55 protein-coding genes (1 of these 55 only partly in view) are annotated in these 57,447 nt (G+C 61.7%); 9 read left to right on the top strand and 46 right to left on the bottom strand.

Translation table 11 applies throughout. The annotated features are described in order from the left end of the window. Positions 1-464: the 5' portion of a hypothetical protein gene (locus ABE093_RS11515; protein ID WP_430761046.1), read on the bottom strand. 205 nt of this gene lie to the left of the window's left edge; the window shows 464 of its 669 coding nt (coding positions 1-464); its start codon is at positions 462-464; the stop codon falls past the left edge of the window. Next, entirely contained in the window at positions 457-1,050 is a 594-nt protein-coding gene (locus ABE093_RS11510; protein WP_430761045.1) for an RNA polymerase sigma factor, read from the bottom strand. The genes ABE093_RS11515 and ABE093_RS11510 overlap by 8 nt, the downstream gene beginning before the upstream one ends. Positions 1,051-1,160: 110 nt before the next feature. On the opposite strand from ABE093_RS11510, the gene ABE093_RS11505 reads away from it, so the two are divergent. The 5 genes from ABE093_RS11505 to gcvH all read left to right on the top strand — a co-directional run bounded on the left by ABE093_RS11505 (position 1,161) and on the right by gcvH (position 4,728). Continuing rightward, positions 1,161-2,114 carry an SPFH domain-containing protein gene (locus ABE093_RS11505; RefSeq protein ID WP_430761044.1) on the top strand — a complete coding sequence of 318 codons (954 nt, stop codon included), beginning with the start codon at positions 1,161-1,163 and terminating at the stop codon, positions 2,112-2,114. 4 nt (positions 2,115-2,118) lie between these two features. Next, on the top strand, positions 2,119-2,562 hold the full coding sequence (locus tag ABE093_RS11500; RefSeq protein WP_430761043.1) for an NfeD family protein: 444 nt from the start codon (positions 2,119-2,121) through the stop codon (positions 2,560-2,562). Beyond that, entirely contained in the window at positions 2,563-3,090 is a 528-nt protein-coding gene (locus tag ABE093_RS11495) for a hypothetical protein (RefSeq protein WP_430761042.1), read from the top strand. It begins immediately after the preceding gene. A 63-nt stretch (positions 3,091-3,153) separates the two neighbouring features. Beyond that, positions 3,154-4,251: a glycine cleavage system aminomethyltransferase GcvT gene (gene gcvT / locus ABE093_RS11490; RefSeq protein WP_430761041.1), complete on the top strand. Its 1,098-nt coding sequence runs from the start codon at positions 3,154-3,156 to the stop codon at positions 4,249-4,251. A 78-nt stretch (positions 4,252-4,329) separates the two neighbouring features. After that, entirely contained in the window at positions 4,330-4,728 is a 399-nt protein-coding gene (gene gcvH, locus ABE093_RS11485; protein ID WP_430761040.1) for a glycine cleavage system protein GcvH, read from the top strand. Between the two features lie 6 nt (positions 4,729-4,734). Here gcvH and ABE093_RS11480 read toward each other — a convergent pair whose 3' ends face one another. After that, complete coding sequence (locus ABE093_RS11480; RefSeq protein WP_430761039.1) at positions 4,735-5,151, bottom strand: hypothetical protein; 417 nt, start codon at positions 5,149-5,151, stop codon at positions 4,735-4,737. A 303-nt stretch (positions 5,152-5,454) separates the two neighbouring features. Here ABE093_RS11480 and ABE093_RS11475 point away from each other — a divergent pair, with 303 nt between their 5' ends. After that, positions 5,455-5,880, top strand: coding sequence for a hypothetical protein (locus tag ABE093_RS11475; protein ID WP_430761038.1), 426 nt, complete (start codon positions 5,455-5,457; stop codon positions 5,878-5,880). 64 nt (positions 5,881-5,944) lie between these two features. Here ABE093_RS11475 and ABE093_RS11470 read toward each other — a convergent pair whose 3' ends face one another. Next, positions 5,945-7,264 carry a serine hydrolase domain-containing protein gene (locus tag ABE093_RS11470; protein ID WP_430761037.1) on the bottom strand — a complete coding sequence of 440 codons (1,320 nt, stop codon included), beginning with the start codon at positions 7,262-7,264 and terminating at the stop codon, positions 5,945-5,947. A gap of 151 nt (positions 7,265-7,415) precedes the next feature. Further along, entirely contained in the window at positions 7,416-8,318 is a 903-nt protein-coding gene (locus tag ABE093_RS11465; protein WP_430761036.1) for a glycerophosphodiester phosphodiesterase family protein, read from the bottom strand. Positions 8,319-8,422: 104 nt separating this feature from the next. On the opposite strand from ABE093_RS11465, the gene ABE093_RS11460 reads away from it, so the two are divergent. Further along, positions 8,423-9,808 carry an NTP/NDP exchange transporter gene (locus ABE093_RS11460; RefSeq protein WP_430761035.1) on the top strand — a complete coding sequence of 462 codons (1,386 nt, stop codon included), beginning with the start codon at positions 8,423-8,425 and terminating at the stop codon, positions 9,806-9,808. Further along, entirely contained in the window at positions 9,789-10,715 is a 927-nt protein-coding gene (locus ABE093_RS11455; RefSeq protein WP_430761034.1) for a metallophosphoesterase, read from the top strand. The genes ABE093_RS11460 and ABE093_RS11455 overlap by 20 nt, the downstream gene beginning before the upstream one ends. Before the next feature lie 253 nt (positions 10,716-10,968). Here the strand turns inward: ABE093_RS11455 and ABE093_RS11450 are convergent, their stop codons facing one another. Genes ABE093_RS11450 through ABE093_RS11420 form a run of 7 tightly spaced genes read right to left on the bottom strand, consistent with a single transcriptional unit; the run spans position 10,969 to position 16,271 of the window. Further along, positions 10,969-11,757 (bottom strand): glycosyltransferase family 2 protein, encoded by a 789-nt coding sequence (locus ABE093_RS11450; RefSeq protein WP_430761033.1) that lies wholly within the window; start codon positions 11,755-11,757, stop codon positions 10,969-10,971. After that, a complete protein-coding gene (locus ABE093_RS11445) occupies positions 11,757-13,058 on the bottom strand; it encodes an O-antigen ligase family protein (protein ID WP_430761032.1) in 1,302 nt (433 codons plus the stop codon). The genes ABE093_RS11450 and ABE093_RS11445 overlap by 1 nt, the downstream gene beginning before the upstream one ends. Next, positions 13,027-14,124: a glycosyltransferase family 4 protein gene (locus ABE093_RS11440; RefSeq protein ID WP_430761141.1), complete on the bottom strand. Its 1,098-nt coding sequence runs from the start codon at positions 14,122-14,124 to the stop codon at positions 13,027-13,029. Before ABE093_RS11440 ends, ABE093_RS11445 begins: the two co-directional genes overlap by 32 nt. Positions 14,125-14,152: 28 nt before the next feature. Then, positions 14,153-14,353, bottom strand: a complete 201-nt coding sequence (locus tag ABE093_RS11435) for a zinc-finger domain-containing protein (RefSeq protein WP_430761031.1) — start codon at positions 14,351-14,353, stop codon at positions 14,153-14,155. A gap of 33 nt (positions 14,354-14,386) precedes the next feature. Next, positions 14,387-15,085: a pirin family protein gene (locus ABE093_RS11430; RefSeq protein ID WP_430761030.1), complete on the bottom strand. Its 699-nt coding sequence runs from the start codon at positions 15,083-15,085 to the stop codon at positions 14,387-14,389. Continuing rightward, the gene (locus tag ABE093_RS11425) at positions 15,082-15,651 is read right to left on the bottom strand and encodes a YceI family protein (RefSeq protein WP_430761029.1); all 570 of its coding nucleotides are present in this window, start codon (positions 15,649-15,651) and stop codon (positions 15,082-15,084) included. The genes ABE093_RS11430 and ABE093_RS11425 overlap by 4 nt, the downstream gene beginning before the upstream one ends. Positions 15,652-15,680: 29 nt before the next feature. After that, entirely contained in the window at positions 15,681-16,271 is a 591-nt protein-coding gene (locus tag ABE093_RS11420; protein WP_430761140.1) for a malonic semialdehyde reductase, read from the bottom strand. A gap of 71 nt (positions 16,272-16,342) precedes the next feature. Here ABE093_RS11420 and ABE093_RS11415 point away from each other — a divergent pair, with 71 nt between their 5' ends. Beyond that, complete coding sequence (locus ABE093_RS11415; RefSeq protein WP_430761028.1) at positions 16,343-17,287, top strand: mitochondrial fission ELM1 family protein; 945 nt, start codon at positions 16,343-16,345, stop codon at positions 17,285-17,287. Here ABE093_RS11415 and glnE read toward each other — a convergent pair. The 34 genes from glnE to ABE093_RS11245 all read right to left on the bottom strand — a co-directional run bounded on the left by glnE (position 17,259) and on the right by ABE093_RS11245 (position 57,378). Continuing rightward, the gene (gene glnE, locus ABE093_RS11410; protein ID WP_430761027.1) at positions 17,259-20,048 is read right to left on the bottom strand and encodes a bifunctional [glutamate--ammonia ligase]-adenylyl-L-tyrosine phosphorylase/[glutamate--ammonia-ligase] adenylyltransferase; all 2,790 of its coding nucleotides are present in this window, start codon (positions 20,046-20,048) and stop codon (positions 17,259-17,261) included. The two genes, ABE093_RS11415 and glnE, sit on opposite strands and share 29 nt — an antisense overlap. Positions 20,049-20,075: 27 nt before the next feature. Beyond that, complete coding sequence (locus tag ABE093_RS11405) at positions 20,076-20,564, bottom strand: VOC family protein (protein ID WP_430761026.1); 489 nt, start codon at positions 20,562-20,564, stop codon at positions 20,076-20,078. Next, positions 20,524-20,928: a low affinity iron permease family protein gene (locus ABE093_RS11400; RefSeq protein ID WP_430761025.1), complete on the bottom strand. Its 405-nt coding sequence runs from the start codon at positions 20,926-20,928 to the stop codon at positions 20,524-20,526. Before ABE093_RS11400 ends, ABE093_RS11405 begins: the two co-directional genes overlap by 41 nt. A gap of 127 nt (positions 20,929-21,055) precedes the next feature. Then, a complete protein-coding gene (locus ABE093_RS11395) occupies positions 21,056-21,745 on the bottom strand; it encodes a sigma-70 family RNA polymerase sigma factor (RefSeq protein ID WP_430761024.1) in 690 nt (229 codons plus the stop codon). 4 nt (positions 21,746-21,749) lie between these two features. Next, positions 21,750-22,490, bottom strand: a complete 741-nt coding sequence (gene fliP / locus ABE093_RS11390; RefSeq protein ID WP_430761023.1) for a flagellar type III secretion system pore protein FliP — start codon at positions 22,488-22,490, stop codon at positions 21,750-21,752. Beyond that, on the bottom strand, positions 22,480-22,833 hold the full coding sequence (locus ABE093_RS11385; protein ID WP_430761022.1) for a hypothetical protein: 354 nt from the start codon (positions 22,831-22,833) through the stop codon (positions 22,480-22,482). Before ABE093_RS11385 ends, fliP begins: the two co-directional genes overlap by 11 nt. Continuing rightward, on the bottom strand, positions 22,830-23,087 hold the full coding sequence (locus ABE093_RS11380; protein WP_430761021.1) for a FliM/FliN family flagellar motor switch protein: 258 nt from the start codon (positions 23,085-23,087) through the stop codon (positions 22,830-22,832). Before ABE093_RS11380 ends, ABE093_RS11385 begins: the two co-directional genes overlap by 4 nt. A gap of 36 nt (positions 23,088-23,123) precedes the next feature. After that, positions 23,124-23,864: a hypothetical protein gene (locus ABE093_RS11375; protein WP_430761020.1), complete on the bottom strand. Its 741-nt coding sequence runs from the start codon at positions 23,862-23,864 to the stop codon at positions 23,124-23,126. Next, positions 23,864-25,015, bottom strand: a complete 1,152-nt coding sequence (gene flgF, locus ABE093_RS11370; RefSeq protein ID WP_430761019.1) for a flagellar basal-body rod protein FlgF — start codon at positions 25,013-25,015, stop codon at positions 23,864-23,866. Before flgF ends, ABE093_RS11375 begins: the two co-directional genes overlap by 1 nt. A 23-nt stretch (positions 25,016-25,038) precedes the next feature. Continuing rightward, positions 25,039-25,458, bottom strand: coding sequence for a flagellar hook assembly protein FlgD (locus tag ABE093_RS11365; protein ID WP_430761018.1), 420 nt, complete (start codon positions 25,456-25,458; stop codon positions 25,039-25,041). Between the two features lie 2 nt (positions 25,459-25,460). After that, the gene (locus tag ABE093_RS11360; RefSeq protein ID WP_430761017.1) at positions 25,461-26,279 is read right to left on the bottom strand and encodes a hypothetical protein; all 819 of its coding nucleotides are present in this window, start codon (positions 26,277-26,279) and stop codon (positions 25,461-25,463) included. Further along, a complete protein-coding gene (locus tag ABE093_RS11355) occupies positions 26,272-26,688 on the bottom strand; it encodes a hypothetical protein (protein ID WP_430761016.1) in 417 nt (138 codons plus the stop codon). The genes ABE093_RS11360 and ABE093_RS11355 overlap by 8 nt, the downstream gene beginning before the upstream one ends. 29 nt (positions 26,689-26,717) lie before the next feature. Then, entirely contained in the window at positions 26,718-27,992 is a 1,275-nt protein-coding gene (locus ABE093_RS11350) for a FliI/YscN family ATPase (protein ID WP_430761139.1), read from the bottom strand. Positions 27,993-28,039: 47 nt separating this feature from the next. Then, the gene (locus tag ABE093_RS11345) at positions 28,040-28,720 is read right to left on the bottom strand and encodes a FliH/SctL family protein (protein ID WP_430761015.1); all 681 of its coding nucleotides are present in this window, start codon (positions 28,718-28,720) and stop codon (positions 28,040-28,042) included. Next, a complete protein-coding gene (locus ABE093_RS11340; protein ID WP_430761014.1) occupies positions 28,720-29,163 on the bottom strand; it encodes a hypothetical protein in 444 nt (147 codons plus the stop codon). The genes ABE093_RS11345 and ABE093_RS11340 overlap by 1 nt, the downstream gene beginning before the upstream one ends. After that, positions 29,160-30,521, bottom strand: coding sequence for a flagellar basal-body MS-ring/collar protein FliF (gene fliF, locus ABE093_RS11335; protein WP_430761013.1), 1,362 nt, complete (start codon positions 30,519-30,521; stop codon positions 29,160-29,162). The genes ABE093_RS11340 and fliF overlap by 4 nt, the downstream gene beginning before the upstream one ends. Before the next feature lie 13 nt (positions 30,522-30,534). Further along, a complete protein-coding gene (gene fliE / locus ABE093_RS11330) occupies positions 30,535-30,831 on the bottom strand; it encodes a flagellar hook-basal body complex protein FliE (RefSeq protein WP_430761012.1) in 297 nt (98 codons plus the stop codon). Continuing rightward, a complete protein-coding gene (locus ABE093_RS11325; RefSeq protein ID WP_430761011.1) occupies positions 30,831-31,217 on the bottom strand; it encodes a flagellar basal body rod protein FlgC in 387 nt (128 codons plus the stop codon). Before ABE093_RS11325 ends, fliE begins: the two co-directional genes overlap by 1 nt. A 2-nt stretch (positions 31,218-31,219) precedes the next feature. Continuing rightward, positions 31,220-31,537 carry a hypothetical protein gene (locus ABE093_RS11320; RefSeq protein ID WP_430761010.1) on the bottom strand — a complete coding sequence of 106 codons (318 nt, stop codon included), beginning with the start codon at positions 31,535-31,537 and terminating at the stop codon, positions 31,220-31,222. 43 nt (positions 31,538-31,580) lie between these two features. Next, positions 31,581-32,708, bottom strand: coding sequence for a flagellar basal body P-ring protein FlgI (locus ABE093_RS11315; RefSeq protein ID WP_430761009.1), 1,128 nt, complete (start codon positions 32,706-32,708; stop codon positions 31,581-31,583). Beyond that, entirely contained in the window at positions 32,690-33,271 is a 582-nt protein-coding gene (locus ABE093_RS11310; RefSeq protein ID WP_430761008.1) for a flagellar basal body L-ring protein FlgH, read from the bottom strand. Before ABE093_RS11310 ends, ABE093_RS11315 begins: the two co-directional genes overlap by 19 nt. After that, entirely contained in the window at positions 33,264-33,953 is a 690-nt protein-coding gene (gene flgA, locus ABE093_RS11305) for a flagellar basal body P-ring formation chaperone FlgA (RefSeq protein WP_430761007.1), read from the bottom strand. Before flgA ends, ABE093_RS11310 begins: the two co-directional genes overlap by 8 nt. A 2-nt stretch (positions 33,954-33,955) precedes the next feature. Further along, entirely contained in the window at positions 33,956-34,717 is a 762-nt protein-coding gene (flgG, locus tag ABE093_RS11300; protein WP_430761006.1) for a flagellar basal-body rod protein FlgG, read from the bottom strand. A 16-nt stretch (positions 34,718-34,733) separates the two neighbouring features. Beyond that, positions 34,734-35,411, bottom strand: coding sequence for a flagellar hook-basal body protein (locus tag ABE093_RS11295; RefSeq protein ID WP_430761005.1), 678 nt, complete (start codon positions 35,409-35,411; stop codon positions 34,734-34,736). Positions 35,412-35,417: 6 nt separating this feature from the next. Next, positions 35,418-37,481: a flagellar biosynthesis protein FlhA gene (flhA, locus tag ABE093_RS11290; protein WP_430761004.1), complete on the bottom strand. Its 2,064-nt coding sequence runs from the start codon at positions 37,479-37,481 to the stop codon at positions 35,418-35,420. Next, on the bottom strand, positions 37,478-38,554 hold the full coding sequence (locus tag ABE093_RS11285) for an EscU/YscU/HrcU family type III secretion system export apparatus switch protein (protein ID WP_430761003.1): 1,077 nt from the start codon (positions 38,552-38,554) through the stop codon (positions 37,478-37,480). Before ABE093_RS11285 ends, flhA begins: the two co-directional genes overlap by 4 nt. A gap of 3 nt (positions 38,555-38,557) precedes the next feature. Then, a complete protein-coding gene (locus tag ABE093_RS11280) occupies positions 38,558-39,325 on the bottom strand; it encodes a flagellar biosynthetic protein FliR (protein WP_430761002.1) in 768 nt (255 codons plus the stop codon). Positions 39,326-39,328: 3 nt separating this feature from the next. Next, the gene (locus tag ABE093_RS11275) at positions 39,329-39,592 is read right to left on the bottom strand and encodes a flagellar biosynthetic protein FliQ (protein ID WP_430761001.1); all 264 of its coding nucleotides are present in this window, start codon (positions 39,590-39,592) and stop codon (positions 39,329-39,331) included. Positions 39,593-39,600: 8 nt separating this feature from the next. Further along, positions 39,601-40,548, bottom strand: a complete 948-nt coding sequence (locus ABE093_RS11270; RefSeq protein ID WP_430761000.1) for a tetratricopeptide repeat protein — start codon at positions 40,546-40,548, stop codon at positions 39,601-39,603. 488 nt (positions 40,549-41,036) lie between these two features. Beyond that, positions 41,037-41,417 carry a hypothetical protein gene (locus ABE093_RS11265; protein WP_430760999.1) on the bottom strand — a complete coding sequence of 127 codons (381 nt, stop codon included), beginning with the start codon at positions 41,415-41,417 and terminating at the stop codon, positions 41,037-41,039. Next, the gene (locus ABE093_RS11260) at positions 41,417-41,971 is read right to left on the bottom strand and encodes a tetratricopeptide repeat protein (protein WP_430760998.1); all 555 of its coding nucleotides are present in this window, start codon (positions 41,969-41,971) and stop codon (positions 41,417-41,419) included. Before ABE093_RS11260 ends, ABE093_RS11265 begins: the two co-directional genes overlap by 1 nt. A gap of 425 nt (positions 41,972-42,396) precedes the next feature. Then, positions 42,397-42,780, bottom strand: a complete 384-nt coding sequence (locus ABE093_RS11255; RefSeq protein ID WP_430760997.1) for a hypothetical protein — start codon at positions 42,778-42,780, stop codon at positions 42,397-42,399. 372 nt (positions 42,781-43,152) lie between these two features. Next, positions 43,153-43,446, bottom strand: a complete 294-nt coding sequence (locus ABE093_RS11250) for a hypothetical protein (RefSeq protein ID WP_430760996.1) — start codon at positions 43,444-43,446, stop codon at positions 43,153-43,155. Positions 43,447-43,449: 3 nt separating this feature from the next. Next, positions 43,450-57,378, bottom strand: coding sequence for a putative Ig domain-containing protein (locus ABE093_RS11245; RefSeq protein WP_430760995.1), 13,929 nt, complete (start codon positions 57,376-57,378; stop codon positions 43,450-43,452). Positions 57,379-57,447: the final 69 nt, after the last annotated feature.

The raw sequence follows: 57,447 nt of genomic DNA, 5'->3' as shown, positions 1-57,447 counted from the left end.
CTCACGCCGCCAGCCACCTGCTCGTCGCGGGCCATGGACAGCAAAGTTTCCAATTGTGCGGACTGGCGATACAGCGGCTCCAGCGCATCGCCTGTCGCGATTCGCCTGGTGGGCGATGCATGGCTGGCTTTCACGGCGGTTGCGACGTGCCGGCTGCGCGCCGGCGCGGGTTCGGGAATCGGATTGGCTGCGGGCATGACCGCCGCGGGTGTGGTGTCTGGTGTCGGCACAACCGTTTTCACCACGTTCGATTTCGCCGCAGGCGGCAGGGCAGGTCGCATCAACGCCAACGGGATCGCGACGGCGATCGCCAGCACGGCTGCCGCCGCCAGCCAGCGCGGCCAGCTCCGGCGCACATCCGGCGTCGATGCCGGCAGGCGTGCCTGGAGTCGCTCCCATCCCATCGGTTCCGGCGTTTCCGTCGGCAATGCCGAGAATGCTTCGGCCCAGTGGTTGTCAGGCATGGATGGCCTCCTTCGGCGAAGACGCGACTTCCACCTGCAGCAACTGCCGCAGGCGACGCGTTCCGCGTGCCAGTTGGGATTTGGAAAAACTCGCGCTGCGTTGCATCACAGCCGCGATTTCGTCGTGGGTATAGCCCTCGGCGTGATACAGCCACAACACGCTGCGCGTCACCGCGGGCAGGCTGGCGATCGCGCGCTGCAGCAAGGCGGCATCGGCTGCAGCTGGCGGCAATGGGCCGCCATCCATCAGCAGGTCGCAATCGGCATCGCCATCCAGTTCGAGCTCCAGCCGGCGTTGTCGCCGCAAATGCATCAGGGCTTCGTTCACCGCGATCTGGCGCAACCATCCCCAGAACGGGCTGCCGCCGTCGCCACGGAAGCCGGCGATCGCCGACCACGCCTTGAGCATCGTGTCCTGCAGCACCTCGTCCGCTTCGGCGCGATTGCCGCACAGGCGCAGCGCCAGGTTGAACACCGGCCGCTCGAACCAGCGATACACCTGTTCGAACGCCACGCGGTCGCCCCGCCGCACGCGGGCGAGCAGGGCGTCGGGCACGTCGATGGCGAAGGCGGAACGGCGGGTCATCTCATCCATCAGGATGCACCGAAGCGGAAAAGCGTCGCAGCCGGAACGCAATATTGTCCGCGGGCGGCCTTGCCTATACTCGCCACATATACATAGGTGAGGGGTGTTCCATGGGTGTGATTCTTGCTGCGGTCTTGCTCTTCGCGCTGGTGGTGCTGGTCGCCAAGGCGGTGCGGATGGTGCCTCAGGGATATGAATGGACGGTCGAGGCCTTCGGCAAGTACACGCACACGCTGTCGCCGGGCCTGCACTTCCTGATGCCGATCTACCAGGGCGTCGGCCGCAAGGTGAACATGATGGAACAGGTGCTGGAAGTGCCCAGCCAGGACGTGATCACCAAGGACAACGCGGTGGTCAAGGTCGATGGCGTGGTGTTCTTCCAGGTGCTGGACGCCGCCAAGGCCGCGTATGAAGTGGCGACGCTGGAGATCGCCATCCTCAATCTGGTGATGACCAACATCCGCACTGCAATCGGTTCGATGGACCTCGATGAATCGTTGTCCAAGCGCGACGAGATCAATACCAAGGTGCTGCTGGCGGTGGATCAGGCGACGCACCCATGGGGCATCAAGGTCAATCGCATCGAGTTGAAGGACATCGCGCCGCCGCGCGACCTGGTCGAGTCGATGGCGCGGCAGATGAAGGCCGAGCGCGAGAAGCGCGCCAACATCCTCGAGGCCGAAGGGTTCCGCCAGGCCGCGATCCTCAAGGCCGAAGGCGAGAAGCAGTCGGTCATCCTCGAGGCCGAAGGCAATCGCGAAGCGGCCTTCCGCGCCGCCGAAGCACGCGAGCGCCAGGCCGAGGCCGAAGCCAAGGCGACGCAACTGGTGTCCGACGCGATTTCCGGCGGCAACGTGCAGGCGATCAACTACTTCGTCGCCCAGAAGTACATCGAGGCGTTCAAGGCGCTGGCCGAGGCACCCAACCAGAAGTTCGTGATGATGCCGATGGAAGCATCTGGCGTCGTCGGTTCGCTCGCGGGCATCGCCGAACTGGCGAAGGAAGCGCTGGATCGCCAGCCGAGCGCGACTTCGCGTCCGCCGCTGCCGTCGCCGCGGAGCTGACGCCATGCGTATCGAAGTCATGGTCTGGGCCGGATTGGCATTGCTACTGTTCGCCGCGGAGGCGATGGCGCCGGGTGCCTTCATGCTGTGGCTGGGGCTCGCGGCTGCCGCCACCTTCGTGATCGTGCTGCTGGCGCCGGGCATGAGCGTGCTGGCGCAGGTGATCGCGTTCGCGATCCTCAGCGTCGTTGCCATCCTGATCTGGCAACGCTGGTTCCGTGGGCGTGGCCGCAGCAGCGACCAGCCCAAGCTCAATCGTCGCGCCGAACAACTGGTCGGCCAGGTCGTGCTCCTTGCCGAACCGATCGTCGATGGCCAGGGCCGCCTGCAGATCGCCGATGCGTTCTGGACCATCCGCGGTCCCGATGCCTCGGCGGGTACGCGCGTACGTATTGCTTCGACCGATGGCATGGTGTTGACTGTCGAGCCCATCGCCGGAGCTGAGTGAATGACATTCGGAAAACTTCGTCCCATCCCGAGGGACAGGTTTTCAGGGAAGAAAACGATCGTTGCAAGCTTTGCCGCACTGGCCATCGCGCTGGGCGGCTGTGCATCGACAACGCCGGCCGCGAAACCCGCCGCCGTCGTGCAGGACCAGGCAGCCGATCCTTACATCAGCGCACCGGATGCCGTCATACGCGCGGAGGCGGCGCCGACCCGGAATGTTTCCGGCGTCTTCGAGCTCACCGTGCGCTCGGTGTCCGTACGCGACGGCATCGTCCTGTTGAACTCGGAACGCGACCTGCGCAAGCCGGACCTGCTGGTGGTTGAAGTGATGCCGGCGGCGCAACGCGAGGTCATGGCGCATACCCGCAAGTCCGCCGCGCGCTACTTCCTTAACAAGCATCTGACCGTGCAGGGCGTGGCCCGGCGCGTGGTCGTGGGGCGATCGGGCAAGGGCAAGTCGGCGCCGCCGCGCTACGGCACCCGCGTGCAGATGGATCGCTTTGCCCAGGTGCTGACCATCCAGGATTGAGCACGGGTCCGATCGGGCCGGGACGGATGCGATAATTGCGGCTTTCCGCATCCGGACCCGGCCATGACCCAGAAGACCATTCTCAACGACACCCACCGCGCCATGGGCGCGAAGATGGTCGACTTCGGCGGCTGGGACATGCCGATCCATTACGGCTCGCAGATCGAGGAGCACCACCAGGTGCGTCGCGATGCCGGCATGTTCGACGTCAGCCACATGACCGTGGTGGACCTGCGTGGTGCGCGCACGCGCGAGTTCCTGCGCGCGCTGGTCGCCAACTCGGTCGACAAATTGCAGAAGCCGGGCAAGGCGCTCTACACCGCCATGCTCAATCCCCAGGGTGGCGTGATCGACGACCTCATCGTCTACTTCATGTCGGAAGACTGGTTCCGCCTGGTGGTGAATGCCGCCACCCGCGACAAGGACATCGCGTGGATCACCGCGCAGGCCCGCGCTTTCGACGTCGAGGTGAAGGAGCGTCCGGAGTTCGGCATGGTCGCCGTGCAGGGACCGAATGCCCGCGCCAAGGTGATCGAGCTCCTGCGCGAGGAAGATCGCGGGCCGGTGTCGAAGCTGGTCCGCTTCAGTGCCCGGGAGGCGAAGACGCTCGACGGCATCGACGTGTTCGTCGCGCGCACCGGGTACACCGGCGAGGACGGCTTCGAGATCATCGTGCCGGAAGATCGCACCGTCGCCTTCTGGAATGCATTGCACGCCGCAGGCGTCGCACCGGCCGGACTGGGCGCGCGCGATACCCTGCGCCTCGAAGCCGGCATGAATCTCTACGGCCAGGACATGGACGACACCGTGTCGCCGTACGAAGCCGCGCTCGGCTGGACGGTGGTGCTCGACGAGGGTCGCGACTTCACCGGTCGCAGTGTCATCGAACCGCAGGCGAAGTCCGCACCTCGCCAGATGATCGGCCTGGTGATGGACGAGAAGGGCGTGCTGCGCCACGGCCAGCGCGTGCTCACCGCGAATGGCGACGGCGAGATCCTCTCCGGCACCTTCTCGCCGACCATCGGCAAGGCCATCGCGTTCGCGCGCGTGCCCGCCGGCGAACCCGGCGACGTGCGCGTCGACATTCGCGGCAAGGAAGTCCCGGTGCGCGTCGTCAAGTTCCCGTTCGTGCGCGACGGCAAGATCCAGGACGGCATCTGATCGCCGTTGCGGCAACCGCCGTGGCAACCGTTAGACTATCTCCACCTTCCCCCTGAACCTGCAAACGCGGAGCACCCCATGAGCCAGGAAATCCCCGGTGATCTCAAATTCCTGAAGTCGCACGAATGGGTGCGCGTCGAGGGTGACGGCCGCGCCACCATCGGCATTTCCGACCACGCGCAGGAACTCCTGGGCGATCTCGTCTACGTCGAACTGCCTGCCGTCGGCGACACGCTGGAAGCCGGCAACGCCTGCGCGGTGGTGGAATCGGTGAAGGCGGCGTCCGACGTCTACGCACCGGTCAGCGGCAAGGTGCTCGAGGTCAACTCGGCGCTCACCGACAAGCCGGAGACGATCAACGAAGACGCCTATGGCGACGGTTGGCTGTTCGTCCTGCAGATGAGCGAGCCCGACCAGGTGAAGGAATTGCTCTCGCCGGACGATTACGAACAGGCGCTGGCCGACGACGAACACTGATCGTCGTCACGACATCGCTTCATGGCGAAGCCCGGTCATCGACCGGGCTTCTTCGTTTCGGCGAACACGTTTCGCGACCCGAAACGCATCGATGATGGCGATTAAAGCTTGCGCACTTTCGCGCAAATCGGGTGTTGCGATGCCGGAAATGGCGTCTTCGCGAAAAATATTTTCGATTCGATTTAACCGCCGTTGCCGGCGGTCGGCGGTCGCTGCGAAGAACGCGCCGGCATGTTCGTCGAAACGGCGCGAACGCAACGCTGAAAAAATTTCGACTTGAAAACAAGTCTTTTTTGAAATGCGTTTGCAAACATTGATGTGTCGTCCGATGCGATGGCGCCGATGAGCGGAGACTCGGCGAGCGATCCCGGACGGACTCGTTCGGGGCGGAGATGAAAAAAATTTCACGAAAGGTGTTGACACGGCGAAATCGTCTACTTACGTTTCGCCCAACTGGAGGGCGGTAACGCATCGAGTGATCGAACGCAAGTCCAACATGGGGATCCAAACGCGAAGCGCGCATGGCGCGGGCCGCCTTGTCTCCCCATCCAAGTCTTCCTCCCCATCCAATCGAATGCGGGATCGCGCAGCGTCGTTGTGCGCGGTTCCACACCCAATCCGTTCCGCGACTTCGGGCGCGACAACGGTCCGTGGCGGGTCCGACTCCCGCTGTGCGTATGAACCGGCCTGGCTGGTTCGTTACAACTCAAGACGAGGAGCCATCCAATGGCAATGAAGAAAGCTGCGAAGAAGGCCGCCAAGAAACCGGCCAAGAAGGCTGCCAAGAAGGCCGCCAAGAAGACTGTCCGCAAGGCAGCCGCCAAGAAGACGGTGAAGAAGGCCGCCAAGAAGACTGTCCGCAAGGCCGCCAAGAAGACCGTGAAGAAGGCCGCCAAGAAGACCGTCCGCAAGGCTGCCAAGAAGACCGCGAAAAAGGCCGCCAAGAAGACTGTCCGCAAGGCTGCCAAGAAGACCGCGAAGAAGGCCGCCAAGAAGACCGTCAAGAAGGCTGCCAAGAAGACCGTGAAGAAGGCCGCCAAGAAGAAGGCTGCCAAGAAGCCGGCCGCCAAGAAGGCCGCGAAGAAGGGTGGCAAGAAGCGCGCTGCCAAGAAGCCGGCTGCGCTGCCGATGATGCCGACCCCGATGATCTGATCATCGATCGCATCTGCAATACCTTGAAACTCCTTCCCGTCCGCGGGGAGGAGTTTTTTATTGCCTAGTCCTTGCCGGAACCGTTGTCGTCGTTGTCGGACGCGGACGCATTGCCGCCGGCGATGTCCGGTGACGTGCCGCCGGTGATGCTGTTGGGCACCCATGCCACCGACGGCAGGTTGAGCGCGCGGTCGAGGATGGTCGGCATCAGTCCCGACGGCAGCGAGCTCTCGCTGTTCCACAGGATCACCAGGCCGAGGTCGCGGTCGGGCAGCACCGCCATCGCGCCGCGATAGCCCTGCACGGCACCACCGTGGAAATACAACGGGTGGCCGGCATAACTCATCACGCGCCAGCCGAATCCGTAGCCGGCCGACTCGAGGCGCTCATGGCGCCAGCCGCTGCCGCGCAACTCGGTCGGCGTCGACACCTGCGCGGTGTGCAGCTGGCTGAGCACGTTGGCGGGCAACACGTCGGGGCGATGGCCGCTCTGGGCGATCATCCATTGCGCCATGTCGCTGATGCTGGCATTGACGCCGGCGGCGGGCGCCAGCTGGTAGAAGTTCGGCTTGGGCATCAGCGACCGCCAGCGACCGCCACCGCGCACGTGCGGCTTGGCCCAGCGCGGACTCGACTCGATGCCCTTCAGGCCGTAACTGGCGTCGTTCATGCCGAGCGGCTTGAACAGGCGCGTCTGCACGGCATCGGAATAGAAATTGCCGGTGGCGGCGAACACCACGTCGCCGATCAGGCTGAAGGCGACGTTCTGGTAGGCATAGCACTCGCCGGGCATGCACTTCATCGGCGCCGATGCCAGTTTCTGCACCGCGCTCGGGTAATCGGCATTGCCCTCGATGTCGCGATCGTAGGCATTGTGGGTCAGGCCGACGCGATGGCTCATCAGGTCGGCGACGGTGACGCTCTGGGTCGCGGCTTCCGATGGCAGGCGGAAGCTCGGCACATAGCGCACCACCGTGTTGTTCCAGGCGAGGCGGCCATCGTTGACCAGCAGGCCGGTCAGCGCGCTGGCGAAGGATTTCGACAGCGACGCGAGGCGGAACGTGGTGTGGGAATCGATCGGCTGCGGACGGCTGACATCGGTCACGCCGTAACCGCGCTCCATCAGCACCTGTCCGTTCTGGACGATGGCGACGGCGAGGCCGGGCACGCGTTCGCCGGCAACCAGCGCACGGGCGATGCGATCCACTTCACGCAGGTCGGCCTGCGATACCGAAGCGGTCGCCGATGGCATCGATGTCGGATTCGCCGATGGCAGGACTTGCGCCGGATCGGGGCGCGCCGGGGTCAGGGCGTTTTGCGCACCAGCAGTCGTCGTGACGAGCAACAGCGCCGGGATCAGGATGGACAGCATGGATTGACGCATGCGGCGGATCCCGGGACGCGGATTGTTCACGGCGAAGCTTCCAAAGTGGTCGTTGGCAGTGTAGTCACGCCGTCTGCGAATTGCATGAACAGGGGGGAGAAACACTGGATATCACCTTGATTTCAAAGGAGGGCTCCAGCCGATCAGGCCATCAATCGTTGTCGCCCTTCTCGTTCGGACGCATCAGGAAGTCGCGCAAGGCCTGGCGCTGGGTGGAGTACAGGCGGGGATCGCGTTGCGCGCTGCAGCTTGCCGGGTTGTTGGTCACGGCGATGTCGACGCCGCGGCGGAAGGCCTGGTCGCAACTCGCGGTCAGGCGCTCTTCCAGCATCTGGTAGCGCCAGCTGTTGACCGATACCCGCTTGCCTGCCTGGTGCAGTCGTGCAATGCGGGCGCCGGTCGCGAAGGTGGCGTTCATTTCGACCACCACGAGCTTGGAATCGTGCTGTGCGATTACCCAGTCGATGTCCTCGTCCTTGGTGGCCTTGTACTGCAGGTAGACGTCTTTCGAGACCGCGCGTGCCGCTGCGTATTTCGCCCGGTCGCCCTGGGTCTGGAAGTACACCTGGTCGAGCATGCTGGCGCGCGTGGCCAGCGCGATCGCGGGTGCGATCACATCCACTGTCTTGAATTCGGCGTCCAGGAAGATGTGCTTGCCCTTGGCGTGCGCCAGCACTTCCTCGAAGCGCGGCAGCGGGTCGCCCGCGGGCAAGCGGCATTGGCGGATTTGCGCGGAAGTCAGCGTGCGCGGTTCGCCGTGGCAGGTGCTCTTGGTCGCGAGATCGTCGTCGTGATAGACGAACACGTCACCATCGCTGGATGCGTGCAGGTCCATTTCCAGGATGTCGGCATCTCCGGCTGCCGTGGTGGCGTCGAATTGGCGTTGCACGTTCTGCAAGCCGAAATAGCCACCACGATGCGCCGCCACGTAGGTACGCCCCAGTGGGTGTTCGCTGATCTCGGGCGGCAGGCCTTCGGGCGTGCGGTATTTGGCGTACGCGCCGACGGTCCCCGACAACATCAGGGCAATCAGCAGGAGTTTGGCTTTCGACATGCATGGCCGGGGTGTGCGAATCCAAGTTCGCATCCTGGGGCCCGTGGCCTTCAATTTCCTTGCAACCGTGTTAACGTCGCGCAACGTCGAAACACGTTTGGCCGATGCCCGTCACAGATTCACAGCGCGTCCACCAGGGGGAATGGCCGGCGATGGCGCTGTCCTTCGTCTATTTCTTCTGCGTTCTTGCCGCCTATTACGTGATCCGGCCCGTCCGCGAGCAGCTGGCGGCCGCAGTCGGTTCCACCCAGTTGCCGTGGTTCTTCGCCGCCACCTTCGCCACCACCCTCGCGCTGACGCCAATCTTCGCGTGGCTGGTCGCGCGCTGGCCGCGACGGATCGTGGTCCCGGTGGTTTATCTGTTCTTCATCGGCTGCCTCGTCGCCTTCATTCCGTTGTTCGCCCGCGATGGCCTGATCTCGCCGCGCGCGCTCGGCATCGTGTTCTTCGTCTGGGTCAGCGTCTTCAACCTGTTCGTGGTCTCGGTGTTCTGGAGCTTCATGACCGACATCTGGGACGAGGGACAGGCGCGCCGCCTGTTTCCGTTGATCGGCGTCGCCGGCACCATCGGTGCGATCGCTGGTCCCGCGATCACCCGCGTGCTGGTCGATGTCATCGGCGTGGCGCCGTTGCTGGCGGTTTCCGCCGGTCTGCTCGGGATCGCGCTGTTGTGTGTGTTGCTGCTCGGACGCTGGTCGCAACGGCACGATCTCGGCAAGCAGCATCACAACCAGCCCGTCGGTGGCGGCATCTTCGATGGTCTGAAGCAGATCGTCGCGACGCCGTTCATGCGCAACATGGCGATCCTGATGCTGCTCGGCGATGCCATCGGTACGGTCGGCTATGCGCTGGTGACCGACTACTCCAAGGCGACGTTCCACGATGCGGTGTCGCGGACCCGTTTCGCCGCCGACCTCGACATGAGCACCAACCTGCTGATGATCCTGCTGCAGGTGACGGCAACGCGCTTCCTGTTGCCGCGCGTCGGCGCGGGCGTGGTCATCGCGGTGTGGGCGGTGATCGGCATCGCGGTGTGCATGGCGATGGCGATGTCGGGGGATCCCAACGTGCCGGTCTTCGCCGTCAGCCAGGAACAGGCAGCGGCATGGATTGCGCGCATCCCGGACGTCCCGATCCTGCGCAATCTCATCGCCCAGCCGATCGAATTGCTGCCGACGCTGTCGTGGGTGGTCCTGATGCTGCTGGTCACGCGCGCCACCGCTTACGGAATGATGCAGCCCGCGCGAGAGAGCCTGTATACGCTGGTGCCGCGCAGCTGGCGCTACAAGGGCAAGAATGCGGTGGATACCGCGGTCTGGCGTGCCGGCGACGTCGCCAGCGCATTGCTGGTCAACGTATTGAAATCGATCGGGGCTGCCGGCACGATCTTTGGCTTGACCGGCGCGGCGGCGATTGCCGTCTCCGGATGGATCGGCTGGCGTACAGCCGCGCAAGCGCAGGATGCACGCGATGCAGCAAGCACCGACTGAGCCGGATATCCCGGAAGAGGATCCGCCACTCGATCCCGCGACCGTCCTGCGCGAGCGCCGCTGGTTGCGGCGCGCGCTGTTGGCGACCACGGCGATCGTCGTTGTCTGTGGCCTCTATGCCTGGTTGTGGGAACCGCGCCAGCTGGTGGAACGCGATTACAGCCTGCGCCTGGCGAACTGGCCGGCGCAATGCGACGGCCTGCGCATCGACCAGATCAGCGACCTCCACACCGGGTCTTGGATGAACGGTATCGACAATGTCGATCGCATCGTCGCCAGGCTTTCGGCCAGCGACTCCGACGTCGTGGTGTTCACCGGCGACTACGTGATCCTGAGCGTGGTGCTGGGCAAGTACGTCGATCCCGCGACCATCGCCAACCATCTCGCGCCGTTGACGCAGAAGAAGGCGGTGTATGCCGTGCTCGGCAACCATGACTGGTGGGATGGCGGTCCCCGCGTCGAACGCGAATTCGAACGCGTCGGCATCCACGTGCTGGAAAACGAATCGACCCGCGTCGGCGTGCGCGATTGCGGTTTCAACCTGGTCGGCGTCGACGATCTCACCGCCGGCAAGCCGCAGCCGCTGGCCGCGTATGCGCGCATCGATCCGGGTTTGCCGACCGTGGCGCTCGAGCACGAGCCCGAAATGTTCCTGAAGTTGCCGGCCTCCACGTCGCTGGTGCTGGCGGGGCATACGCATGGCGGGCAGGTGAATCCGTTCGGCCTGCGCACGCCGTCGAAGTTTCGCGCGAAATCGGCAGCGCTGAGCGGCGAGTACCACGTTGGCGATCGCACGCTGTTCGTGTCGCCCGGCATCGGCACCAGCTGGTTGCCGTTGCGGATGGGGCGTTATCCGGAAATCTCGCGACTGACGCTGCGCAGCGAGCAGGCTGCGGCGAAGCAATAAAGCATCGTCCGGCTGAGCGCCTTTAGCGGTTATCCGCAGTGTCCGACACGCCGTGAATACGTCCATGTAGGCTCGACTCGGCATCCATGCCTCGTATGGTCGGCCACTACGGACGAACCGCACGGCGCCGCCGGTGGCGGGCTTTTCGCTTCTCTCTCAGAAAGCCACAACACGCGCGCGGAAGTGGGTGCGCCAGTCCGGTGCGCGGGCGTGACGCGCCATGGATGGCGCGTCCGAGCCTACATGGACGTATTCACGTCGTCCCGCGCACCGGATTGGCCTCCCGCTGAGACAGCGCGTGCCTTTGCTCCGCCTCCACTACCTTCGCGTACTTGAGGAAGGCATAGAACGCCTGCGTGCGCGCCGCGAAGAAGCCGGCCCAGCCATTGAGGAAATAGCGCTTGCCGACATACAGCTTGAGGAAGGCCAGCCACGGATACACGATCAGCCGCAGACCCATGAACGGCTTGCGCTTGCCGTGCGTGTGTTCGACCAGTCCGCTGGAGTAGCGGTTGATCTTCTCGACGCGGGTGGCAAGATCGGGTTCGCCGTAATGACGGAACACCACCGGCAGGTCGATCACGCGGCCATGCACCTCAGGCGCGGCGTGCACCGGCACCGAATTCATCCCGCCCATCGATTTTCGGAACAGCCGCAACTGGCGATTGCCGCGCGTGCCGCGATGCGGCCAGCACCAGAACAGCCATTCCTGGCGCTCGAGGCGATAGCCATCGGCGCGTGGCGTTTCCAGTTCGCGCGCGATCGCCTGCGCGGCAGCGCCTTCGACGAATTCATCGGCATCCAGCAACAGGATCCAGTCGTGTTGCGCGAGATCCATCGCCGCCTGCTTCTGCGGACCATAGCCGGCGAAAGGTTGCGCGTGGATGTTCGCGCCATGCGCGCGGGCGATCTCCAGCGTGGCGTCGTCCGATCCGGAATCGAGCACGACGATTTCGTCGCAGAACATCAGGCTGTCGAGGCAGCGCGCCAGCGTGGCGCCGTTGTTGAAGGTGGTGACGACGCCGGACAGCGGCGTGTGCATCAGCTGCCGGTCTCGCGCGACAACAGGCTGCCTGCATAGAGCGCCGCCAGCAGCAGGGTGATGCCGCCCCAGAACGCCGAGTACACCGCAAGATGGGTATTGAACGGGAACAACGTCACGCCCAACGCCAACATCGCCGGGCGCGCGCGCGCACGATCGTCGACGGAAGCGAAACGCCAGGCACGCCATCCCAGTGCGGCACCCGCAAGCCACAGGATCAATCCGATGATGCCGGTCTCGCTGAGGATTTCGAGGATCAACTGGTGCGCGTGCAACGCCGGGCCATCGCCCCAGGCGGCGCGCACGCCGGGCTCGGGATCGCAGGCCGGGAACGATTCGCGGAAATCGCGCGTGCCGACGCCATTGACCGGATGCTGGCGAATCATGCACACCGCCGCGCCCCAGATACGCAAGCGCCCGGCCGATGCCTCGTCGACATCGCTCTGGTCGCCCGCCATCGCCATGCGCGTGCGCTCGATGCGATCGTGGACCTGCGGCACGGTGAACGTGGCGACGATCAGCACCAATGCCCCGGCGCCGAACACGCCGAGCAGGCGCTTCCATCCCAGCACCGTCCAGCCCGACACCAGCAGCACCAGCGCGTAGCTGATCCACGACGCGCGCGATCCCGCCAACACGATCACCACGCCCACCAGCATCGCGATGAGCAACCAGCCGATCTGGCCCCACAGGCGCTTGGCGCCGTACAGCGCGAACGGCGACAAACTGGCGAGGACGATGCCGAGCTTGGGATTGCACGGACCCAGCGGCCCGGTGATGCGATCCGCACTGGCAATCGAACACATCGGGCGATGCTGGATCGCCTGCTTGGCCGCATCCAATGCCGAGAACCACGGGCTGTGGCCGGTCAACTGCTGGATCAACGCGTCGATGCACCACAGTCCGACGATCACGCCAAGACCGCCAAAGGTGATGCGTCGCGCGCGCGGCGTGGCGACGGCGATCGCCGCCAGCCACAGGAACGGCAGGTAACGCAGGCCGAGCAGGCTCTTCCTGATCGCCTGCCCCGGCTCCACCGCGTCGATGCTCGAGATCAGCTCGGGCAACCAGTAGGCGAAGAACAATGCCGTGGTCAACGCCCACGCCGGCGAACTGAGCAGGCGCGACGTGCCACGGAAACGCGCCCATGCCATCAGGCCAATGGTCGTCAGCGCACCCAGCGACAGGATCGCCTCGGCAATGCCCGTCGCCGGCAACATCGCGACATAGGCCAGCACCCAGATCGGCGCCCAGCGCCAACCGGTGGGATCACTGTTCTCGGGAGAATTCGTCGTAGACATCGAGGGTCGCTTGCTGCATCGCCGACAGAGTGTACGGAATCCGCTGCGGCAACGCCGGCGGGTGCTGGAGAAATGCCCGCGCGCATTCGGCCAGTGCGGTGCGATCGCCCGGCGCGATGCGCCCTTCCGGCTGCAAGGCCGCCAGCACTTCGCCGACGCCACCATGGTCCCAGCCGATCACCGGCACGCCGATGGCCAGCGCCTCGACCACGGTGCGCCCGAACGATTCCGGCTTGCGCGACACCTGCAGCACCAGGTCGCTGGCGCGATAGGCCTCGGCCATCGCCTGCGTCGGCTCGCTGATGGCGAGGGCATCGATCACGCCGAGATCGCGCGCATCGCGCTCCAGTTCGGCGATGTAATCGCTGCGTTCGGGTACACGCGCGCCCGGCATCCAAAGACGCGCATCGATGCCACCGCTGCGCAAATCTGCGAGCAGGCGCAACGCATCGGAATGACCCTTCAGGCGCGTGCCGCGGCCCGGCAACAACAGCAACGGCCCCTCGCCCGCCAACTGCGACCAGCGTTCCGCAAGCCGCGACCGTGCTTCGTGATCGACGCCATCCCGACGCGGATAGTGCAGTGGATCGATGCCGCGCGGAATCACCCGCAAGCGCGCCGGATCGGTCCTCGGGTAATGGCGCAGCACGTAATCGCGCACCGTCTGCGACACGCAGATCACGCGATCGCCGCGGGTCATGATCGCGCTGTAGCGCGACGGCGAATTCAGGCCGTGCACGGTGGTGACGAATCGCGGTTTCGCCGCGCCCATGCCGCGCACCGCCAGCCAGCCGATCCACGCCGGCAGTCGCGAACGCGCATGGACGATGTCGACGCGTTCCTCGCGCAACAGGCGTCGCAGCGCGCGCACGTGGCGAAACGTCAGCAACGACTTGCGGCCGATATCGAGCCGGATGTGGCGCGCCCCTGTCGCTTCCAGCGCAGGCTGCATGCGCCCTCCGGCGGAAACGACCAGCGCGCGATGACCGTTGCGCACCAGCGCCTCGGCGATTTCCAGGGTCGAACGCTCGACGCCACCGGCGTCCAGCGCCGGCAGCAATTGCATGACGGTCAGCGGCCTCGCGGCCACGCGGTCAGTCGACCAGGACGTAGATCTCACCGCAGTACGGGCATTCGACGCGCCCGCCTTCGGCTTCGATCGCGAGATAGACGCGCGGATGCGAATTCCACAGGCTCATCGACGGCAGCGGGCAGGACAGCGGCAGGTCGGCGCGGCGGACTTCATGCACGCGGGGTTGGCGCGGCGTGGAAGCGGATTGGGCGGCGTCGGTCATGGCGGCAGTACTGCGTGGAAAGGCGCCAGTGTATCAGCGCGGCACGTCGAAGCTCAGGACTTCGGACGCTTGGCTCGCCTGCAGGACCAGGCCATCGCGCGGCCCTTCCAGGCCGATGCCATCGCCACTGGCGATGTCCTGGCCGGCGATCGTCAGCGCGCCGTCCAGCACCTGGAGCCACAGGCCACGCCCGTCCACCACGTCCAGCGACACCGATTCGCCGGCGGCGAGCCGGATCGCGCGGATGCGGGCGTCCTGGCGGATCGCGATACCACTGCCGCCAACCAGATCCTGCCAGCGTCCTTCGCGCAGGGCGGGATCGAAATTCCGCTGCTCGTAGGCCGGCGCCGCATTGACCTGGTCGGGCTGGATCCACACCTGCAGGAAATGCACCGGGGCATCCGGCGATGCGTTGAATTCGCTGTGCTCGATGCCGTGGCCGGCGCTCATCCACTGGACGTCGCCGGCGCGGATCACGCCCTGGGTCCCGGTGCTGTCGCGATGCGCGAGCGCGCCGTCGAGCACGATGGAGACGATTTCCATGTTGGCGTGGCGGTGCGGCGGAAACCCGCCGCCGCCGGCAACGCGATCGTCGTTGATCACGCGCAATGCGCCAAAGCCCATCCACTGCGGATCGTAGTGGTGGCCGAACGAAAAGGTGTGGCGGCTGTCGAGCCAGTCGATCCGCGTATGCGGACGCTGGCCCGATCGCCGCAACAGCGCTTCGCTCATTTCTTCTCGCCGTGCGCTTCGGTGGTGATGCGCAGTTCAATCTCGTCGCCGATCATCGGCACGCCTTGGGAGATGCCGAAGGCCGTGCGCGAAATCGTCGTGCTGGCATCGAAACCGATCGCCGGCACCTTCATCATCTCCGCGATGCCGACCTTGTTGAGCTTGGCCTTCAGCGTCACCGGCTTGGTGACCCCATGCAGGGTCAGATTGCCCAGCACTTTCAGGTGGCCGTCCTTCATCGTCACCTTGGTGCTCTTGAAGGTCGCCGTCGGATATTTCTGGGCGTCGAAGAAATCGGCGCTCTTCAAGTGCTCGTCGAGCTTGGGCACGAAGGTGTCGATTTGGTCGATCGGAATCACGACCTCGACGGTGGATTTCTCCGGCATGGCTTCGTCGTAATGGATGGTGCCGGTAGCGCCACGGAAATTGGCGCTGGGGTTGGAATACCCCATGTGGTTCCAGCTGGCCAGCACCATGGTGTGGTTGGGATCGATCTTGTAATCGCCAGCGACAGCGGAACCGGCGACGGCGAGCAGCGACAGCAGTGCGAGCGGAAGCAGTTTCATGCGGGAGGATCTCCGGGGGAGGTGGACGTTCACTCGATGCGGCAGGCTTCGTCGAAAGACAGCCGTGGCGAACGCGGGAAAATGGAGGCCGGGTCGCCCTTGCCGAGGTTGACCAGGAAGTTGGATTTCCATTGCGTGCCGGCGAAGAATGCCGCATCGACCTTGGCGTTGTCGAATCCCGACATCGGGCCGCAATCGAGGCCGATCGAACGCGCCGCCAGCATCATGTAGGCGCCCTGCAGCGAACCGTTGCGCAGCGCCGGCACGAAACGCTTCTCCATCGCCGGGCCTTCGAACCAGGCGCGGGCATCGGTATGCGGGAACAGCAGCGGCAGCTTGTGGTGGAAATCGAGGTCGTAGGCGACGATCACCGTCACCGGCGCGGCCATGGTCTTGTCGTGGTTGCCGGCGTCCAGCGCCGGTTCGAGGCGTGCCTTGGCCTCGGGGCTGCGCACGAAGACGAAACGCGCCGGCGTGCTGTTGGCTGCGGTCGGGCCGTATTTCAGGAGGTCGTAGAGCCGATGCAGAGTGGCGTCGTCGATCTCGCCACCGAAGCTGTTGTAGGTCCGCGCCTGCACGAACAACTGGTCGAGGGCGGCGGCATCCAGTGGGTGGAACAGCGACATGGGCGAATCCCGAAAGAAAGCGTGCAGTGTATTGTTTTGGGGATGAATGCGCCGTCTTCAATCCCGTGACCGTGCTGGCCATCAGCGATGGCCGCGCCGGCAATGTCCGCCAGGCGCGCGCATTGGCCGACGCACTGGCGGGTGTCGAAGCACCACATCTGCGCATCGATGCGGCCGCGCCATGGCGCTGGCTGGCGCCACGACGCTTGCCCGGGACGGCACGGGGATTTGGCGATGCCTTCCCCGCTACCTTGCGCGACCCGCCGGCGATCGCGGTCGGCTGCGGGCGACAGGCGGCGCTGGCGACGCGCGTGCTGCGCGATGCCGGCGCGCGCGCGGTGCAGGTCCTCGACCCACGCATCGACCCGCGCCATTGGGATTGCGTGGTGGTGCCCGAACATGACCGCCTGCGCGGCGGCAACGTGTTGACGATGCTCGGCAGCCTCAACCCGATCGACGATCGCTGGCTGGATAACGTGCGTACGCACCACCCGCGCCCGCAGGCATGGGGCGATGGCCGATTGACAGCGGTCCTGCTCGGTGGCCCGACCTCTGCCGTGCCCATGTGGGCCAATATCGTCGCGGCCCATGCGGGAATACTGGCAGGCGATGCGGCAGTGAATGGCGGTCATCTCGCCATCTGCACATCCCCGCGCACGCCGCGCGACTGGATTCCCGGATTGCGCCAAGCCATTGCGGATACGCATGCCTCGCTGTGGACCGGGGAGCACGATGGCCCGAATCCCTATCCGATGTTGCTGGCCCACGCCGAACGCATCGTCTGCACGCCGGATTCGGTGAACATGCTGTCGGAAGCCTGCGCAACCACGGCCAGCGTCGAATGGTTGCCGTTCCCCGCCCAAGGACGCATCGCCGCATTCCTGGAATCCTTGCAGGCGCGCGAGCGGGCGCGCCCACTCGGCAGCACGCAGGCGACCAACCGGATTCCGTTGCGTGAAACCGCGCGGATCACCGCCGAGGTCAGCCTGCGCCTGCGGGAGCTGCGCTGAAGTCGAGGCCGTGCGCCTTGCAGGTTGCGCGAATCGCTTCTCGCGCCTTCTCGACCTCGTCATCCAGATGCACGCGCCGTGGCCGGCGATCGAGCGTGCATGCCAGTCCCAACGATGACAACGTGGCGTGGGCGCGCAACACATCACCAGCCGATTCCGCGGAAAGAATTCCCATCTTTGCCAATGCAGCGATCAGGTCGACGCTGCGTCGCGGCTCGCACAACGCGGGTTGCAGGTGGGCATGGCGCAGCACCAGCGCCTGCAGCAGGAATTCGAGATCGACCAGTCCGCCTTCGCCCTGCTTGAGGTCGAACCATTGCGCGTCGCCGCGATCGAGCTCGCGACGCATGCGCTGGCGCATGTCGACGACTTCCTTTGCCAGCGATGCAGGATCGCGCGATCGGCGCAACACTTCATCGCGCACACCCTCGAATGCGGCCGCCAGCAATCCCGCGTCATCCGCCAGTGCACAACGCGCGCGCACCAGCGCCTGGTGTTCCCAGGTCCAGGCGCGCTCGCGCTGATAGTCCGCATATGCCGCCAACGACGTCACCAGCAGGCCGCTGGCGCCGTCGGGGCGCAGGCGCACGTCGACGTCGTACAACCGTCCGGCGCGAGTCGGCGTCTGCAACAGCGACACGATGCGCTGTGCCAATCGCGCGAACCAACGTGCGGCGTCAAGCGGACGCGCACCATCCGACTGCGCGGCAGGATCGCCGTCATGCAGGAACACCAGATCGAGATCGGAACCGAAGCCAAGCTCCTCGCCACCGACGCTGCCGTAACCGAGGACGACGAAACGCGCACCGGGGATTTCGCCATGCGACTCGGCGAGGCCCGAACGCGCCAGCCGCACCACCGCTTCGACCACCGCATCGGCCAGCCACGCCAACTGTTGCGTACTCGCGCTCGCCGACTGCTGCCCGTCGAGGACCGCCAGGGCGATGCGGAAGCTCAGTGCCTGACGGGTTTCGTTGAGCAGGGCCAGCGACGATTCGACATCGCCATCGCCCTGCGCCAATGCGCGCAGGCAAGCCGCACGCATCGCGGCGGCATCCGCCAGTTCACCGGCGGCTCGGCGATCCAGCAACTCGTCGAGCAGGACTGGATAGGCGGCCAGGCGTTCGCCCAGCAGGGCGCTGCGCGACAAGGCATCGACCAATCGCTCCAGCGCCTGCGGCTGTTCGTCGAGCAGGGCGAGGTAATTGCTGCGTTTCAGCACGTTCTGCACCAGCGACAACGCGCGCGGCAACGCCACATCCGGCTGCAACGCACGCCCGCTGGCCGCGAGCAATGCCGGCATCAGGCGATCCAGCCTGCTCCGCGCGGCATCGGACAACGCCGTCGGCGCCAGGCCACGCACGAACTGGCGCAGCTGGTGATCGGCCGTTTCCACATCGGCATATCCGGCATTGGCCAAGGCGACCGATTCGCCACCCTCGGGCAATCCGAGCCAATAGGCCTGCAATTCGCCGTCACCGTCCTCTTCGCGCCTGCCGCCGAGCAATTCGGCGAATTCCGCGGAAACATGCGTGCGATGGGCATCGAGCTCGGCCAGCAATGCCGGCCAGTCGCCGTACCCCATCGTGATGGCGATGCGCCCGCGATCCTCGTCGTTGTCTGGCAATCGGTAGGTCTGGGCATCGCGCAACATCTGCAGGCGATTTTCCAGTCGCCGCAGGAACAGATAATCGTCGCGCAGCGCCATCCCTGTCTGCGCCTCAATCTGTCGCTGCGCGATCAGCACTTCCAGCGATGCCAGCAAACCGCGCGTCTGCAATTCCGGCTCGCGACCGCCACGAATCAGCTGCAAGGCCTGCGCCAGGAATTCGATCTCGCGGATGCCGCCGGGCCCGCGCTTGATGTCGTCCTGCATCTCGCGGCGTTCGACCTCTGCGGTGATCATTGCCTTCATCCCGCGCAAGCCTTCGAGCGCGCCAAAATCGAGATAGCGTCGATAGACGAACGGCCTTAGCGTCCGCAGGAAAATCTCTCCCGCCGCGAGGTCGCCCGCCACCGGACGCGCCTTCTGCCAGGCGTAACGCTCCCAATCGCGGCCTTCGCGCTGGAAATACTGTTCGAGCGCGGCGAACGACCAGGCGACGCGACCGGCACTTCCGTAAGGACGCAGGCGCAGGTCAACACGGTGGCTGAATCCTTCCGCGGTGACTTCGTCCAGCAGCTTCGCCAACTGCTGCCCGAGCCGCGCGAAATACTGTTCGGCCTCCAATGGCCGCGCGCCATCGCTGCTGCCCTCTTCCGCATAGGCATAGACGATGTCGATGTCGGAGGAGAAATTGAGTTCGCCGCCGCCCAGCTTTCCGAGCGCGAACACCACGAGGCGTTGCACGTTGCCATCGACGGCACGCACCTGACCATGCCGTTCGACGAATGCCGATTCCAGCGCGGCCAACGCGGTCGTCAGGCAGGTTTCCGCGAGCACACTGCTTCCATGCAACGTGTCCTCGACGCGATCCAGACCGAGCACGTCGCGCCAGATCAGCCGCGTGGATTCCGCCTGCCGGTAGCGCCGCAACAGCGATGGCCATGATCCGGCGTCGTCCGCCGCCAATATCGGAGCTGGGAACGGCACGGCGCCATCGTCGCGCAACAACGCCTGCAGCACCCCGGGTTGGCGCCGGCATGTCTCGATCGCGAAATCGCTTGCGGTGGCGACCGCGCGCAATTTCGCCAGCGCCGCGGCATCCGGTGCGAGCGTGGTCAGATCGAGCGTGGCGAGGACGGCATCAGGGTCGAACATCGCCACATGATGCCGCAGTTCCGTTGATCAGTCGCCGCGGACGGCCGCCTCGATCGCTGCGATGTCGATCTTCCTCATCGTCATCATCGCATCGAAGGCGCGCTTCGCCGCCTTCGGGTCGGGGCCCGCGACCGCATCCGTAAGTGCGCGCGGCGTGATCTGCCACGACAGCCCCCACTTGTCCTTGCACCAACCGCACATGCTTTCCTGGCCGCCATTGCCGACGATGGCATTCCACAGACGATCCGTCTCGGCCTGGTCATCGGTCGCGACCTGGAATGAAAATGCCTCGCTGTGCTTGAAGGTATCGCCTCCGTTCAAGCCGATGCAGGGAATGCCCATGACGGTGAATTCCACCGTCAGCACGTCGCCCTGCTTGCCGTCGGGATAGTCGCCCGGCGCAAGATGGACGGCCCCGACCGCACTGTCCGGGAAGGTTTCGGCGTAGAACTTCGCGGCATCCAATGCATCGTGTTCATACCACAGGCAGATCGTGTTCTTGTTCTTGCTGGTCATCTATGGCTCCTTCATCGCTGTTTTTCCGGTTCTCTTTCTTGGCGATCTCGATGAAATGATCGCGAACCCGCTCGATTTCCGCTTCATCCAGCTCTTCCAGATCCAGCAGGCTGTTGCGCGCCTTTTTTGTCACCAGGATGAGCTCGTCAAGCTTCATCTGGATTGCATCGGTATCACGGTTCTGGCTGTTCTGGATCAGGAACACCATCAGGAAGGTCACGATGGTCGTGCCGGTATTGATGATGAGCTGCCAGGTATCGCTGAAATGGAATATCGGCCCGGTCACCAGCCAGGCCACGATCAGCAAGAACGCCAACAGGAATGCTGGCGCCCGACCGGTCAGGCGCGCAGTCTTGTATGCCATGCGTGCGAAGAGTGTCATCTCGCTCCTTCAACGAAGCAGATCACACCGAGCATCGCCGCTTGCGGATTCATGCAGCGTGAAACATGCATGAGCTCGCGCATTCATGCATCATCGAAGCAATTGATCGCTACCCGTATTCCCTCAACAAATCCCTCAACTGTTCGATCGCCGCCTTGTGAATCTGGGAAACTCTTCCCTTTGTCACGCCAAGCGATGCGGCAATTTCCGTGAACGGGATGTCCCTGAAGTAATAATTCTCGATGATCAGCCGCGCCCGCTCGGGCAGTCGATCCAAGGCCGCGATGATTCGCCCCTGAATTTCGCCGCGCTGGAAATTCTCCGCGACATGGTCGGACCCGACCGCGACCATCTCCCGGACGCTTTCATCAAGCAGATAGCCGATCCCCAGGCTCGTTACGCCGGACAGCAGGATATCGAGCGGATCGGCATCGGGCAGGTCATCGCTTTCAGCCAATCGCGATTGCATGCGCTGTTCGATGTGCCTTGACGGTCGATCCGAAAGAATCTGCCTCAGGCCATTGAATACTGCCCCGCGCACTCTCTGGGCAGCGTAAGCCTTGAATTCGACCCCGCGTGCCGGATCGTAGCGGCCAATCGCCTCGAGAAGGCCGATCGAAGCATTTTGTGCGAAATCTTCCCGATCGACCTGATAGGCGCCTATTCGACGGTGGATGCTGCGGGCGATGGCATGGGCCCAAGGCGTGTAGATATGTGCGAGCGCGCCGAGGGCAGATGGATCCTGCTCCCCACGATAGCGCTCCCACAATTCGCGCTCACCTTGCGCTCCCTCCCCCATGCGATCAGTTCCAGATACCGCTCAGAAGGGCCCGCGAAATCAGCACCCACCCGTCGATCAGGACGAAAAGCAGGAGCTTGATCGGCAAGCTGATCGTCGTTGGCGGAAGCATGATCATTCCCAACCCCATCAGGATGGCGCTGACGACGAGATCGATGACCAGGAACGGCAGGAAGATGATGAAGCCGATCTGGAAGGCCGTCTTGAGTTCGCTCAGCATGAAGGCCGGCACGAGCGTCGAGAACTGCAAATCGGCCTTGGTCTTGGGCATCGGCTGATGCGACATGTCCAGCACCGCCCGGAGATCGGACTCGTGGGTTTGCCGCAGCATGAAATCGGCGACCGGAATCCTTGCCTTCGCGAGCGCCTCCTTGGCCTCGATCTTCTTTTCGAGGTAAGGCGTCAAGGCGGTCTGGTTCACGCTGTCGGCCACTGGCGCCATCGCGAAAAAGGTCAGGCAAATCGACAACGCGATAATCACGCTATTCGGCGGAGCCTGGGGCAGCCCCAGGGCATGCCGCAACAGCGACAGCACGATTACGATGCGCGTGAACGACGTCATGCTGATCAACAAGATCGGGATGATCGACAACAACGTCAGGACGAGAACGGTCCGCAAAGGTTGCGCCAGGTCTTGCTTGGCGATCTGATCAGTCAGGTCGGACGGGAGCGCCCAGACCGATGGCACCACAGCCAGCAACAGCAATCCGATGATCCAGGGGACAAGCTTGCAATTACGCGCCATCGCTCAAGCCTCCAACCGGTGGCTGGTTGACGACCGTCACCGATGCCGTCGATTCAACGACCAGAGCCGTCCCTTCACCATCCCGAACCTTGTAAACGGTGGTCTTCGGGCTCAAGCGCACGCGCTCGACCACTTGCAGTGTCTGTGCCGCCGGGGCTTGTGCGGCCTGTCCAAGCCAGCGATCGAGCCAGCCGCGTTTTTTCGCGTAACGCAAAGCGACATAGGCCACCGCGAGCAGAAGTACTGTGGCCGCCAGAACCCCAAGGGGTGAACTCCCCAACGCATGGCCCTCGCTTTTGAATACCAGGGCCTGGCTATTAGGTTGGGCCTGCAGCGAAATCACGCAACCTCCAGGATCCTGACGCCGAAGTTGTCGTCGACCGCGAGCAACTCGCCACGCGCAACGACCTGCCCGTTGAGAAGGAGGTCGATCGGTGCTTCCAGCGATTCATTCATCGCCAGCACATCACCGGATTTCAGTGAGAACAGTTTTTCGATGGTGAGGTCGATCGTCCCCAGCTCGGCCCGCAGATTGACCTTTACATGCCCGATCAGGTCGATGTCCTGCGACCGCAGGCCACCCTTGGATTCACTCATGATCACATCGCCACTATCCATCTTCGCTATCCCCTGTTAGTTGAGCTGAAGGGCGCGTTGCCCTTCATGCATTGCCAGACGACCTTCCTGAATGACGCGCCCGTCGATCGCCTGAAGACGGATCGGTTGATCCAGTTCCCGACCGCTTTTGAAAACCTCGCCTGCCCTGAATTCCAGACCGGAACGGATCGGGATTTCGCCCATCTCCATCACCACCTTGAGGGACACCGTGGTCTTTCCAACAGCCGCCTTCCTCGCAACGAGCGTCGACTCCTTGCGCACCCGCTCGCGAGGCAGCAACGTGTTCGCAAGTGCGGAATTCAATATGACGGCGAACTGCTCGGGACCGAGATCGATCGCGAATCGGGACGCGCCGAAGCGGGCGTCGATATCCTTGGAATCCGGACTTGCGTGCAGCGTTTCCACCACCCAATCGCCGGTGCTTTCAGACAAGCTCGCGACCAGATCCTGGATGGCTCGCGCCCCGATGTTTCCGGCAATTCCCGCCGAGTCGCCGGAGCGGACGCCGGTCAGCAGCAACCCCAGTCGCTTGTCCAGGTCGCCACGCGCCGAAACCCAGATGGCCTGATCACCTCGCGTGAACATGCGCCATGCAATTCCCGCATGGCCTGGATCCTGGCTTTCGGCCTGCACGCTCGCCATGAGCTGGGCATCGACCGACCATGCCAAAAGCCAATTCTCGAGCTTCGTCGCAAGAAGCTTGCTCAACGTTTCGGTGCGCTTGCTGCCCTGCCATTGGATCGGCCTGACCTTCATCAACCACCCCGGATGCTGTTGTAGAGCTGGTCCAGCATCTCGTTGCTGACGGTCATCACGCGCGAGCTCGCCTGGTAGCCGCGCTGGATGATGATCATGTCGGCGAATTCCTGGGTCAGGTCGACGTTCGACATTTCCAGGCTGCCACCGGCAATGCGTCCGAACCGGCCTTCACCCGGACGACCAAATTCCTTGTCGGCCACTGCCGACCCGGAAATCAGGCGCCCACCCGACAGATGCAACGACTCTTCGTTCGGGAAAATCGCCAGTGCCAGCTGCGGTCCCTGGCGCTTTTCCGTCTGCGAATAAGTGAGCTGCAGAACGCCCTTCTCGTCGAAGCTCATTCCGGTCACGCCAAGGACGGGATGACCGTCGTCAACCTTGGTGGTGACCGTACTCGCCATGCCGGAGAGCGCCTTCAGACCGTCGAGCGCCCCGGGCGTGCCGAAATTGAGCTTGATCGTTTGCGCCGCCCCCCAATTCGCCGTGACGGTCATCGGGTTCCCGGTCGCGGTCGGCGTGCCGTCTGCGGCAAACGCGATCGTTCCGGAACCGAGGGTCGCCCCGGTCTCGTCCTTGATCACCACATCGAACGAAGGCGGCGCTGTCGTCTTGCTGGTGAAGGTCGCCGACAAGGTGTGCGCCGTGCCGTTGGCGTCATAGACGGTGATCGAATTCGCATTCGCGCCGGTCGACCCCGGCGCGAGATTGCCGGTGAAGTGGACACCTGTTGTCGCCGCCGCCGGCAGCATTTGGTAGGTGCTGAAATTGATCGGCACCAGGGCGCCGGTGCTATCCATGCCCATCACCTGATACTGGTTCACGGTGTCGACCAGCATGCCGTTGTCATCGAATCGGAACTGACCGGCGCGCGTGTAATAGAGGTTGCCTTCCTTGTCCTTGAGAACGAAGTAACCGTCGCCGTCGATCGCGACGTCGGTGGGGTTTCCGGTCTGGCGGATATCGCCCTCTTTCACCCGCAATCCGTCACCGGCAATGCGCGAACCACGATTGCCATTGACGTTGGAGAAGAACGAATCGCTCCCCCGGAACCCGGGGGTGTTCATGTTTGAAATGTTGTCGCTGACCGTACTCAGGCTCTTGGAAAAGCTGAAAAGTCCGGAAAGGCTGTTGAAGAGTGCCTGGAACATTGAATTCCCCTGATGACGAATGGTTACGGTTTGACGAGCGAGACTTGCGAAAGGCGGATATCGGTGGTGACGGCGCCCGTGCCGTCCTTGACACTGAGCGTGGGACCTGAAGAAGTGAAAGCGACTGCAATGACCTGCCCGGTCATCGGCGCGGCAAGCCCCTGAACGTCCACTTGCTTGTTCAGAAGCGACACGGCCTGCGTCGCGGAGTTCATCGTCAACAGATCGGACGTGTTCTGGCTGGTCTGGCGCGACTGTTCGAGCGACGAGAACTGGGCCAACTGCGCAAGGAATTCGCGGTTGTCGACCGGCTCCATTGGATCCTGGAAGCGCAACTGCGCAAGGAACAACTTGATGAAGTCGTCCTGGTTGATGGTCTTGCTGTTGGCAAGCGCGTCAGTCTGGCTGCCGCCGGTTACCGAGCCAATCGAATCGACGGGCATGTTCAAGTACCTCCCTGCATGGAGCTGGACCAGATTTCCGTTCCGTTGATCACGACCCGATGGATCGATGTGCCGGCGTGTTCCGCCAGGTCGCGCAGGTGCGCGGTAACGCGATCCAGATCGTCGTGCGTCATGCTGTAATCGCGGTAATAGACGGCGGCGCGTCCTTCGCTTCGTTTCTCGAGGATGCGCAGCAACTTCTTTTGCCAGTGCCCGGATGCCAACGCCGAAGCGGGCTGTCGATCCACGCGGATGTGTTCGCGCGATTCAAGCTCCTGCCTCTGCGTCGATGCCATGCCTTGGGCCTGACCACTCGCGCTTTCGCAAGAAGTCGTATTCGACAAGGCCTCCTCCTCGGGCAGGCCGTCTGCAAGCATTGCTGCACGGGGTTCCACGCCTTCCGTCACCATCGAGCGCAGGCCGAGCCCAGGATTGTCCACGGCATGACTCGCCTGCCCCAGGCTCTCGCCAAAGACGCCGTTGGCCACCAACGTCCAGGGCAAGGTGACGATTTCGCGATCCCCCGATTGAACGTCGAGGTGCAGCTCCACAACCTGCGGGATGGCCGGGGAGACCGTTTCGAAGCGCTGTTGCGCGATAGCCGGTGTCGGCATCTTCTCGGGAATGACCTGCAGGTCGGCGGAGCGCGTCGGATCCTTGGATTGAATCCCTCCCTTGGGCGTTGGCGCGGACTGTGTCGGCGCGACCTTCTGCACCATTTCCTGGAAGCCCGCCTGCCCATTCGGTTTTGCCGATGGCGCCTGCCGAGGTTTGCGGGAAGGCCCCTGCGCAGGAGCCGGAATCTGCATTCGATCAATCATGTCCACGCCTCCACGCGACGCGCATGTCGGCCATGCGGTCGTATCCGATTTTTTCCTGGTGGTCCTGCCATTCGTCGATCGCGGAATCGCGCCGATGCTCGACCAAATCCACGGCCGAACGCGTCTGGATTCGCGCCTGCACCGCTTCGCAATGCGCCGCATGAGCGCTCTCGCGCTCGGCGCCGCGTTCTTCGACGTGCCCCCAAGCGGCGGCCTCGATCCCCGATATCGCCTCGAGGTAATCCAGATTCAGCAAGCCACGACCCAATGTCTCTTCACGATGCATCTGCAATGCCCTCGCCTGCGCCTCGGCCGCGGCAAGCGCCTCATGGGCTTCGGCAAGGACACGCGCCGCCGCCGCTGTACGCGCCTCGGCCAACGCATCCTGGAACGTGCGCCAGCGCGTCAAGGTCTTCAGCGCATGGATCCTGCGCATGCTCATGCCTTGTCTCGAATTGCCGAAGCCAGCGCATCCATGGCCTTGGTACGCTGCGTACGCTCATCCGACGCCTGCTGAACCAGGCCATCCAATGCCTTCTTGGTGTCGACCGCCCGATCCAGTTCGACATTGACGCCCGGCTGATAGGCGCCGAGCTCGATCAAGTCGCGCGAAGCCTGATAGGTCGCGATCAATCGCTTGGTTTCCTTCGCCAGTGACGCATCCTGCTTGTCCACGACTTGCGACATCACGCGACTGGTGCTTTGCAGGACGTCGATCGCCGGGTGGTGCCCGTGGGACGCCAGCTCTCGCGTCAACACGATGTGGCCATCTAGGATCGCCCGCATGTGATCGGTGATCGGCTCGTTCATGTCGTCGCCCTCCACTAGCACGCTGTAGATGCCGGAAATCGAGCCGCCGGACGCCAGCTTTCCACAGCGCTCGAGAAGCGTCGGCAACTGGCTGAAAACCGAGGGGGTATAGCCACGGAACGTCGGCGGCTCACCGATTGCCAGCCCGATTTCGCGCTGCGCCATCGCAAAGCGCGTCATCGAGTCGACGATCAGCAGGACCGATTTGCCCTGATCCCGGAAATATTCGGCAATGGCGTGCGCCGCATGTGCGCCATGCACGCGTGCAACCGCCGGTTCATCCGATGTCGCCACGACGACGACCGAGCGCTTCAAACCGGCTTCGCCCAGGGAGTGGGTGAGAAACTCCCCGACCTCGCGTCCGCGCTCGCCGATCAAGGCCAGGACCGTGACATCCGCGGAGACCTGTCTTCCCAACATGCCGAGCAAGGTGCTCTTGCCGACGCCGCTGCCGGCGAAAATCCCGACGCGCTGCCCCACGCCCAGCGTCAGCAATGCATCGATGGCGCGCACGCCGGTTTCGAGCACCGTATCGATGGGCGCGCGTTCCAGCGGATTGATGCGCGGACGGTACAGCGGGTATTCGCACTCGAATGCGATGGCCCCCTTGTCGTCGAGCGGATGGCCGAAAGCATCGATCACCCGCCCCAGCAACGCATCGCCCACAGGAACGGTGACCATGCGGCCGGTCGCGCGCACGTGGCTGCCCGCGGAAATTCCGCCGACATGACCGTAAGGCATCAAAAGCACGCGCTGCTCCTTGATGCCCATGACTTCCGCCGGAACCGTGGCGCTGGTTGGCGAAGTCACGATGTCGCACAACTCGCCAAGGCGTGCATCCGGCCCATTCGACTCGACCACCAGGCCATTGAAGGTCTGGATGCGCCCCAGCGATTGCCCCATGGGGGCAGCGCGCACGGCGCTGATCAGTCGTTGGGCCAGGCCGGACATCAAGAATCCTCACCCAATGTCTGGATGAAGGCGTCCGACAACGCCTGAATCCGTTGCACGATGCCGGTTTCGTATTGGCCGACCGGCGTTTCGAGCCGGATGTCGCCACGAGCCAGATGCGGATCCGCACTGATCTTGAGACCCTCGATGTCCGCAAAACTCTTCAGCGATTCCGCGTCTTCCGCCGATATCCAAAGCGTGGCCGGGCGTTGGCGGCGCTCATGCAAAACCTGCTCGACAACCTGAAGCGTCAAGCCGCGATCCGTGTTGCGAACACCCAGGCAACGGACGAGCGCCTCGAATGCGATCTCCGCGGCAACCCGTTCGATCTGCTGTTCCTGCTCCGCGATCCTGTCCGGTATGGTTTTGAGCAAGCGCTCCAGCTGGCGTTGGCCGCCTTCCACCCGCTCTTGCGCCGCACGATGCGCCTCGCGGATCTGGCGCTCGCATTCTTCAACGCGTTGCGCGATCCGCGCATCGGCTTCCGCGAGTCCGGAAGCCATGCCTTCTTCATGTGCCGCTTGCAAGACGCGAGCACGCTCCTCCCGCGCCAATACCTCCGGATCGGGTTGGACAACCGAAATGCGGTGCGCGTCGTCCTCGGAGATCACTGGCTCGCGTGGCGCCAACGCCATGCCCAATGCCGAGATGCGATGCGATTGTCCGGCGACGCGTTCCATCAGGCATTCGCCCCGCGCGCGGTCAAGTCCATTGCGGCATGACGCAATGCCGCCGACAATTTGGCGGGAAGGGCCGGACGAACTTTCATTTCACGCTTGAGTTCCGCCTGCAGATGCGCGGGCAACAGTTCGATCACGAACGACTGGTCGATTCCGGGCCATGCCTGAAGCACGCGCGCAAGCCACTCCACCGACAACTGCCCGGACAGGGATTTCAACTGTTCCATGCCCAGCGAACGCCCCGCCATCGTTCCCGGAGCCTCATGCTGCAGCAGTTCCTGCGCCAGGCGCCGGGCTTCCGGTGGCATTTGTCCAAGCTCGTGAATCAATGCCTTGATGCGCGCGGCACGCTGCTTCGGCAATGCCGCGAGCAACTGGCGACGATCGGCGCCAGATAACGACGCCAGCAGCAACGCACTGCGGCGTTCTCCCGACTGGCTCATGCGTTCGGCTCCCCTTCGGCCAGCCAACCCTTGAGTTTTTCAAGCACGGCATCCCGCTCTGTCGGCGAAAGCCGCGGCGTCCGTGGCCGGCGCAGCAGCATGAGGATCGCCATGACTACAGCCATCAGCAGCAGCCCTCCGCCCAGCGCCCACTGCCACCAGCCCATTCGCGCGACAACATGGCCTGCTTCACCCGGCTCGACGCCGGAGATCGTTGGCGTCTGGCCCGGGGCGATCGAGCCAGCCCGCCAACCAAGCGAGGAGATCTGGAGGCGATCGCCGCGCTGGGGGTTGATTCCTGCAGCAGCGGAAATCAGATCCTGGAGCGACTGCGGGTCCACGCCTTCGGCATTCGGCGGGATCGCGACCGCGATCGACATCCGCTCGATCTGGCCGCCGGCGCGGCTCACTTCCGTCCGGGTGGTGCCATGGATGAATTCGGCTTGCGTGTCTTCCTGTCGCTTCGATCCATTCGAGGTGTAACCGCTGGTGCTTTGCTGCCGCGACATCAGGTCATTGCCCGTGCCACCCGTCGAAATCGGGCGCTCGCTGACCTCATGGAATTTTTCGGCGTTCAGGGTCACGTCGACCGAAACACGGAACTGATCCTTGCGCAGGAACTGGGTGAGGAGATGCTCCACCTTGGCCTGGATCGATGCTTCGACTCGGGAAGTCTCGTCCGAAATCGCAATGCCACCGTCGGCGTCGGATGCCGCCGTTGCCGCGGCCAGCAAGGCGCCATTCGAATCCAGCACGGACACATGCGCGGGCGACAAACCCTCGACCGATGCGGACACCAGGCTGCGGATGCCTTCAATCTGCGACTGCGACAAGGTGATCCCCGGGGCGATATTCAGCGCGACCGATGCCTTGGACGATTCCTGGTCGGTGGAGAACATGCCGGGCCGGCGGATGGTCAGGTGTACGCGCGCGTCCTGGACGCCCGGCATGCTGGCGATCGTGCGTTCGATCTCGCCTTGCAGGGCGCGCTGGTAATTCACGCGCTGGGCGAACTCGGTGACGCCGAAATCGGAATGATCGAAGAGCTCGAACCCGGCGTGGCCACCCTTCGGAATCCCCGCCGCCACCAGCTTCATCCGGGTGTCGTAGACCTTGTCGGCCGAAACGCGGATCGCGCTGCCGCCATCGGTGATGGTGTAGGGCACCTTCCATTCCGTCAGCGCCTGGGTGATTTCCGCGGCGTCGCGTTCGCGGAGATTGCCGAACAGGAGCTGTTCATTGCTGCGGAACGTCCACCACAGCAGGCCCGCGGCGACCACCACGATCGCAAGCAGCCCTGCCAGGAAGACATAGCGTCGGTTTGGCTCCAACGAGCCCCATGTATCGCGAATATTCATCAGTCGATTCCGGTCAGAGCTGCATTCTCATGAGCTCCTGGTAGCCCTCCACCAGGCGATTGCGCATTTCCGTCACGAGCATCAGGCTCATGCGCGCCTTTTCCATCGCGACCATGACTTCATGGGTCGCCACGTTCTTGCCGACCGCCAGGTCGCGCAGATACGCGTCAGCGGACTGAAGCTGCGTATTGGCCTGATCGAGCGTCGTGCCGACGAGCGAGAAGAAGTCTCCGCGCAAGCCCGTGTTTCCGCTTTCGGAGACATTCAGCGCCGGTGCGATGGTCGCGGAGGCAATGGGTTCGATCGCCATCACTTCGCTCCGATCTCGAGACCGCGCAGCATCATGCTGCGCAGCAGGTTGAAGGCGCGGACATTGGCTTCGTAGCCGCGGCTGGCGCCCATCATCGTGGTCATTTCATGCGACATGTCGACGGCCGGATAAGCCACTTCCCCGCTTTTGTCGGCATAGGGGTGACCCGGATCGAGGACGCGCTTGGTTTCCGTCGGCTGCTGAACCAGCGGGTCGACATTGCCCAGCATGCTTTCGAAGTCCGTCCCCACTTGCCAGGCCTTGGCTTGTTGCCCGGGTTCGAGCGGCACGTTGGCGCCGGCGATGTTGCGGCTGGACGCCTCCATGCGGGCGCGTTCGTAGGCCATGCCCGTGCGCGCGACATCGAGAATCGAATCGATCGGCATGTTCAGCTCCTCCCGCTGATGGCCAGGCGCATCAGCCCGAATTCGCGACTCAAGCCCTCGGCGAGCGCCTGATAGTTCGCTCCGGCCTGCACCATGTCGCCGACTTCCGCATCGGCATTGATCGGCTCCTGGGTTTCGATCGCCTGCTGCCCGCGGATCTCGGCATCCAGGCGCGCCAGCGCTTCGGGTGACGCTGTCGAGCGCATGGCCGACTCATAGGACGTGAAATCCGCACGCATGGCGCCGACATCGGTCCGGTTTGCATTCGCGATATTGGTGCTCGCGACCTGGCTCTTGGCCTGTTCGATCGTCAGTGCCAATCGAACGATATCGACCGTCAGTTCTCCACTCATTTCATTCCCCTTACTGAATGACCAGTTCGCCGTCGAGCGCGCCCGCGGCCTTGATGGATTGCAGGACCGCGATGACATCGCGGGTACTCAACTTGATCGCGCGCAACGCCCCGACCAGATCCGCCACGCTGGCGCCTTCGTGCATGCGCACGACGTTTGCCACGGGTTCGTTCGCATTGATCTCGGTCCGCGGCACGATCGCGGTTCCGATCGATGCCCCCGGGCGTCCGTAGATGCCATCCGGTTGCGATACCGAGAATTCGTTCTTGATCTCGACCTTCAGGTTTCCATGCGAAATCGTCACCTGCCCGATCCGGACGTCGCCGCCCGCGACCACGGTGCCGGTACGTTCGCTGACGACGATCCGCGCCTTGCGGTCCTGCGCCACCGTGATGTTTTCGATCCGCGCGACTTCGCTGACCAGACTGGACGGAGCGACCGGATAGGACACCGTGACCTTGCCTGCGTGCTCGGCACGCACCACTGCGCCAGGCTCTGCAGCCCGCACGGCGTTGGCGATGCGATTGGCATTGGTGAAATCGGGATCGTCGAGCAGGATGCTGAGCGAGCGACCGTCGCCGGCCACGCGCAAGGGCGAGCCCTGCTCGACCGATGCGCCGGAAGGAATCCAGCCGACCGTCGGATGGTTTTTCTGGGTCGACGCCACCATGCCTTCGAACTGATAACCACCGACCGAGATCGCGCCCTGCGCCATCGCGTAGAGCTTGCCGTCCGGCCCATAGAGCGGCGTCAGCATCAAGGTGCCGCCGGTCAGGCTGCGCGCATCGCCGGCAGAAGCGACCTGCACATCCACCAGTTGCCCGGGTTCGGCGAACGCCGGCAGCTTGGCCGTCACGATCACCGCCGCGACATTGCGACTCATGATGTCGGGTTCCGCGACGTTGACGCCGAAATTGCGCAGCGTGTTGACGATGGACTGGACGGTCGCATGGTTGCGTGCGGAATCGCCCGACCCGGCCAGGCCGAAGACCAGCCCATAGCCGGTCAGCGGGTTGTCACGCACGCCGGCAACGCGTGCGATGTCCTTGATCTTGACGTCGTGCGTCGTGGCCCCCGCACTCGCGCAAACGAACACCAGCAACAAGAAGAGGAACTTCTTCACATCAACCTCAGCCATTTGAAGATGCGGTAGAAGATGCTCTGGCGCTGCGACTCGCTGACCACGCCCTTGCCCACCAGTTCCAGTTCGGCGTTGCCGAGGCGGTTCGACCACACCGCGTTGTCGGAGGAGATGTCCTGCGGCCGCACCAATCCCGACAGGCGGATGGTCTGGTGCTCGCCGTTGACCGTCATGTCATGAACGCCGGCGACGTGCATCGTTCCATTCGGCAACACGTTGTCCACTTGCACGGTGATCTGGGTGCGCAATTCGCCGACGCGCGTCGTTTCCGCGCCGCCGCGATTGCCACCGCCAACCGTCAGGCTCGCGTTGTAGTTGGTCTTGGGATGCTGCAACCCCGCGTGGAGTCCGAGATCGCTGGAGGCATCGGTCGTGGCGCCGGACTTGGCCTTGGTGGCCTCTTCGACCAGGATCGTGATGACATCGCCGACGCGATAGGCGCGCTGGTCCGCCGCGAGTGCGCGATAGGCATTCGGATTGATCAGGCTTTCGGTGCTCTGGGCCTGCGTCGGAAGCGGCGCTGCCAGCGAAAGCGCCAACAACAAAGTCGTCTTATTCATTGACGCGCACCCGGTTTGGCCCGATCACGGTCGCATCGACCAGCCGTGTCGCCATCGGCAGGCGAACGGCGACCCGATCCCCCAGATGGCCATCGCGCATGGCAACGCCATCGACATTGAGCGCGACCGCGCCCTTGATCACTTCCACCGCGACCCGCTGCTGAGATGCGACGTCGGGCAACGCCTCGAAATCGGCAAGCTGCACGGGTGCGCCTTCATGGACGTCCTTGCGAATGCGCATGCCCTTGACCGCGTCCATCGACATCACCAACGGGCCCGCGCAGCAGGTCGCATCGACCATATGCGCTGTCGCACTCACGCTTTCCGCAACCTGTGCGCGCCGGTAATCACGGCTGTATGTCAGCGCCATGCGCGGCTCGTGCAACTCGGCCCACACGGTCAAGGTGCGAGCCGTGCGGCCATCGACGCGCAGGCGGACCGGAACCGCGACATGCGAGCGCGGAAAACGCCCGATGGGCTCGCCCACCTCGATGTCCAGCGTGCCCGCGGGCACGGTCTGCGGCCGCAGGCCCGCATCCAGGTGCACCATGGCCTTGCTCTGCGTCGCCGCAAGACGCTCCATCAGCATTGCACCGACGCGGTCCTCGATGTCGTGCACCGCGACCGTTTGCGCCGCTGGCTGGGCCGTGAGTGCCGCCGCCAGAAAGAACCAGGAGATCATGCTCAGCGCCTCAGGTTGTTGATCGTCTCGAGGATCTGGTCGGCTGCCTGCAACACGCGTGCGTTCATCTGGTAGCTGCGCTGTGCCAGCACCAGCGATGACATCTCGTCGATCAATTCGACGTTGGCGAGCTCGACATAGCCCTGCTGCAGCGTTCCGGTGCCGTTGCTGCCGGGCTGCAGGGCGGTTGGTGCACCCGCCGCTTCGGTCGCGGTGTAACGGTTGTCGCCGACTGACACCAATGCATCCGGTGATGCAAACGTCACCAGCTGGATCGATCCGAGCAACGTGGCATTGGCATCGCTGCCGACCTTGGCGGTGACGTCGCCATTCGCCGCAACGCGGATGTCGCGTGCGTCCGCCGGCACCTGGAACCCGTTGGCCAGGCGCAAGCCTTGCATGTTCACCAGGTTGCCGTCGGCATCGACGTGGAACTGGCCGGCGCGGCTGTAGAACATCGCGCCATCCACGCCCTCGAGCTCGAAGAACCCATTGCCGTCGATCGCGATGTCCCATGGATTCTGCGTGGCCTTGAGCTCGCCACCCGAGTAGAAGGTCGAGGTCGAGACGACCCTGGTGCCGTTGCCGATGCTCTCGGGCGTAGTGCCCGCTTGCGCCGCGTAGGCGGCCGCCACATCGGCGAAGTTGACCCGGGACTTCTTGAAGCCGGGGGTTTGCATGTTGGCGACGTTGTTGGAAATGACGTCGATCTGCCGTTGTTCGCTGCGCAGCCCGGTGGCTGCAATCTGCATCGCATCGCTCATTGCTGTGTCTCCCCTGTCAGTTGTCGCCCAACCGGTTGATCCCGGTATCCATTGCCTTGTCGTAAATCGAAATCACCCGTTGCACCGATTCGACGTGCCGCGTGGTCTCCATCAACCGGACCATCTCGTCCGCCGGGTCCACGTTTGCCTGTTCCAGCGCGCCCTGCACCACCGCGCCCTTCCATTCGCCTTCGGTCCCGCGATTGGCATAGAGGCCGCCGCCGCGCGCGACCAATGCGCCGGCATCCGCCACGGAGACCAGGCGCAATTGCCCGACCTGTTGCGTGTCGGACCACAACTGTCCCTGCGCATCGACGCGGATCGCCGTGTCGGGCGCCAGCGAAATCGGGCCGGCATCTCCCAGGACCGGATCGCCAAGGGCCGTCATCAGCACGCCGTTGGCATCGAGATGGAAAGCGCCCGATCGGGTGAGCAAGGTCTCATCGCCGTGCTGGACAACGAAGAATCCCGGACCGCGCAAGGCGAGATCGAACGGTCGCGTCGTTTGCGCAAGCGTGCCGTCGCGCTGGTCGATCACGCCGGCACCCGCTGCGATCTCCTGGAACGAAGGAATGGTCTGCGTGCGCCGGAATCCGGGCGTATGCATGTTGGCCACGTTGTTGCTGACGTTGGACATGACCTTCATGTCCTGGCCAAGACTGCGCGCGACCGCCTGGAGCGTGGAATCGGGCATATGTCCTCAATTGACCTGGATGGCCGCGAACGAGCGGACCGGAAGCGTGGACGGAATTTCACTCACGGCCACCACGTTGACGTAGGGCATGGAGCGATGCAGGAGATTGCGCAGGCCGCGTCGCAGCGGCGATGGGCACAACAACACGGGTTGCAGGTTGCGGCCCATCATGGTTTCGACCTGGCGACCGAGGTTCTTCATGAAGCCGTCGAGTTGCGCCACTTCGGTGAAGAGCGTCGCGCGGGGTTCCGCCGACTTGGCGTTCTGCAACAGCGTGCGCTCGACTTCCGGCGCCAGGGTCAGCACCTGGAGTTCACCCTGGGGATCACGCAGGTTCTGGCAGATCATTGGCCCAAGGCGCTCGCGCACCTTCTCGGCCAATTCGTCGCTGGCCTTGGTTGTCTTGCCGGCATCCACCAGGACTTCGAGGATCGCTTCGAGATTGCGGATGCTCACCTGCTCACGCAGCAGGGCCTGCAAGACCTTCTGCACATCGGAGTACGTCATCGTCGCCGGAACCAGGTCATCGACGAGCGTTGCGTGGCGCTCATGCAGCTTCTGCAGCATCTGCTCGGTGTCGCCGCGCGTCAGCAGATCGGCGGCCTGGCGCTTGACCATCTCGCTCAGATGCGTCATCAGCACGGTGTCCGGGTCGACCAGCGTGTAGCCGGAATTCCGCGCGAACTGGCGTGCTTCGGCATCGATCCACTGCGCCGGCAACCCATACGCGGGATCGGTCGTCTGCTCGCCCTCGAGCTGGGCGCGCGTTCCGCCAGGATTGATCGCAAGTACCTTGTCCACCTGCAACTTGCCTTGGGCAGCACGTGCGCCCTGGAAATTGATCTCGTAGGCATCTGCTTGCAGGCCCGGATGCTGCTGGGTCTGGACCTTGGGCAGGATGAAACCGAGATCGAGCGCGAGCTGCTTGCGCAGGTTGGTGATGCGCGATGGCAGGTCGCTGTCCGTGCCGATGAAGTGCTTGGCCAACGTGCCACCGAGACGAATCTCGATCGGCTCGATGCGCAGGGCCTGTTGCAATTCGTCCGCGGTCGACCGTCCGGACTCGGACACCTCCTGCTCGATCTCGTCGACGGCGTCCTGCAGTTTTTCCTTGGCCGAGCGAACGGCCAGGTAGGCCAATCCACCGAGCAGCGCCAGCACGAACAACACCGGCAACTTCGGGAAGCCCGGCATCAGGAGAAGCGCCATCAATGCAAAACCGACGATCAGGATCGACTTCGGATTGGCCAATACCTGCTTGGGGATTTCCGATCCGAGCTGCGCATCGGCGGCGGCGCGCGTGATGATGATGCCGGTCGCGACCGCGATCACCAGCGAGGGGATCTGGGTGACGATGCCGTCGCCGATGGTGAGCAGCGTGAAACGATGCACCGCCTCGCTCCACGGCAGACCCATCTGGGCGATGCCGATGGCGAGGCCGCCGACGATATTGATCAGGATGATGATGATGCCGGCGATGGCATCGCCCTTGACGAATTTGGTGGCGCCGTCCATCGCACCGTAGAAGCTCGCTTCCTTCTCGATCATGGTGCGACGACGGCGCGCCTCGTGCTCGTCAATCAGCCCCATGTTCATGTCGGCGTCGATGCTCATCTGCTTGCCGGGCATGCTGTCGAGGGTGAAGCGGGCCGCGACTTCGGCGACGCGCTGGGCGCCACTGGTCACCACCACGTACTGGACGACGATCAGGATCAGGAAGACCACCAGGCCGACGATGTAGTTGCCGCCAACCACGAATTCGCCGATGGCGTTGATCACCTTGCCGGCGTTGCCGTTGCTCAGGATCAGTCGCGTCGCCGATACGTTCAGCGCCAGCCGGAACAGCGTCACCAGGAGCAGGATGGTCGGGAAGGTCGAGAACTTCAGCGGTGTTTCGGTGAAGAACGTCACCAGCAGGATCAGGAGGGCCGTGCTGATGTTCATCACCAGCAGCAGGTCGAGCAGCATCGACGGGATCGGGACGAACAACACCAGCAACACGCCGATCACCAGCACGATCAACGCGAGATCGCGCTTGCCACCCCACATCTGCGAGAACAGATCCTTCATCGCGAACCTCCCGGCGTGCCGAGCGAGGCCCACAATTCGCGATAGATCGGAACGAGCGCGCTGTAGCGTGCCTGCGGAATCATCTCGTCGATGCCGCATTCCTTGAACAAGGCGCGGGCAAGCACCGGATTGCGCACCATCGGCACCTTGTGCTGGCGGGCACGCTTGCGGATTTCCGCGGCCATCAGCCCCGCGCCCTTGGAGACCACGACCGGCGCCAGCGTCTCGCCAGGACGGTAGCGCAGGGCGACAGCAACGTGGGTCGGATTGGTGAGGATGACGTCGGCGTCCTTCACCCGCCCGACAGAGCCCGCCTTCTTGAGCAGCTCGCGCAGCAATTGCTTCTGCTTGGTCTTGACGGTCGGATCGCCATCGCGACGCTTGACCTCGTCCTTCAACTCGCGCTTGCTCATGCGCATCTTGCGCATGAATTCACGCCGCGAGAACAGCCAGTCCGCGAATGCGGCGATTGCCAGGACCAGCAAGACATACAGCGACGTCTTGACGAAGGCGCGCGCCATGAGCCCGCCCAGCTGGCTGGGCGCGGTGCCGGCCACCGATTCGATCAGTCCTCGCGCCTTCAGCACGACCAGCACCGCCAAGCCGAGCAACAACGCCGACTTGAACAGCAGTTTGCCCAACTCCCACAGCGTCCGGATCGAGAAGATCTTGCGGACGACCTGCATCGGATGCATGCGCTTGAAATCGGGCTTCAGCGGATGCGTCGTGAACATCGGGCCGGTCTGGGCCAGGTTGCCGACGACGCCCGCCACGATCAGGCCAAGCACCAATGGCGCCAGTGCCTGCCAAAGCGGCGCATAAGCCTTGTGGAGCATGCTGGTCAGTGCCGCATCCAGCGACGGCGCATGCCCGGCGACCGCGATCATCTGTCCCGTCGCCTGCGCGATGGCCCTGGCGATCTGTCCGCCACTCAAGGCGACGATGGCCGCGAACGCGATCATGACCACGATCCCCGTGATCTCCGGACTCTTCGCGACCTGACCCTGCTTGCGCGCTTCATCGAGGCGAAACGGGGTTGGCTGTTCGGTCTTGTCCTGGTCACCCTGCGACATCGCTCAGGCCCCCAGCAATGTCGGAAGACGCGCGAACGCATCGCGGTACAGGCGTTCGATCATGCCCGGGACGAATGGCAGCGTCGCCGCCAAGAGCAGGATCGCCATGCCGATCTTGAGCGGCAGCACCAGGAAATAGACATTGGCCTGCGGCATCGAGCGCGTCGCATAACCGACGCCGATATCCACCGCGAACAAGCCAAGCACGACCGGCGCGACGACGATCAAGGCGAACAGGAAGCTGTTGCCGAGCAGATCCATCACGCCAGACAGTTGCAACTTGCCGGCGTGTCCGCCCAACGGCAGCACCTGCACGCTCGCAACCATCACCCGATAGAGCTCGACATGCAGATCGAGCAGGAAGAACAACACCGTCGCCAACAGCATCAGCGCCGTGCCAAGCAAGGATTGCGCGTCACCCTGCGAGCCCGGGTTGAACAGCGTCGCGGCGCCCAGTCCTGCCTGGATGTCCATCAGCCAGCCGGCCGAGTGCAACGCGGCTTGCGGGATCATCACGACTAGGCCAAACGCGAATCCGATCATCAATTCGTGCATGGCGGCCACCGCCAGCGGCACCGGGCCATCGATCCATGCCACTGCGGAGAGATCGCCTGTCGCCAGCACGGTCAAGCACGCCAATGCCATTGCCAACACGATCCGCACGGTGCCCGGTGCCCAAGTCAGCGGCGACATGCCCGGCAGGACCACGGCCGGGATGTAACGCAGCAGCGCAAGGACGAACAGAACGGCGATGGCGGACAATGCATCCATCGCCTAGAGTCCCGCTGCCGCTTCGAACATGCGCCGAGCGAGTTCGACCGCAACCGACAGCATCCAGGCGCCACACACCACCAGCACCACGACAACGACCACCAACTTGGGCACGAAGGTCAAGGTCATTTCCTGGACTTGCGTCACGACCTGGACGATCGAAATCACCAAACCGATCACCAGCGTCGCCAGCAAAATGGGCGCCGCGATTTTCACGGACGCAAAGAGCGCGTCCGTCATCAGACGGATGGCGAAATCGGTATCCATGGGCCCCCTCAGGCGTGCGCGCGCAGGATCGTCTTGAGTCGTGCGTTGAATTCCCGGATCGGAACCGGACTCCCCGTCCCTTGCACTAGCTCATGCATCAATGCATCGCTGCCCGCTTCGTCTCCGCGCGCCTCCAGCAGCAGTGCATGCGCGTATTTCGCAGTGACTGCATTCGGATCCAGTCGCAATGCCCGCTTGATGTCCTGTTCGGCATCGTCATAGTGCCCACGCAGCGCGGCAATCAGCGCCAACCCACCGTGGGTGTCGCCGAAATTGCGGTCGAGATCATAAGCGGCGCGATAACTTCCTTCCGCGGCGGTCTGGTCCCCTTCCAGCAGTTGCGTCCACGCCAGCGCGTGCCATGTGCCGATGTGATCGGGCATCGCCTGCACGGCGCGATCGAGAACGCGTCGTGCATCCGGCAAGCGATTGCGCAGCATCAGGGTTTGCCCATATCCGGACAACACCCGCCCGGAATTCGGCTGCACGTCAAGCGCAGTCTCGAACAATTGGCCAGCTTCCTCCGCGCGTTGCGACCACAGCAGCAACGTCCCCGCGACCAACAGTGCTTCGTGCTGGCGCGGATAGCGTTTCAGGCACTCGGACGCCACCGTTGCCGCATCCTCCATGCGATCGCCGTCCAGCAATGCCAGTGCCTTTACCCCAAGCGCCTCCGCATGTCCCGGATGCGCCTGCAACACGGCATCGAGAGTGGAAACCGCCGCATCCGTTTCGTCGCGCATCATCGCGATGCGCGCCTTGAGGACGCCCAGCGCGGGCGTCAGTCCATGCAGGCCGATCGCCGAAGCTATCGTCGTGTTGGCGCGCTCTACCTCGCGCTGGCACAGCTGTGCGAATGCAAGATCGTGAAGCACGCCTTCAGAAGCATGGCCCTTGCCTGCAAGCGATTCGAACGTGGTTTCGGCAGAAGCGTAATCGCCCCGCAGCAAAGCCATGCGCCCCAATCGCGCCTGCACTCCCACGGCAGACTGCGATTCGGAAGGAAGTCCATCCAATACGGCTTTTGCAGCTGAAACCCGCCCTTCGGCAAGGTAAATATCCACCAATTCGCAAGCGATATCGGAATTGGAAGGGTCACTTTCCAGATAGCCACGCAGTCGCGTGGCCAGATCGTTCGTTGCCTGCATACCGACGCCTCCAGTGCGCCGTAGATTTCCCTGCTTCGCTGCATTCACACCCCAATGTGAATGCAACGCCCCTGTTGCGATATCGAACCACTCCATCGTTACCGCTTTTTTACTCTGCCTTTGCGTCGAGTCGAATGTCAACGATAAAAGTGACAGTTGCTCGAAAATATTTTTCGCTTACCTGAAAGCTTCAGAAAAAATGAAACGAATCACGAACTCGACTTTGCATCTACGCAATTTGTGAATCGGATTCCCCTGATTTTTTTGTAGGAAAATTCCTAAAATGATCCGCGCATTCATCGAAACTGTCGCACCAAAGCTTCGAACGCCACGCGGTGTTGCGCGCTGGATTCCAGCGTTCGCGTGATGGATTCCAGCATCGGCTGCCATTCAGGGTGTTCGCGCAAATCCGTTCCGAATTCCCACAGCAACATCGCGCGCACGATTCGCCGCCGTACGCTCCTCATCGCATCCTCATCAGACAGCGTGGCGTTGCGGACGATCTCGCGAATCTCCGCGCGCAAGCGATTCTTGTCGTGGCGAAAGCCCTGCTTTTCTTCCGGCGTGGGACTGACTGTCTTGCGATGTGCACCGCCCACGCGCTCGCCTTGCCGCGCCATCTCCCCGCGTAGCGCCGCCAGGAGGCTCGCGGAGGACGCAACGCCGTCGACCGACATCAGTTGCCCTGGTATGCACCGGGCATGCGCAGCACCGGCGCAATCGGTTCATTCGAAATCGGCACTTCCGCCTGCTGCAGCGACTCAGCCAACCGTGCCCTCAAATTGTCCATGTCTCGTTGCAACGCCGGCACTGCCTGCGGCAACGCGAGCCCATCCCCGAGGTAGCGAATTGCGCCATCCACATCGTCGCCGGCAATCGCGAACAGGCCGCGCGCATACGCGCCAATGGAATCCTGCTGACCTGTGAGCGGCTCGAGAATGTCGCGCGCGCTCCCATTGTCGCCCTTGACCAGCAACAACTGCCCCAACTGGAAGCGCGCCATCACCATGCCAGGCGCTAACGCGACCGCTTTTCGAAAGCCCTCTTCCGCACGGTCCATCATCCCGATCTGTGCATGCAGGGCCGCCAGCAGATATTGCCCATTGGCATCGCCCGGCTCGCGCTCGAGCAGGGTCTTGAGCATCATCATTGCGTCCGCATCGCGATCGCTGCTCATCGCGTCGAGGCTGAGACGGAGCAGTTCTTCGTTATCCAGCGTCTTGAATTCCATGGGTTCGGCCTACGTGGTGTGCGCACATTGTGTGCGCTCAGTTGGTTGCTCCACAAATTCTTTATTTCATAGGCCTTTAGGCAAATTTCAACCGACTCCTAATGACTGAATCCATCATTGAGAAAAAAAGTTTAATGGCAGGTGTTTATTGGCTTAGGAGGGTTAGAGTTGGCCGAAAGAGATTTTTCCATGCTGCGCTGCGGAAATATTTTGCGCTAGATTGTGCTCGAAAGCATTGCTGACCACGCCATTGGGCGAGGCTTTTCAGGCGTCTTATCCTTGCCTCTTGTCGAGCGAGCTATCGCATGAACCGATGCCTAGCTGCCATTGAATGGAACATACTCGATTCGCGCAGTTGGAATGGCTGTATTTGCAACAAAGAGACGGCCCGATATTAAGCCGTCTCTTTCCATATCAGTTTCGAGCTACCAGAGATCAATTCGCGCACACTCAAACTCGATCAAATCTCCGTCTTCAAACCCACCAGGCAAGTACTCATCAACTACCATGGCGATAGCGCCAACAGCCAAAATTTGCCTCGACTTATCGTCTACCCTAGCAACTACTTTTCGCCCTAGGCCGTCAACAGTCACGCTTGAAATTCCAACCTGCGATTGCTCGCTAAGCATCACCTCCTTAATTCCAAACACGTGAAGCAGTTCTGTTAATTCATCCCCAACACCAACCGAGCATGGCTGGGAGAAAGCGACACAAAAAAACTCGCCGTCTGTGACTTCAACCTCGGCTTCAAAAGCAACTTGGGATAGCCAGTGAATGTTAGATATTCGCATGCTCATTACCATTTGCACGGCGGCCTCCAGCCTAACTGAGGATTGAGGCCAATTACGTCAGCTCTTAGGAACCGCGGCTGAGCCTCCCAACCAAGGCTCGGAGATTTCGCCTCAAACCAAGAAACGGGCTTTAGGTGCATGGTAGTAATTTCGCCGGTCACTCTATCCAAGCCGACCATTAGTCCCTTTGCCGAACCTGTGCCGCCCGGAACAGAAACATGTGCATTCAACTCAGGTGAAAATGTGCCATTCCGGATTACCCAATTTGCATCGTCAACGTATTAACCGACTGAGTAATTGTCGACTCCAGACACATGCAAAACAAAATCTAGAGCCATACTTTATTGAAGAAAATCAGACTCTCAAATAACCTAATTGCGTTGTTTGAAACTATCGCGCAGGCGGACGCTCCTGCGAGAATACGGATGACCACAAAATTTGAATCGCATAGTTACGAGCATCTAATTCATCATCCGCGGGATAGACCTCGTACTCATTCAGCACATCCATCCATGAAAAGCCTGGATCTCTAAGCGCCGAGGTCAAGGCGTCGTGCAGTTGTCGCTTGTATTCGGAATTGCTGGTCATTTCACGGAGCAACGCGCTTGCCTCCTCATCGGAGCGTCCAAGGTCGGAAGCAAAGACTGAGCCAAGCACACCATGAATTATTGAATAGTTGTTCATTGATCACTTCGTCGGGAAAATTGTGTCGGTCACCCAGCGATTTTCAACCGAACTCCACTTGTAAACAGCATCTACCCTTTGGAGTCGATCTATTCGCTGGAGGGGGCCCTGCAAACTCGGATTGTAGGAAGAACTGCCAATACGCGCATATCCTCTACCCAGATCAACCCCGAGGTCCACTCCGTTTAGACGAATGAGGTTCTGAATAGGCGAAAGTGCTACAGCCTTCTCCAGATAGTTCTGGCGCAGAGCGTTATCGGCATAAGCCAACGCATCATCGGAATAAAAGGCCGTCGACATCGGCGGCAAAATTGGCTGTTGAGTCTTTGGATTGAGCTTTACAGACCCATCTGGCGCATACCCCATCAAAGATCGATTCATCAATTGCGAGTCTGTTATTGCACCACCATGACGCGCGATAGCGTGCCCATCGGCGGCGATCCGATCTAGATCAGATGCAAGCCGCGTGTTAGCAGCATCGAAAATTGCTGCCTCAGGACCAATCGCCTCCGCTTGGACCAGGGTTGTTCCAGTGAGTCGAGCTGCGCTTACCGCTTCACCCGCACCCCAACCTGCAACCAAGTTGCCACTTGCGGTGTAAGCCATATCTACGCGCTCACTCGGGGCAGCCGACGTCCAAGCGTTATAGGCTCTGCGAACTACGGGGTCAGGATTTGAAAGAGCAGATTGCAAGCCAATGAGCGCCTCCCATGGTTTTCCGGGACGTGCCAGATGGGCGCCTCCCGACAGCATATCCAGTCCTCCAGCAATTACATAGTTCTCAGCAACATCAAGATTCAGATAGTCAGATGTGTTCCTTTGGCTAACAGGAACTGCTGCTGCCCCCTCATGTTGACGGAAGATTTCCGCGAGACCATGCAGCTTGTCTTCAATGTACTTTAACCCGGAATCTGGATTCAAATAACGATCAATAAGCTGTGGAAGCGTAATGCGCGATGCTGCTTGAGATGTTGGCGCTGGATATCGCACAAAGAACGCCTGACTATTTGACGCCTTGTCCAAAGATTGACCAAAGCGCCAATTTCCACTCCAGCTATTTACATTCGAAGAGAAATTAAAACTATCAAAATAATTAGGTGTCCTGTATCCCGTAACAACAATTCTGTCTAGCTCCTGTGGTTGCGTCGCAGAGGGCAGCCTCAACAAGCTGCCATCTCCAAGCCTCCAAGACCCGTCATCCGACGGACCTCCGACCTCAACATCTGGCTGCACGAAATACCGCAGTTCTCGGGATGCTTCCGCAGCTTCATCGGATCTTGCGTTGGTTATCCAAGCAGTTGCCCGCATCTGATCTGCCTGAGCCAACGATGCACTATAGGCATGCTGCCCGGCCAAGCTGTTCGCCAAAACGTTCGAGAACACATCAACCGCAATTTGACCGTAATCGGGTGCTCCTCCAACCCCGAAGGCCTTGCGCACGTTGCCGCCGGCAATCCCGCCAACCACGCCGCCAATCATGTCCAGCTTGAACTGGCCCGAAGTGGTCGTTGGGTCAATCTGGGCCCATTGTGCAATTCCCTTTGTCGCGCTTGCAGTGATGATCGAGGTTGTGACGTTGGCCGCAAGTTCCTTCCAACTGAAGTGCACGTCATTCCCCACCAGCTTGTTGGCCGCATAACTGGTTGCTGTGCTGACAGTCGCCATGGTAGCTGCGCGTGTATAGATGTTGGATGCGAGCGCACTACCTGAACCAGAGAGGTAGGAACCCACGCCAGCTGTCACGCCACCCGTGATTGCGGCAACTGCAACGTTCTTCCAGCTGAAATCCGATGCGCCCATCGCGCTACCGACTGCTTGGGATGCAATACTACCTACTGCTCCGCCCACAGCACCTGCCACAATGGCTGTTGTTGTACCGTATCCACCAGCAAGTGCAGCTAATCCCGTCGCAAACGTGCTTGTACCAGCAGCAGTGGCAGTCCCTGCCATCGCTGCACTTGCAGTCACTCCTGCTGTGGTGCCAGCAGCTCCGGTACCGGTCGCAACGCTTCCCATGGCCCCCGCTGTGGCACCCGCCGTATAGATCGTCACGATCACCGCCACCACAATGATGATGACCATCAACAATGTGTTGCAATGCTGCTTCGGCGGCGGCGTGATGTAGGGAAGACTCGGTGCTGTATTGCCGATTGCTTCATTCGCACTGAACGGCTTGAACGTCGTCGCGTCGTTCTTGGTAACCTGGACCTGCGGGATCTTCAGCGTGGTCCCTGCAACCAGTGGGTCGCTGGCGCTCAGCGCATTCGCCTCGGCCAGCACGTACCAGAGATTGCTGTTGCCATAGACCCGCTGGGCGATGTTCTGCAGGGTATCGCCGGCCTGCACTTGGGCATTGGTCGTGCCCACATCGCTGGTCTGGTATCCCGTCAGGTGGCTGAGCACATCCAAGCTGCCATTGCTGCCACCGCTGGCCACGTTCTGGCCCTGCACGTAGGCGTAGCGGGTGGTGCTGCTGTCCGCCTCCGTCCGCTGCAGGATGTTGCCTTCCATGTCGTAGTCAAACAGGCGCGTGCGCGAACTCACGTTCGGAGTCGACTCCACGATTGCGATCCGCCGGCCCCAGGCGTCATACGTGCTGGTCGAGGTGCTGGCCTTGAAGTTGGCATCCGTGCTCGACCCGCGGACTTCCTTCTCCAGATAGCTCTCCCGGCCTTCATAGGTGTAGGCGAACATCTGGCTGAAGTGGCTCGGTGCCGTCGAATTGCCCACCCCCACTTCGTTCGAGAACGAGGTGTAGCTGTAACCGGTCATCCGGCCTGCGGCGTCATAGGGCTGCATGTAGACCTGCGACAGCCGCTGCAGGTGTTCTGCCTCGGCCATGTCCAGCCCGTCCGGGGTCACGGCGTGGCCATAGCTGGCCTGTCGTACGGTCCGTCCATCGGCGTCGTACTCGGTGACGTCGAGGTGATTGAGGACTGGATTACCGTCGGAATTGCCTACATAAGTCCGGTGGGCGGTCTGGCGGCCCACTGCATCGTAGGAGAAGCTCTCCGTCAGCAGGCCGCTCTGGATGATCGACGTGCGTTGTCCTCGTTCGTCATAGTTGGTGTCTTCGTAAGTGAAGTCAGTGGCCCCGCCACCGGGGGTATGCGTCCAGCGCAGGGACATGCGCCCAGCAACGTCGTATTCCAAGCCGTAGCTCAGACCCAAGTTGTTCTTCGCAACTACAACTTGGCCTTCGACCGCGTCAAATTCCCCATGCGCCACCGTCATCCGGTTCTCTACGTCGTAGCTGTACCAATACTCCTCCCAACCGTCTTCGTTGGTATTGCCGGTCCAGCCCGAGCCCCCCCCGGCACCGGCACCCCCAGTTCCGCCGCCTCCGGCACCACCGCCACCTGTGCCGCCATCTCCGCCACCTCCAGGCGCGATAATCAGCATCTGCAATTGCGGATTGATCGAAGACTGCGCAGCTACTGCAGCTGGTGTAATTCCCACAGTATGAATCTGCGCGCCATAACTGTTTTCCTCCGCCTGAATCATGATGCGGTAGTTGTAGCGGCCATCTACCGCATGCGCAGAACCGGTGACGTATTTCTGCCCTGTTGAATATCCCCCAACGTAGTAGCCTTCCGAATTTTGCCAGCTACCATCGGCTCGTTCTTCGTATACAACAAGAAATTGAGCAGCCTGCGTATCATCAAACCCCGTGAAATACCACTGGACCTGCTGTCCATCGGTTCCGGAATATTCCGCGCTAGATGCTGGTGTCTGCGAGATGATTGTGAATTGAACGCCGGCTGCCGCTCCTTCCGGATCCGTTGCCGTCACAACGATCGAGTAGTTGCCCGCAACATCCGGCGCGCCGCTAAATGATTGCGTCGATGCATTGAAGCTCAGCCACGATGGTAGTGCGCCACCTCCCTGCAAGGAGGCAGTCCAGGTCAATGCCTGTCCTTCCGGATCGGTGATGATTCCCACCGGCAGTTGATAGCTCCACGCCTGCCCGATTGTCGCGGCCTGCGCTGGAACGGTGCCATTGGCATGCGGCGGCTGGTTGGTCTGCGTGTCCGATACCGTCAACGCGAACTGCGTCTGCGCGAACGCCGTGCCATCACTGGCGGTCACTGCGATCGTCAATGCCTGCGCCGTGGATGTCGTTCCGGAGAACGTGCGCGTGGCCTCATCGAACGTCAGCCATGATGGCAACGCATCGTAAGTGATGTTGCCGGCGCCGTCGTCGATGAGGATATAAGCGCTGTAGTTCAGGACTGGCGTGTCGGCGTCGGTGAACGTGTCCGTTGGCAACTGGAACGACCAGTTGGTGCCTGTGGCGATGCCTTGGTTGGCGATCGAACGATTGAGGATCGGCGGTGCGCTATATCCGGCCGGCACTGCGCCGCCACTGCCATTGGGATCGACGTAGAAGGCGTTGTCAACGTTGATCGACGCGCTGCTGATCGTGTGCGTCGTCATGAAACGCATCGAGTAGTACGCGGCACCAGTAGGCGCATTCGCGGTGACGGCGAACTGTGTCCAGCCGGCATAACCGTTGATGCCATCCAGCTTGGTGCCTTCGGTAACCCCGATCTGGTTGCCGGCACTGTCGTACCACACGATCTGACCAACGGCCGTCTGTCCGGCGACGCCATGACCCTGGGTGCTGCTGTTGTACCCGTGGAAATCGAACTGCACGCCGATCGTGACGCTCTGTCCTGCAGTAATTGCGCGCTTGCCGTCCTGGGTCAGGACCACGGTACCGGGATTAGCGCCGGTTCCGATGTAACCGACATGCTGGGCAACTACCGGGCCATTCGATGACGGACTCCAGTCACTGGTCGACGGACTGGCGTTGAAATCGAGATTTGCAAAGCCCGGGAAGGTTGGCAGGATGGGGTGCAAGTCCAGCCGCAGGGTCGCTTGGGCTTCCATCGAGTCCTGAACCGTCACGTAAACGGCAAAGCCATTGTTGAGTTCGTTGGCGGACGGTGTTCCAGAAAATGTTCCGGTTGTCGCATCGAAGTGGAGCCAATCCGGCAGACTTGCGCCTTCGCTGCATTGCGCCCCCACGAAAGTCAATGGCTGGCCTTCGGGATCTTCAAAGGCATCTGCAACGTTCAGCGTCCACAGTTGCCCAATCGGCATTTCCAGGAGCGGATATGTTTTCACCACCACCGGCGGCTGGTTTTCCGCGGCAGTAATCACGAAGTCGTCGGTGACGGATTTGCCGTCGAGATCGGTGACCGTCACACGAATCGTGACGGAAGTGTCCTCGGTCGGCGTTCCGGAGAACGTCCGGGTGGTCGGGTCGTAATCGAGCCAGTCCGGCCAGTCATCATCCACGGTATCCACGTCAAACCTGAGTGGGCCTTTTTCCGGATCCTTGAAGGAAGCCGCGGGAATCGCCCATGACCATGCAACGCCGATTGCCAGGTGCGCATCCGGTAACGGCGTGACCACTACTGGCGGCAAGTCGGTGGTGACGACTGGCGGTTGGCTGGCACCGTAGCCACCTTTCACCATGACGCGCATGCGATTGCCCATCGCGTCGTAGCTATAGCGCAAGTCCAGCAATCCTTTGCCCGCGCCCAAATCGATCTGGGTGACACGTGCAAGCCGGTTGTTGCTGTCGTACATCATCTCGGTGCGCAGATGAACGATCCCACCCGAGTTGTGCGTCAGCGTTTCTTCTGCCGTACGATTACCGGAGGCATCGTATTCGTACTTGGTCCAGTTGCTGCCTTCGCGGATTTCCGCCAACTGGCCGTTGGCGTAGTACACGAGCTCGCGATCATTGTTGATGATCGTCGTCTCGTATCCGACGATCGCATCGGGCCGCCCGCCGTACTTGTTCCAGTACAGGGTGTCGTTCTCGTCGACGTAATCGTAGATCGGCGTGGTGATCGTCGATTGCGACCAGTCGCTATGCTGCAGGATCTGCTGGCCGTCATCGTAGGTATAAGCGTATCTTGCACCGCTCAGGTCGTGATGCTCGACCAGCTGACCAAAGAGGTTGTATTCCCACGTCTGCTCGTCGAGGTTGACGACCTGACCATTGCTGTCCGTCACAGTCCGCCGCGCGGGCTGGGTTGCCGCCACGGAAGCATTCAGGGTGAACTCCTGGACGCTCTCATTCCCATCGGGATCGGTTGCAACCAGCTGCAAGTAATACTGGCCAGCGCCCACATTGCCAGTGAAACTTCCGGTCGCCGGATCGAGCGTTATCTTGCTCGAAAGTCCCGAAGATGCGAGATCGAAGTAGTCTGTGACCCATTCCCGGTGACTGCCTGATTCGTCCTCTATCCATTCGATATGCGTCTCTTCGACGCGCAGACTATAGGTCAGCGTTTGGCCCTGCGGCTCGACGAACGTTCCCGGCGAGAGGTTGAAGGCGAAGGCAGTGTTTGGCGCGACCAACATGTCCGGAATGCCACGATTGACGACTGGCGTTCCGGCTTGTTCGGTATCGAATTGAGTGGCGTCCATGCCCGACAAGTACATAACCGCCGTGGCGACGTCCCCGTTTTCGGTTGCATGCGCCTTGAAGGTGATGCGATACGAGGCTCCCAACTGTGCCTGCCCGCTGATTGTTCCCGTCGTCGAATCGAAGCTGAAATCGGAACTGGCTGCATAACCGCCGGACTGGTATCGCTCCACCACGGCATCGATCGTGTAGGCTTGGTTCCACGGATTCTTGAACGTATCCGCGGGAATCACGTAACTCCATTGCCGTCCCGCTGGCAGAACACGATAACCAGGCAAGACTCCCGCGTTTGAAAGTGCGGATGAAGTGTTGTTCAGCAACGACGCATCCGACAACGCATTGGTTTCGCGGATCTTGTGGCCCTGGTAGTCATAGGCGTAATCCATGACGACACCGGCTGCCGTTCGGCTCCGCAACATGAGGCCACGACTGTCGTAGTCGTATGTCGCCGCGTTGCCCAATGCATCGGTCACGCGCAGGCGATTTCCGTTCTGGTTCAGGACATAAGATTCGCGGACGTTGCGGTTTCTCCCGCCTGCGCCATTAAAAGTGAAGTCGCCCTGCGCGGTTACCCTACCTGCCGTATCGAAGGTCTGGAACGTCACGTGACCCATGGGGTCTGCGCTGAGCTCCTGCTCACCGAGCGCGTTGTAAGCCACACTGGAGATCCTGTGCGTGCCATCCTCCGTCGCCACGACCTGCCCGACATTGTTCAGAGTGTTGACCCGAACACCACCCAGTGCATTCATCGACCATGCAAGTTGGCCCAAGGCGTTGTAGCCGTACAGGAACACTGGCTTCTCATCGGTCATTGTCCCGTTCCCGTGCAAAACGGACACGGTTGGGCGTCGCTCGACGATGACTTGGTTGAGCTCGTTGTATTGGTATTCGGTGAAGCCCCCTGTTGGCGAGGTGACGCCGAGGACGTTGCCCCAGCGATCGTAGGTCTTTTCGACCACCGCCTGCCCAGCCCCATTGTCGGCAGTCGGCATGGTCTGCCGGACCATGCGCCCGAGAAGATCGAATTGATTGCGCGTGGTCGCCTGGGCGTGCGTCACCCCTTCGAACGTCGCGCCCAACCGGACTTCATGGCTTTCCTCGGTCTGATTGCCGGCCAGGTCGTAACGATATTGGTGCCAGATACCTCCTTCATTGCTGGAGTACATACGGCCAGCAGCGTCATAGCGGTATTCCACGCGTGGCGCGTTGCTGTTCGGATCGTTGTCCTCATATTTGGCGACGATTTCCCCGAAAACGTTGTAGTCCACATAGGAAGCGCTGTCGGTTTCGACCGAGAGCACAACCCCCGTATCGCCGCGGTGCGTTTCCCGCTGGATGACGGAGGACGTCTGCCGGCCCGAGGCGTCATACGTTGCGTAAGTCACCACTTCCGCCCAGCGCGCACTGGTGCCTTCCAGGCGATATCGGCTCTGGACGATGTGGTCGGCGGCATCATAAACACGGGTATAGACCGTGCCAGCTTCATCGCGCTCCCAGACCGCACGCCCCTGCCAGTCATAACGCGTGGTATGGATCTGGTCGGCAGCCGACGCGCCGCCCTCTTCTCCCTTGGCGTAACGACGCACCTGGATCACATTGCCAAAGGCGTCGTATGCCATCGTGGTGTATGGGGAAACCCATTGGTACAGCGACGATACATTGTCGAGTTCCAGCGCCATGTTGCTGGCAATTTGATCACTTGCATCGGCACGCAGTGCCTGGCGCCCCTGTTCCGTGATTGACTGGGCCCGCCCCAGCGCGTCATAGCTGGTTTGCGTGGTGACGCCCGACACCGACGTCGAGACGGCATGGCCTTCGTTGTCGTACACGATGTCGGTGACGACATCGGCAGCGCTCCCAGCGAAAGATGTATCACTCCAATCGTGGCGATGGGCAGTTTCCTTGACCTTGCGGCCGAGCGCGTCGTATTGGTATTCAGTGACGCGATCATAGCCAGTAGCTCGGTTATCCCCCGCCGGTGGATCAATTGGATACACACCCACGTCTGCGCTTGATAGTGCAACGGCAAATTCGGTCTGCTTGATCAGTTCACCCTGCGCGTCGTACTCCATTCGCGTCAGGTGGCCCTCGGCATCCACCATCGCGAACTGGCGCCCCAGCTCGTCGTAATAATGCAAGGTATCAGCCCACTGCGCGGTGGCATCGTCGGCGTTACCCGAGCGCAATACCGATTCTTTCACCAGTTCCCCGAAGGCGTTGTAGGTATAGCGCGTGGTTGGCGAGCTCATGCCGGACAATCCGGCGCCATCGGCCCAATCGACCTCGCTCTGCCGAACCTCGATCTTGCGTCCGCTCAGATCGTAAACGGTTGTGATAGTCCGATCGAGCTCACTGATCCGTGGATCGAGATCGACAATCGGATTGCTATCTACAGCAACTGTTCTCGAGAAGCGCGTCAGCAATACCTGCTCGCCATAAACGTTGTATTCATAGCCGGTGACACCTCCGTCCTGGTCAACCTCGAAGGAGAGCCTGCCCGCAGCGTCATACACGCGATGCCGATAGTTGCCCTGCACGTCCTTCTCAACAACCGCATTGCCGAGGGCGTCATACGTCACCTCGATCGTTGGTTGGGCTCCCGTCGTCGCGACATTACCGTTGGAATCAAGCTGGCCTGCATCCGGGAAGCGCGTCAGGATCTGGTGACCGCGATTGTCATAGCCGTATTCGGTGGTACGGGCCATCCCGCCATCCGCGTCCTCGCTCTTGCGGATCACATTGCCCAGGCCGTCGTAAGCCAAGCGGGTGACGATGGCGCGAGAAACCTGGGTGATTTGACCGTTCGCATCCGCTGAGGTCACCGCAACCTGCGGACTGATCTCGGCGACCTGATGCCCCGCGCCGTCGTACTGGTAGGTCCAAGTCTGATTGTTGCGATTGGTATAGCTGGTCTTCTGGCCAGCGCCATCATAAGTCCAGGACTCGGCGTGACCCAATGCATCGATTTGCTGCGTCAGGCGTCCGGCATTGTCGTACTGGAATTCCGTGGTGCGCGTCTCGGAAGACGAGCGCATGCTCGTCCAATATTCGAGCGAATCCATCTCCACATACCAACCGTATGTGGCGTTGTAATTTTTCTTTGCCACAACCTGATTGGCGGCGTCATACACCCATTCCGTAACGGCACCGTATGGACTTGCCTCGGGAGTCACGCTGAAACGCAAGCGCCCCGCCGTGTCGTACGCATATTGAATGCTATGGACTGCACCCAACCCTACATAAGTGGATTGAGAATTCGATGCAACTTCAAACAATTGAGCCTGGCTTTCAAATACCTGGTAAGACGGTGTCAGCCAATTGGCGGTGTCCTGCAGCCAGATTTTTCCGGATGGCGTGTAGATTGTTTGCGTGACGATGCCTACATCGCCTATGCCGTTTACGGTTGCGCGTGTAATGGCAAAGATCCGGCGCCCTGCACCATCATAGATATACGATTGCGCGCGGGCATTTCCGGTGACTCCGCCCACCATTCCCCCCATCGCGACGTCGGCCATGCCTGCCTTGAGCTGAGCACGCAAGATGTCAGTCATCTCAAGCGCAGTCGCATGACCAATGCTTTCGATTACCCGACCTGCCGCGTCGTAGCGTGATTCGGTTACACCTCCCGCGGCATCCACTATGAATCGGACGCGACCTACTTCGTCGTATACCTGACTGATGACTTCATCATGGGCACTGTCCCCAACAGGAGACGGCGTCAGGCTCCCTGCCTGCAATCCTGCACGTGCCGAATTGATATCGATCGTGGCGGCATAATGACGCGTCTGCGTCAGACGGTTTGCACGATCGTAGCTGTACTCGCAAACGGCACCCGCGCCATCCACCGTATAGCGCATCCGACCATCACGATCATAGACGCGATACTCCTGAACATCGTGCGTATCGTCAGCAAGGACTGTGCCATTTGCCTGCATGCGGTTTGCATAGCGGCGCATTGCGACAAGTTGACCCTTGACGTCGTAGGTCATCCGAGTCACACCAGCATCGCCATCGATCGTCTGGATCAGGCGATTCCCGTTGTCATAAGCGTAACTCGTGACACGTCCTGCGGCATCCGTACGACTTATGACGTTGTCGTTACCATCGTAATTAAAGCTCGTCGTCAGCGCCAAACCATTAGGATCCACTACCTCGGAAATCCGACGACCAAGACCATCATAGACATAGCCGATGGTATGAGCCGAAATGGTCTCTGCGCCTGTGGTGACGCTCGATTGGCGACCCAAGCCATCCCATGTATAAACGGTTTTAAGCGCCAACCCCAACGGATCGACCGTACTCTCGATCAGCTGACCTGCAGCGTCGTATTTCATCTGGGTGATGACGCCGCTCGGATCGGTTACCTGAATTTGGCGCCCTTGCCCATCGTATGCATAGGTCGTCGTGATATTCCGGAAATCCAACAATACGTCGCCGGGATCAATTACACGTGTCAGCACGCGACCAGCCGCGTCGTAATTCAATTCAACGACACGGCCACTTGCATCGATCGTTCGATGCAACAAGCCGCGCACGTCATATTCGTTTGTTATGGTCGCACCAGCTGCATCAGTGGCACTAATCAAACGACCATCATGATCGTAGGTATAACTCGTGGTTTCATTCAGCCCATCGGTCACAGAGACTGTCTGGCCGAAGGCGTTATGGACTGTCTTGACTGCGACGCCTTCCGGACTTGTCACCGTAACGCTTTTGTCGGAGTCGTTGTAGGTGTAAGTGGTCTCATCCATTCCCTCAAATGAGGCAGTAACTCGACCATAGGCATCGTACCAGCGCATGTCAGACTGGTACTGCCCATTCTCAAGGTACAAGCTATTGACTGTATTCAGCCCACGACGATTGTAGTAATGCAATGTTCCACGATTGCGCGCATCTACTGAAAGAAAAATGTTGAACGCATCCCAGAAATTCGATTCGACTTTGATTTTGTTGTCGAAGCTCGACGATTTGAACGTACTGGTGAGCCTTCCCAACATGTCATATGCATATGTGGTGGATTCGCTCTGCGTCTGTGCAAGGTCAAGAAACTCCGTCTTGCTCTTCAGTTCGCCAAAGCCATTATAGGTATACCTTGTCAGATACCCGTTGGCATCCAGGCGACTTGCCATAAGTCCGCCGAGGTCATAAGTGAATTGCTGGCGTCCATCCAACGTTGCCACGTATTGCAATGTGCTCACGGCCTGCAGCATGCTCACACGATCGCCAGGCGTCGCAATCGTGATTCGGCCGGTATAAGCCGTTGTATCCTGAACCTGCCCAAAGACGTTGTAGCGTGTTTCGATAACTTCGCCTGCACCATTGCGCACGCCATTTGCATCGGTTACACCTCGGACCTGGAAGGTCTGTCGTCCGGATGCATCGTAGACGTACCAAGTCTTGTTACCCTCGGCATCGACGCTCTCGATGCGACGACCCAAAGCATCGTAACGATGAGTGACACCATACTGGTTATAAATTGCGTCAAGCTGGGTTTCGGTCATTCCCGGCATCAGCTTGAGCGAACCCTCGCCACCAAGTTCGCCAATCAAGTTTCCGAAGACGTCGTAGCGCTGATTGTTCTCACGAACCTCGCTCGTACCCGCTGCCGTATCAGTTCGAATCAGCCGACCCGACACATCATAACTGTAGGTAGTAACCGTGCCTTCCGGGTTGGTTTGCGTAATGATTTGGCCCAATGCGTTGTATGCCATGCGTGAAACACGCATGGATGCACCAAACGTGACCGCCAAGGCACGCAGCGCTTCCAAGGAGTTTTCGTACGGAGAAAACCCGAGGTCGTAAGCTCGGCTTTCGCGCTTGTTCCCGGCTTCATCGAAGACGTTTTCTACAAGACCTCCATCTTCGTCAAGCGTTCCAATCAGATTGCTTCTTCCATCGTAGAAGTATTTCTTTATTCGATCAGATGCCGTTGATGTCGGACGTAGTTGATCGAGCGTTCCGGAAGCACGCAAGCTTGCATCGGTAGCATGCACATATCGGACCGAACCCACTTGGCGACCAGCCCGGTCATAGGTGTATTCCGTCAGATATCCCTCGGCATCCAGAACACCGACTTGGCGGCCGGCAAGATCATAGAAAATCCGCGAAATACGCCGCTGCACGGTAGGAGACTCATCTCCCGCCATGACCTCGGTTCCTATCAGGCGCCCTGTCCCATCGTACTTGTAGCTGGTCACCTTCGCTGAATCAATCAACGCATCAAGACGCCCATACTTGCCATATGCGTATGACGTACCCCGATCGGCTAGCGTTGAGGGAGGGCGGATCGCTGAGATATCGCTAACAACAACTTGCCCATCTACCAACCAGCCGGTGGTATCCACCCTGGTTGCATACGTAATCTCCTTGACGATATTGATGGTGAGATGCTGATACTCCACCACTGCCCCGGTTCCATCCACTTCGGCCTGCAAACGTCCTTGCGCATCGTAGAAACGGTAAGTTCTTGCCCCTGAGGCATCCTGTGTCGCCCGCAATTGCCCTTCGGCGTCATAGAACCACTGCGAGGTATGCACTTCGCTGGTCGAAGTCGCAGATTCGGTCGCGGTGATGACCTGCCCCGCCTGGTCATAGACCTGGGTCTGGATCAGTCCGTTCGCCTGCGTCACCACCAACTGATGGTTGGCATCGTCATACACGCGTGTCGTGATGTTGTTCAGTGCATCGGTTGTGGACGTCAATCGCCCCATGCCGTCGTAGACGAAGGAAGTGCCTTCCAGTTGGTCACGATTGGCGCCGCGCACTTCGACCTTTTGGCGCAGCAAGCCTTGGGCATCGTAGCTGTAGCGCACGATCTCGAGCGCAGCATCGATCACGCCAACGCCATTGGCATCAACTGCGGCATACGCCCGACGTTCGGCCAGTGCACCTCGGACGTCGTAGCTGAAGTCGACACGAGTGATTTGCCCCATGTCCTGCCCGGACACCCAGCTGGCGAGCTGGGATTCGGTCAATGCCTGTGTCGGCGTCAGCCCCGTGAGATCGTACCCGCCTCCCAAGTACGTCAAGGTTGATGACAGTTGTTGCACACCCATGCCCACGGCGGCGTAGCGGTACTCCGTCACGTCACCTGCGGTATCCACAATGAAGCGCAGGCGATTGCTGGCGTCATAGATATAACGTTTGGTCTCAGCACTCCCCAATACAGCCATGCCGCTTTCGATTTTCGAATATTGCGTTTCGCAAACTATCTGATTCGCTGCGTTGTATTGCCGGTCGGTCCGCTCGCTGAGCTGAAAGATTTTTGTAGTGAGATTTCCATTCACATCATATGCGTACGCTGTTTGTCGGTTCTGCGCGTCCGTGACTTGGGTCAGGTTGCCCGAAGTGTCATAGGCATAATGGGTGACGCCCGATTGGCCGTTCACCGCCGGAGCCTGGATGACCCGCAACTGGCCGGCCGCATCGTAGGCATAGGTCCAGCCTCGTCCCGCCGAGTCAACCACCTGCGTGGAGGTGTAGCTCACGCCGCCATCGGTCAGCGTGCCGTCGTAGTTGAACGTCAGCGTCTGCCCAGCGCCATCGGCATCGTTGGT

The sequence above is a fragment of the Solilutibacter silvestris genome (assembly GCF_050574925.1).
Classification (GTDB): domain Bacteria; phylum Pseudomonadota; class Gammaproteobacteria; order Xanthomonadales; family Xanthomonadaceae; genus Solilutibacter; species Solilutibacter silvestris_A.
Note: the sequence above shows the minus strand (reverse complement) of the source record. Positions and strands in the feature narration are given on the sequence as shown.

What these genes read in the sequence shown, in the direction of transcription:
- ABE093_RS11510 (WP_430761045.1), bottom strand. Translation starts at nt 1,050, where the DNA reads ATGACCCGCCGTTCCGCCTTCGCCATCGACGTGCCCGACGCCCTGCTC.
- ABE093_RS11505 (WP_430761044.1), top strand. Translation starts at nt 1,161, where the DNA reads ATGGGTGTGATTCTTGCTGCGGTCTTGCTCTTCGCGCTGGTGGTGCTG.
- ABE093_RS11500 (WP_430761043.1), top strand. Translation starts at nt 2,119, where the DNA reads ATGCGTATCGAAGTCATGGTCTGGGCCGGATTGGCATTGCTACTGTTC.
- ABE093_RS11495 (WP_430761042.1), top strand. Translation starts at nt 2,563, where the DNA reads ATGACATTCGGAAAACTTCGTCCCATCCCGAGGGACAGGTTTTCAGGG.
- gcvT (WP_430761041.1), top strand. Translation starts at nt 3,154, where the DNA reads ATGACCCAGAAGACCATTCTCAACGACACCCACCGCGCCATGGGCGCG.
- gcvH (WP_430761040.1), top strand. Translation starts at nt 4,330, where the DNA reads ATGAGCCAGGAAATCCCCGGTGATCTCAAATTCCTGAAGTCGCACGAA.
- ABE093_RS11475 (WP_430761038.1), top strand. Translation starts at nt 5,455, where the DNA reads ATGGCAATGAAGAAAGCTGCGAAGAAGGCCGCCAAGAAACCGGCCAAG.
- ABE093_RS11470 (WP_430761037.1), bottom strand. Translation starts at nt 7,264, where the DNA reads ATGCGTCAATCCATGCTGTCCATCCTGATCCCGGCGCTGTTGCTCGTC.
- ABE093_RS11465 (WP_430761036.1), bottom strand. Translation starts at nt 8,318, where the DNA reads ATGTCGAAAGCCAAACTCCTGCTGATTGCCCTGATGTTGTCGGGGACC.
- ABE093_RS11460 (WP_430761035.1), top strand. Translation starts at nt 8,423, where the DNA reads ATGCCCGTCACAGATTCACAGCGCGTCCACCAGGGGGAATGGCCGGCG.
- ABE093_RS11455 (WP_430761034.1), top strand. Translation starts at nt 9,789, where the DNA reads ATGCAGCAAGCACCGACTGAGCCGGATATCCCGGAAGAGGATCCGCCA.
- ABE093_RS11450 (WP_430761033.1), bottom strand. Translation starts at nt 11,757, where the DNA reads ATGCACACGCCGCTGTCCGGCGTCGTCACCACCTTCAACAACGGCGCC.
- ABE093_RS11445 (WP_430761032.1), bottom strand. Translation starts at nt 13,058, where the DNA reads ATGTCTACGACGAATTCTCCCGAGAACAGTGATCCCACCGGTTGGCGC.
- ABE093_RS11440 (WP_430761141.1), bottom strand. Translation starts at nt 14,124, where the DNA reads ATGCAATTGCTGCCGGCGCTGGACGCCGGTGGCGTCGAGCGTTCGACC.
- ABE093_RS11435 (WP_430761031.1), bottom strand. Translation starts at nt 14,353, where the DNA reads ATGACCGACGCCGCCCAATCCGCTTCCACGCCGCGCCAACCCCGCGTG.
- ABE093_RS11430 (WP_430761030.1), bottom strand. Translation starts at nt 15,085, where the DNA reads ATGAGCGAAGCGCTGTTGCGGCGATCGGGCCAGCGTCCGCATACGCGG.
- ABE093_RS11425 (WP_430761029.1), bottom strand. Translation starts at nt 15,651, where the DNA reads ATGAAACTGCTTCCGCTCGCACTGCTGTCGCTGCTCGCCGTCGCCGGT.
- glnE (WP_430761027.1), bottom strand. Translation starts at nt 20,048, where the DNA reads ATGTTCGACCCTGATGCCGTCCTCGCCACGCTCGATCTGACCACGCTC.
- ABE093_RS11405 (WP_430761026.1), bottom strand. Translation starts at nt 20,564, where the DNA reads ATGACCAGCAAGAACAAGAACACGATCTGCCTGTGGTATGAACACGAT.
- ABE093_RS11400 (WP_430761025.1), bottom strand. Translation starts at nt 20,928, where the DNA reads ATGGCATACAAGACTGCGCGCCTGACCGGTCGGGCGCCAGCATTCCTG.
- ABE093_RS11395 (WP_430761024.1), bottom strand. Translation starts at nt 21,745, where the DNA reads ATGGGGGAGGGAGCGCAAGGTGAGCGCGAATTGTGGGAGCGCTATCGT.
- fliP (WP_430761023.1), bottom strand. Translation starts at nt 22,490, where the DNA reads ATGGCGCGTAATTGCAAGCTTGTCCCCTGGATCATCGGATTGCTGTTG.
- ABE093_RS11380 (WP_430761021.1), bottom strand. Translation starts at nt 23,087, where the DNA reads ATGAGTGAATCCAAGGGTGGCCTGCGGTCGCAGGACATCGACCTGATC.
- ABE093_RS11375 (WP_430761020.1), bottom strand. Translation starts at nt 23,864, where the DNA reads ATGAAGGTCAGGCCGATCCAATGGCAGGGCAGCAAGCGCACCGAAACG.
- flgF (WP_430761019.1), bottom strand. Translation starts at nt 25,015, where the DNA reads ATGTTCCAGGCACTCTTCAACAGCCTTTCCGGACTTTTCAGCTTTTCC.
- ABE093_RS11365 (WP_430761018.1), bottom strand. Translation starts at nt 25,458, where the DNA reads ATGCCCGTCGATTCGATTGGCTCGGTAACCGGCGGCAGCCAGACTGAC.
- ABE093_RS11360 (WP_430761017.1), bottom strand. Translation starts at nt 26,279, where the DNA reads ATGATTGATCGAATGCAGATTCCGGCTCCTGCGCAGGGGCCTTCCCGC.
- ABE093_RS11350 (WP_430761139.1), bottom strand. Translation starts at nt 27,992, where the DNA reads ATGGGGCAATCGCTGGGGCGCATCCAGACCTTCAATGGCCTGGTGGTC.
- ABE093_RS11345 (WP_430761015.1), bottom strand. Translation starts at nt 28,720, where the DNA reads ATGGAACGCGTCGCCGGACAATCGCATCGCATCTCGGCATTGGGCATG.
- ABE093_RS11340 (WP_430761014.1), bottom strand. Translation starts at nt 29,163, where the DNA reads ATGAGCCAGTCGGGAGAACGCCGCAGTGCGTTGCTGCTGGCGTCGTTA.
- fliF (WP_430761013.1), bottom strand. Translation starts at nt 30,521, where the DNA reads ATGAATATTCGCGATACATGGGGCTCGTTGGAGCCAAACCGACGCTAT.
- fliE (WP_430761012.1), bottom strand. Translation starts at nt 30,831, where the DNA reads ATGGCGATCGAACCCATTGCCTCCGCGACCATCGCACCGGCGCTGAAT.
- ABE093_RS11325 (WP_430761011.1), bottom strand. Translation starts at nt 31,217, where the DNA reads ATGCCGATCGATTCGATTCTCGATGTCGCGCGCACGGGCATGGCCTAC.
- ABE093_RS11315 (WP_430761009.1), bottom strand. Translation starts at nt 32,708, where the DNA reads ATGGCTGAGGTTGATGTGAAGAAGTTCCTCTTCTTGTTGCTGGTGTTC.
- ABE093_RS11310 (WP_430761008.1), bottom strand. Translation starts at nt 33,271, where the DNA reads ATGAATAAGACGACTTTGTTGTTGGCGCTTTCGCTGGCAGCGCCGCTT.
- flgA (WP_430761007.1), bottom strand. Translation starts at nt 33,953, where the DNA reads ATGATCTCCTGGTTCTTTCTGGCGGCGGCACTCACGGCCCAGCCAGCG.
- flgG (WP_430761006.1), bottom strand. Translation starts at nt 34,717, where the DNA reads ATGAGCGATGCGATGCAGATTGCAGCCACCGGGCTGCGCAGCGAACAA.
- ABE093_RS11295 (WP_430761005.1), bottom strand. Translation starts at nt 35,411, where the DNA reads ATGCCCGATTCCACGCTCCAGGCGGTCGCGCGCAGTCTTGGCCAGGAC.
- flhA (WP_430761004.1), bottom strand. Translation starts at nt 37,481, where the DNA reads ATGAAGGATCTGTTCTCGCAGATGTGGGGTGGCAAGCGCGATCTCGCG.
- ABE093_RS11285 (WP_430761003.1), bottom strand. Translation starts at nt 38,554, where the DNA reads ATGTCGCAGGGTGACCAGGACAAGACCGAACAGCCAACCCCGTTTCGC.
- ABE093_RS11280 (WP_430761002.1), bottom strand. Translation starts at nt 39,325, where the DNA reads ATGGATGCATTGTCCGCCATCGCCGTTCTGTTCGTCCTTGCGCTGCTG.
- ABE093_RS11275 (WP_430761001.1), bottom strand. Translation starts at nt 39,592, where the DNA reads ATGGATACCGATTTCGCCATCCGTCTGATGACGGACGCGCTCTTTGCG.
- ABE093_RS11270 (WP_430761000.1), bottom strand. Translation starts at nt 40,548, where the DNA reads ATGGCTTTGCTGCGGGGCGATTACGCTTCTGCCGAAACCACGTTCGAA.
- ABE093_RS11265 (WP_430760999.1), bottom strand. Translation starts at nt 41,417, where the DNA reads ATGTCGGTCGACGGCGTTGCGTCCTCCGCGAGCCTCCTGGCGGCGCTA.
- ABE093_RS11260 (WP_430760998.1), bottom strand. Translation starts at nt 41,971, where the DNA reads ATGGAATTCAAGACGCTGGATAACGAAGAACTGCTCCGTCTCAGCCTC.
- ABE093_RS11250 (WP_430760996.1), bottom strand. Translation starts at nt 43,446, where the DNA reads ATGAACAACTATTCAATAATTCATGGTGTGCTTGGCTCAGTCTTTGCT.